The sequence below is a fragment of the uncultured Candidatus Kuenenia sp. genome, from assembly GCF_900696675.1.
Classification (GTDB): Bacteria; Planctomycetota; Brocadiia; order Brocadiales; family Brocadiaceae; genus Kuenenia; species Kuenenia stuttgartiensis_A.
In genome coordinates this window covers 1-57,671 of record NZ_CAADGZ010000004.1, presented here as the reverse complement: position 1 = coordinate 57,671, position 57,671 = coordinate 1, and the positions used below count along the sequence as shown (strand labels likewise).

At 40.0% G+C, this 57,671-nt stretch carries 59 protein-coding genes and 5 tRNA genes; 12 read left to right on the top strand and 52 right to left on the bottom strand.

What is annotated here, in order from left to right; translation table 11 throughout:
* Positions 1-94: 94 nt before the first annotated feature.
* The 47 genes from QZT26_RS01635 to aroC form a co-directional block, all read right to left on the bottom strand.
* Positions 95-931, bottom strand: coding sequence for an SAM-dependent methyltransferase (locus tag QZT26_RS01635; RefSeq protein ID WP_295100165.1), 837 nt, complete (start codon positions 929-931; stop codon positions 95-97).
* 64 nt (positions 932-995) lie between these two features.
* Positions 996-1,379 (bottom strand): 30S ribosomal protein S13, encoded by a 384-nt coding sequence (gene rpsM / locus QZT26_RS01630; RefSeq protein WP_099325911.1) that lies wholly within the window; start codon positions 1,377-1,379, stop codon positions 996-998.
* Between the two features lie 30 nt (positions 1,380-1,409).
* Positions 1,410-1,523 (bottom strand): 50S ribosomal protein L36, encoded by a 114-nt coding sequence (gene rpmJ / locus QZT26_RS01625; protein ID WP_099325910.1) that lies wholly within the window; start codon positions 1,521-1,523, stop codon positions 1,410-1,412.
* 41 nt (positions 1,524-1,564) lie between these two features.
* Positions 1,565-1,783: a translation initiation factor IF-1 gene (gene infA, locus QZT26_RS01620; protein WP_099325909.1), complete on the bottom strand. Its 219-nt coding sequence runs from the start codon at positions 1,781-1,783 to the stop codon at positions 1,565-1,567.
* Positions 1,784-1,804: 21 nt separating this feature from the next.
* On the bottom strand, positions 1,805-2,596 hold the full coding sequence (map, locus tag QZT26_RS01615) for a type I methionyl aminopeptidase (RefSeq protein WP_230405749.1): 792 nt from the start codon (positions 2,594-2,596) through the stop codon (positions 1,805-1,807).
* Positions 2,563-3,240: an adenylate kinase gene (locus QZT26_RS01610; RefSeq protein ID WP_099325908.1), complete on the bottom strand. Its 678-nt coding sequence runs from the start codon at positions 3,238-3,240 to the stop codon at positions 2,563-2,565. Before QZT26_RS01610 ends, map begins: the two co-directional genes overlap by 34 nt.
* Positions 3,237-4,619, bottom strand: a complete 1,383-nt coding sequence (secY, locus tag QZT26_RS01605; RefSeq protein ID WP_099325907.1) for a preprotein translocase subunit SecY — start codon at positions 4,617-4,619, stop codon at positions 3,237-3,239. Before secY ends, QZT26_RS01610 begins: the two co-directional genes overlap by 4 nt.
* Positions 4,616-5,059 (bottom strand): 50S ribosomal protein L15, encoded by a 444-nt coding sequence (rplO, locus tag QZT26_RS01600; RefSeq protein WP_164994645.1) that lies wholly within the window; start codon positions 5,057-5,059, stop codon positions 4,616-4,618. Before rplO ends, secY begins: the two co-directional genes overlap by 4 nt.
* Positions 5,056-5,547, bottom strand: a complete 492-nt coding sequence (gene rpsE, locus QZT26_RS01595; protein WP_197705422.1) for a 30S ribosomal protein S5 — start codon at positions 5,545-5,547, stop codon at positions 5,056-5,058. The genes rplO and rpsE overlap by 4 nt, the downstream gene beginning before the upstream one ends.
* Positions 5,548-5,571: 24 nt before the next feature.
* Positions 5,572-5,940, bottom strand: a complete 369-nt coding sequence (rplR, locus tag QZT26_RS01590; RefSeq protein ID WP_164994644.1) for a 50S ribosomal protein L18 — start codon at positions 5,938-5,940, stop codon at positions 5,572-5,574.
* Positions 5,941-5,963: 23 nt separating this feature from the next.
* Positions 5,964-6,524 carry a 50S ribosomal protein L6 gene (rplF, locus tag QZT26_RS01585; RefSeq protein ID WP_164994643.1) on the bottom strand — a complete coding sequence of 187 codons (561 nt, stop codon included), beginning with the start codon at positions 6,522-6,524 and terminating at the stop codon, positions 5,964-5,966.
* 26 nt (positions 6,525-6,550) lie between these two features.
* Complete coding sequence (rpsH, locus tag QZT26_RS01580) at positions 6,551-6,943, bottom strand: 30S ribosomal protein S8 (protein WP_295100161.1); 393 nt, start codon at positions 6,941-6,943, stop codon at positions 6,551-6,553.
* 39 nt (positions 6,944-6,982) lie between these two features.
* Positions 6,983-7,168, bottom strand: coding sequence for a type Z 30S ribosomal protein S14 (locus QZT26_RS01575; RefSeq protein ID WP_099325901.1), 186 nt, complete (start codon positions 7,166-7,168; stop codon positions 6,983-6,985).
* 10 nt (positions 7,169-7,178) lie between these two features.
* Positions 7,179-7,721, bottom strand: a complete 543-nt coding sequence (gene rplE, locus QZT26_RS01570; RefSeq protein WP_099327072.1) for a 50S ribosomal protein L5 — start codon at positions 7,719-7,721, stop codon at positions 7,179-7,181.
* 16 nt (positions 7,722-7,737) lie between these two features.
* Positions 7,738-8,073: a 50S ribosomal protein L24 gene (gene rplX, locus QZT26_RS01565; protein ID WP_099325900.1), complete on the bottom strand. Its 336-nt coding sequence runs from the start codon at positions 8,071-8,073 to the stop codon at positions 7,738-7,740.
* 42 nt (positions 8,074-8,115) lie between these two features.
* The gene (gene rplN, locus QZT26_RS01560; RefSeq protein ID WP_099325899.1) at positions 8,116-8,484 is read right to left on the bottom strand and encodes a 50S ribosomal protein L14; all 369 of its coding nucleotides are present in this window, start codon (positions 8,482-8,484) and stop codon (positions 8,116-8,118) included.
* Positions 8,485-8,506: 22 nt separating this feature from the next.
* Positions 8,507-8,779: a 30S ribosomal protein S17 gene (gene rpsQ / locus QZT26_RS01555; protein WP_099325898.1), complete on the bottom strand. Its 273-nt coding sequence runs from the start codon at positions 8,777-8,779 to the stop codon at positions 8,507-8,509.
* Between the two features lie 8 nt (positions 8,780-8,787).
* Positions 8,788-9,006: a 50S ribosomal protein L29 gene (rpmC, locus tag QZT26_RS01550; RefSeq protein ID WP_099325897.1), complete on the bottom strand. Its 219-nt coding sequence runs from the start codon at positions 9,004-9,006 to the stop codon at positions 8,788-8,790.
* Positions 9,003-9,422: a 50S ribosomal protein L16 gene (gene rplP / locus QZT26_RS01545; protein ID WP_099325896.1), complete on the bottom strand. Its 420-nt coding sequence runs from the start codon at positions 9,420-9,422 to the stop codon at positions 9,003-9,005. The genes rpmC and rplP overlap by 4 nt, the downstream gene beginning before the upstream one ends.
* Positions 9,406-10,065, bottom strand: a complete 660-nt coding sequence (gene rpsC, locus QZT26_RS01540; protein ID WP_099325895.1) for a 30S ribosomal protein S3 — start codon at positions 10,063-10,065, stop codon at positions 9,406-9,408. Before rpsC ends, rplP begins: the two co-directional genes overlap by 17 nt.
* A 17-nt stretch (positions 10,066-10,082) precedes the next feature.
* Positions 10,083-10,424: a 50S ribosomal protein L22 gene (gene rplV, locus QZT26_RS01535; RefSeq protein ID WP_099325894.1), complete on the bottom strand. Its 342-nt coding sequence runs from the start codon at positions 10,422-10,424 to the stop codon at positions 10,083-10,085.
* Between the two features lie 73 nt (positions 10,425-10,497).
* Entirely contained in the window at positions 10,498-10,764 is a 267-nt protein-coding gene (gene rpsS, locus QZT26_RS01530) for a 30S ribosomal protein S19 (RefSeq protein ID WP_099325893.1), read from the bottom strand.
* Positions 10,765-10,789: 25 nt separating this feature from the next.
* Complete coding sequence (gene rplB / locus QZT26_RS01525; protein ID WP_099325892.1) at positions 10,790-11,635, bottom strand: 50S ribosomal protein L2; 846 nt, start codon at positions 11,633-11,635, stop codon at positions 10,790-10,792.
* 28 nt (positions 11,636-11,663) lie between these two features.
* Complete coding sequence (rplW, locus tag QZT26_RS01520; RefSeq protein ID WP_099325891.1) at positions 11,664-11,945, bottom strand: 50S ribosomal protein L23; 282 nt, start codon at positions 11,943-11,945, stop codon at positions 11,664-11,666.
* A 17-nt stretch (positions 11,946-11,962) separates the two neighbouring features.
* Positions 11,963-12,574, bottom strand: coding sequence for a 50S ribosomal protein L4 (gene rplD, locus QZT26_RS01515; protein ID WP_099325890.1), 612 nt, complete (start codon positions 12,572-12,574; stop codon positions 11,963-11,965).
* A 19-nt stretch (positions 12,575-12,593) separates the two neighbouring features.
* Positions 12,594-13,217, bottom strand: coding sequence for a 50S ribosomal protein L3 (gene rplC / locus QZT26_RS01510; RefSeq protein WP_099325889.1), 624 nt, complete (start codon positions 13,215-13,217; stop codon positions 12,594-12,596).
* Between the two features lie 37 nt (positions 13,218-13,254).
* A complete protein-coding gene (rpsJ, locus tag QZT26_RS01505) occupies positions 13,255-13,563 on the bottom strand; it encodes a 30S ribosomal protein S10 (RefSeq protein WP_099325888.1) in 309 nt (102 codons plus the stop codon).
* 91 nt (positions 13,564-13,654) lie between these two features.
* The gene (tuf, locus tag QZT26_RS01500; RefSeq protein WP_099325887.1) at positions 13,655-14,857 is read right to left on the bottom strand and encodes an elongation factor Tu; all 1,203 of its coding nucleotides are present in this window, start codon (positions 14,855-14,857) and stop codon (positions 13,655-13,657) included.
* 36 nt (positions 14,858-14,893) lie between these two features.
* A complete protein-coding gene (gene fusA / locus QZT26_RS01495; protein WP_099325886.1) occupies positions 14,894-16,951 on the bottom strand; it encodes an elongation factor G in 2,058 nt (685 codons plus the stop codon).
* Between the two features lie 21 nt (positions 16,952-16,972).
* Positions 16,973-17,455 (bottom strand): 30S ribosomal protein S7, encoded by a 483-nt coding sequence (rpsG, locus tag QZT26_RS01490; RefSeq protein ID WP_099325885.1) that lies wholly within the window; start codon positions 17,453-17,455, stop codon positions 16,973-16,975.
* A 25-nt stretch (positions 17,456-17,480) separates the two neighbouring features.
* Positions 17,481-17,852: a 30S ribosomal protein S12 gene (gene rpsL / locus QZT26_RS01485; protein WP_099325884.1), complete on the bottom strand. Its 372-nt coding sequence runs from the start codon at positions 17,850-17,852 to the stop codon at positions 17,481-17,483.
* Between the two features lie 14 nt (positions 17,853-17,866).
* Positions 17,867-21,976, bottom strand: coding sequence for a DNA-directed RNA polymerase subunit beta' (gene rpoC, locus QZT26_RS01480; RefSeq protein WP_099325883.1), 4,110 nt, complete (start codon positions 21,974-21,976; stop codon positions 17,867-17,869).
* 155 nt (positions 21,977-22,131) lie between these two features.
* Positions 22,132-25,824, bottom strand: a complete 3,693-nt coding sequence (rpoB, locus tag QZT26_RS01475; protein WP_099325882.1) for a DNA-directed RNA polymerase subunit beta — start codon at positions 25,822-25,824, stop codon at positions 22,132-22,134.
* Between the two features lie 37 nt (positions 25,825-25,861).
* Complete coding sequence (gene rplL / locus QZT26_RS01470) at positions 25,862-26,266, bottom strand: 50S ribosomal protein L7/L12 (protein WP_230405785.1); 405 nt, start codon at positions 26,264-26,266, stop codon at positions 25,862-25,864.
* Positions 26,267-26,313: 47 nt separating this feature from the next.
* Positions 26,314-26,841 (bottom strand): 50S ribosomal protein L10, encoded by a 528-nt coding sequence (rplJ, locus tag QZT26_RS01465; protein WP_099325880.1) that lies wholly within the window; start codon positions 26,839-26,841, stop codon positions 26,314-26,316.
* A 35-nt stretch (positions 26,842-26,876) separates the two neighbouring features.
* On the bottom strand, positions 26,877-27,557 hold the full coding sequence (gene rplA, locus QZT26_RS01460; RefSeq protein ID WP_295100151.1) for a 50S ribosomal protein L1: 681 nt from the start codon (positions 27,555-27,557) through the stop codon (positions 26,877-26,879).
* A gap of 46 nt (positions 27,558-27,603) precedes the next feature.
* The gene (gene rplK / locus QZT26_RS01455; protein WP_099325878.1) at positions 27,604-28,029 is read right to left on the bottom strand and encodes a 50S ribosomal protein L11; all 426 of its coding nucleotides are present in this window, start codon (positions 28,027-28,029) and stop codon (positions 27,604-27,606) included.
* A 15-nt stretch (positions 28,030-28,044) separates the two neighbouring features.
* The gene (gene nusG / locus QZT26_RS01450; protein WP_099325877.1) at positions 28,045-28,593 is read right to left on the bottom strand and encodes a transcription termination/antitermination protein NusG; all 549 of its coding nucleotides are present in this window, start codon (positions 28,591-28,593) and stop codon (positions 28,045-28,047) included.
* A 130-nt stretch (positions 28,594-28,723) separates the two neighbouring features.
* Entirely contained in the window at positions 28,724-29,185 is a 462-nt protein-coding gene (secE, locus tag QZT26_RS01445) for a preprotein translocase subunit SecE (RefSeq protein WP_295100147.1), read from the bottom strand.
* Between the two features lie 44 nt (positions 29,186-29,229).
* A tRNA-Trp gene (locus tag QZT26_RS01440) sits at positions 29,230-29,306 on the bottom strand.
* A gap of 26 nt (positions 29,307-29,332) precedes the next feature.
* Positions 29,333-29,482 carry a 50S ribosomal protein L33 gene (gene rpmG / locus QZT26_RS01435; protein WP_099325875.1) on the bottom strand — a complete coding sequence of 50 codons (150 nt, stop codon included), beginning with the start codon at positions 29,480-29,482 and terminating at the stop codon, positions 29,333-29,335.
* A 28-nt stretch (positions 29,483-29,510) separates the two neighbouring features.
* Positions 29,511-30,713, bottom strand: coding sequence for an elongation factor Tu (gene tuf / locus QZT26_RS01430; RefSeq protein ID WP_099325887.1), 1,203 nt, complete (start codon positions 30,711-30,713; stop codon positions 29,511-29,513).
* Positions 30,714-30,856: 143 nt separating this feature from the next.
* Positions 30,857-30,931 (bottom strand) — tRNA-Thr (locus tag QZT26_RS01425).
* 417 nt (positions 30,932-31,348) lie between these two features.
* A tRNA-Gly gene (locus QZT26_RS01420) sits at positions 31,349-31,419 on the bottom strand.
* Positions 31,420-32,134: 715 nt separating this feature from the next.
* Positions 32,135-32,219, bottom strand: a tRNA-Tyr gene (locus QZT26_RS01415).
* A 122-nt stretch (positions 32,220-32,341) separates the two neighbouring features.
* A tRNA-Thr gene (locus QZT26_RS01410) sits at positions 32,342-32,413 on the bottom strand.
* A 403-nt stretch (positions 32,414-32,816) separates the two neighbouring features.
* Positions 32,817-33,962: a chorismate synthase gene (gene aroC, locus QZT26_RS01405; protein ID WP_295100143.1), complete on the bottom strand. Its 1,146-nt coding sequence runs from the start codon at positions 33,960-33,962 to the stop codon at positions 32,817-32,819.
* A 113-nt stretch (positions 33,963-34,075) separates the two neighbouring features.
* On the opposite strand from aroC, the gene QZT26_RS01400 reads away from it, so the two are divergent.
* The 11 genes from QZT26_RS01400 (at position 34,076) to QZT26_RS01350 (ending at position 49,472) form a co-directional block, all read left to right on the top strand.
* Entirely contained in the window at positions 34,076-35,338 is a 1,263-nt protein-coding gene (locus QZT26_RS01400) for an ABC transporter permease (RefSeq protein ID WP_295100142.1), read from the top strand.
* Between the two features lie 193 nt (positions 35,339-35,531).
* The gene (locus QZT26_RS01395; protein ID WP_295100140.1) at positions 35,532-36,353 is read left to right on the top strand and encodes a J domain-containing protein; all 822 of its coding nucleotides are present in this window, start codon (positions 35,532-35,534) and stop codon (positions 36,351-36,353) included.
* A 10-nt stretch (positions 36,354-36,363) separates the two neighbouring features.
* Complete coding sequence (locus QZT26_RS01390; protein WP_099325870.1) at positions 36,364-37,266, top strand: phosphoribosylaminoimidazolesuccinocarboxamide synthase; 903 nt, start codon at positions 36,364-36,366, stop codon at positions 37,264-37,266.
* Positions 37,267-37,279: 13 nt separating this feature from the next.
* On the top strand, positions 37,280-38,104 hold the full coding sequence (locus QZT26_RS01385; RefSeq protein WP_295100139.1) for an inositol monophosphatase family protein: 825 nt from the start codon (positions 37,280-37,282) through the stop codon (positions 38,102-38,104).
* Positions 38,105-38,272: 168 nt separating this feature from the next.
* Positions 38,273-39,373, top strand: a complete 1,101-nt coding sequence (locus tag QZT26_RS01380) for a radical SAM protein (protein WP_295100137.1) — start codon at positions 38,273-38,275, stop codon at positions 39,371-39,373.
* Between the two features lie 432 nt (positions 39,374-39,805).
* A complete protein-coding gene (gene htpX / locus QZT26_RS01375; RefSeq protein WP_099325868.1) occupies positions 39,806-40,654 on the top strand; it encodes a zinc metalloprotease HtpX in 849 nt (282 codons plus the stop codon).
* Positions 40,655-40,850: 196 nt separating this feature from the next.
* Positions 40,851-41,177, top strand: coding sequence for a hypothetical protein (locus QZT26_RS01370; RefSeq protein ID WP_157820621.1), 327 nt, complete (start codon positions 40,851-40,853; stop codon positions 41,175-41,177).
* Positions 41,178-41,257: 80 nt separating this feature from the next.
* Positions 41,258-42,550 (top strand): 3-isopropylmalate dehydratase large subunit, encoded by a 1,293-nt coding sequence (leuC, locus tag QZT26_RS01365; protein WP_099325867.1) that lies wholly within the window; start codon positions 41,258-41,260, stop codon positions 42,548-42,550.
* A gap of 343 nt (positions 42,551-42,893) precedes the next feature.
* A complete protein-coding gene (locus QZT26_RS01360) occupies positions 42,894-47,186 on the top strand; it encodes an acyl-CoA dehydratase activase (RefSeq protein WP_205713376.1) in 4,293 nt (1,430 codons plus the stop codon).
* Between the two features lie 63 nt (positions 47,187-47,249).
* On the top strand, positions 47,250-47,738 hold the full coding sequence (leuD, locus tag QZT26_RS01355; RefSeq protein ID WP_099325866.1) for a 3-isopropylmalate dehydratase small subunit: 489 nt from the start codon (positions 47,250-47,252) through the stop codon (positions 47,736-47,738).
* A gap of 546 nt (positions 47,739-48,284) precedes the next feature.
* Positions 48,285-49,472, top strand: a complete 1,188-nt coding sequence (locus QZT26_RS01350) for an FprA family A-type flavoprotein (protein ID WP_099325865.1) — start codon at positions 48,285-48,287, stop codon at positions 49,470-49,472.
* Positions 49,473-49,544: 72 nt separating this feature from the next.
* On the opposite strand, the gene QZT26_RS01345 is transcribed toward QZT26_RS01350, so the two are convergent.
* From QZT26_RS01345 to QZT26_RS01330, 4 genes are all read right to left on the bottom strand, one after another.
* The gene (locus QZT26_RS01345) at positions 49,545-50,060 is read right to left on the bottom strand and encodes an NUDIX hydrolase (protein ID WP_164994636.1); all 516 of its coding nucleotides are present in this window, start codon (positions 50,058-50,060) and stop codon (positions 49,545-49,547) included.
* Between the two features lie 232 nt (positions 50,061-50,292).
* The gene (locus QZT26_RS01340) at positions 50,293-51,546 is read right to left on the bottom strand and encodes a type II secretion system F family protein (RefSeq protein WP_099325863.1); all 1,254 of its coding nucleotides are present in this window, start codon (positions 51,544-51,546) and stop codon (positions 50,293-50,295) included.
* A 338-nt stretch (positions 51,547-51,884) separates the two neighbouring features.
* On the bottom strand, positions 51,885-53,633 hold the full coding sequence (locus QZT26_RS01335; protein WP_295100131.1) for an ATPase, T2SS/T4P/T4SS family: 1,749 nt from the start codon (positions 53,631-53,633) through the stop codon (positions 51,885-51,887).
* A gap of 5 nt (positions 53,634-53,638) precedes the next feature.
* Complete coding sequence (locus QZT26_RS01330) at positions 53,639-55,354, bottom strand: GspE/PulE family protein (RefSeq protein WP_295100129.1); 1,716 nt, start codon at positions 55,352-55,354, stop codon at positions 53,639-53,641.
* Positions 55,355-55,379: 25 nt separating this feature from the next.
* Here QZT26_RS01330 and cobT point away from each other — a divergent pair, with 25 nt between their 5' ends.
* Entirely contained in the window at positions 55,380-56,606 is a 1,227-nt protein-coding gene (cobT, locus tag QZT26_RS01325; protein ID WP_295100128.1) for a nicotinate-nucleotide--dimethylbenzimidazole phosphoribosyltransferase, read from the top strand.
* A gap of 455 nt (positions 56,607-57,061) precedes the next feature.
* Here the strand turns inward: cobT and QZT26_RS01320 are convergent.
* A partial coding sequence (locus QZT26_RS01320) for an ISAzo13 family transposase (protein WP_295100126.1) occupies positions 57,062-57,671 on the bottom strand: 610 nt, incomplete at its 5' end.

The following is a 57,671-nucleotide window of genomic DNA, read 5'->3' as shown; positions in this document are numbered from 1 at the left end:
GATTTTTCAAATGCTATAACCAGTTATAAAAATAAAAGTTATGAGTAAACATAGAAGTCCATGTTTGCAAACCCTTACAGTATATTACAATATATCACCCACATATTGCCTTATAACATTCACTTCGATTTGAACCTGTATCGGCAAAAAAACTTTGCAAGGCAAAGTCAGTATTAAACATCTCATCTAATTTCTGAAACTTATTCATATTGTATTTTTTATTTCTTTTTTTTCTTTTTGCTATGATCATCAGGTTTTTTGGCGTATATTTTGGGGATACGATCTCAACGAGCTTAACATTATAACCTGCTCCAGCTAAAAACTGTGCTCTTAATGCTTCGGTAAGGATACTTGCAAACCGATATCTCAATAAGCCAAAATCCGTTATATCCACCAACGGATGTCCTTCTTTAAGCCGATTTCTAATATTATTTTCACAACAGGGTACTACCAGAATATGCCTGGATTTTATTTTAATTGCTTTTGCAATAGTTTCATCCGTAGCGACATCACAAGCATGAAGTGCAATAACAAAATCGACAGATTTTTCTGGTAGAACATCAATTGTTTTAGCATTTATAAAACACATATTTTTAAATCCGAGAAGGCTATTGATCCTCTCGCATTTTTCTATTATTGCCGTATTCTTATCGACCGCATAGAAATATGTATTTAAAGCAAAGACATTTGAAAGTACATAATTCAAGACAAACGACAAATAAGATTTACCACAGGAACAGTCAAGAAATACAATTTCTTTTTTTTCTTTATAGAAGGTTTCGATTATTGTTATAACTTGTTCACAGAATCCTACGACTTCATTAAACTTCTTGTTTTCTCTGCTAATTGAAACATCTATATTCAATCCGAGAGCATTTAAAAAATTCACATTAGCTGTCATTAATGCTGCAATTATTTCTTTTTTTTCCATCTTAACCTTTTAAAATTCATAATTACATATCAAAAATTTATTAGATAGTTCAGAATACAAAAGGTTACCTCATTTCTTTAACTCCCTTTTTGCCCGCTACAGTTTTCTTTCGCCCCTTTCGAGTTCGAGCGTTTGTTTTTGTCCTTTGACCTCTCACCGGCAATCCAATTCGATGACGCATTCCACGGTAACAACTTATGCTTCTCAAACGTGAAATATTCTGTAATTCTTGTCTACGTAATTGACCTTCTACGTTATAATTTTTCCCGATATGAGCGCCTAAAATACTAAGCTGGTCTTCATGAAGATCCTTAGCGCGCACATTTTCATCTATGTTAAGTTCTCTTAATATTTTCTTAGATAGAGCACCCCCAATACCGTAAAAATATGTTAACGCAACAACTATTCTTTTATCTGCGGGAATATCTGTACCTGCAATTCTAGGCATTAATAGATTCCTTTCTAGAAATCACAAAAACTATCCTTGCCTCTGCTTGTGCCGAGGATTCAAACAAATTACACGAACTACATTTTTTCTTCTTATTATTTTACAGTTTTCGCAAATTCTCTTCACCGAAGTTCTAACTTTCATGGTGGCCTTCTCTAAATAATAATTAAAATATGCCGAATCTTTTAAACTTGCCTATAAATTATCCTACCTTTATCAAGATCATATGGAGACATCTCAACAGTCACTTTATCACCAGGCAATATTTTAATAAAGTGCATGCGCATTTTACCAGAAACATGCGCAAGTATCTTATGTCCATTTTGCAACTCTACCCTAAACATTGCATTGGGAAGAGATTCCTTTACAACTGCTTCCACACGAATCGGTTCTTCTTTTGCCATATTATATAAATAAAAAAATTTCTACAGCGTTAGAATTTCAGCCCCATTTTCCGTAACTACGACCGTATGTTCAAAATGGGCTGATAATTCTCCATCTTTTGTCACGACGACCCACCTATTATTCAACACCTTCGTACCTGGCTTTCCAACACAAATCATAGGCTCTATTGCAATAGTCACGCCAGGCATTAATATTTCATCATATTCTAAAAGCGACTTACTAACAAAATTAGGTACTTGTGGATCTTCATGCATGCTTCTACCAATGCCGTGACCAGTATAATCTCTTACAACTGAATAACCGTTTTCCTCAACAAACTCTTGTATTGTTCGCGAAATCAATGACAACTTTTCATGTGACTTGATCACACTTATGGCCAAATATAACGATTTTTCACACACATCTAAAAGTCTTTCAGCTTCCTCAGAAATAATCCCAACGGGTATTGTCAGTGCAGCATCTGCAACATATTTACGATAACGGACACCAACATCTATGCTTAAAATATCACCTTCGTCTAATCTTCTTTGGCTAGGTATACCATGAACAACTTCTTCATTTATTGAAGTGCATATGCTCTTAGGGAACCCTCTATAGCCTTTAAAAACAGGTACCGCATCTTTACTTATAATGAATTTCTCTATTTCTTCATTTAAATAATCTGTTGTTATACCTATTTTAGTGAGTTCTCTCGCCAGTCTTAGCGCTTCTGCCGTTATCTTTCCAGCACTTCGCATTATTTCTATTTCACGTGGAGATTTGCGCACTATCACCTTTGTTACCCGGCCATTGTCTTTTTTTGCTTCTTGCACTCTTGATTTATAATATCAGCGATAGTCTTTGAGATCACTTCTATTCTCAAGTCACTAATTATTTCCCTTAATATCTTATTTTTCTTATAATATTCAACTAGGTCTGCCGTTTGTTCACGATAAACTTTAAGTCTTTCTATAATTGTTTCTGGTTTATCATCGGCCCTTTGAAGTAATTTCCCGCCACACTTATCACAAATACCATTTTTTAGCGGTGGCACTAATTTTATGTGATAATTCGCACCGCACACACTACAAATCATCCTACCAGACAATCTATCAATAACCGTCTGCTCAGAGACAATAAAATAAAAAACAATGTCAAGACTATCTCCAAGTGTTTTTAACATTTCGTCAAGCACTTTTGCTTGAGAAAGTGTCCTTGGAAAACCATCCAAAACAAAACCATTTTCACAATCATGCTTTAAAATTCTATCTACAACAATTCCCACAACAACTTGATCTGGTACTAATATGCCTTTCTCTATATAAAAACGAGCCTTAGCACCTGTCTCAGTTCCGGCCTCAATAGCTTCGCGTAATAAATTCCCTGAAGAAATATGAGGAATATTCTCAATCTTACTAATTGTTTCCGCTTGAGTTCCTTTACCTGCACCTGGAGGACCTAAAAATACGATCCTCATCCCATCCTACCTCTAATTCGTGTACCACCGCTAAGAAAGCCACTATATTGCCTCATTATCATATGCGATTCGATTCTTTGCACCATATCCAATGCAACACCAACAATTATCAGTAATCCAGTGCCTCCATAAAATCCAGCAATAGCCCTGTTAAGTTCAAAGCCTCCAGCTACCAACTTCGGAAGAATAGCAATTAAAGATAAAAAGGCAGCACCTGCAAGTGTTATCTTGCCCATAATACTCTCAAGATATTCTGCAGTTCTATGCCCCGGTCTAATCCCGGGAATAAAGCTGCCATAATCTTTCATATTATTGGACATTTCTCTTGGGTTAAATTGGATAGCCGTCCAAAAATAACAAAAAAAAGTAATTAGTAAAATATACAACATAACGTATAAAACACCTTCTTGCAAAATACCCGATAAGCGCGAGGTTATCCAATAACCAACGCTCCCGGGTTCAAACCGTATCTGTATACCTTGCATGATTGCAGCAGGGAAAATCAACAATGATTGCGCAAATATTATTGGCATCACGCCAGCTTGATTCACTCTTAGCGGTAAGAAGTGTCTTTGTCCACCGTACACCCTCCTACCACGCGTATGCTTAGCTTGTTGTATAGGAATACGCCTTTGCCCTTGCGTTATATAGACAACACCACCTACAATGGCGAAAAACATACCCAACAATATTAAAAGTTTAACGATTCCAATCTGATGTTCTGCCGGAGCTACAGAAAATGTAAAGTTCTGTACTATTTGGTTAAAAGCCCAAGGCAGGCGCTCAATAATCCCAACCATAATAACTATCGATATACCACTACCGATCCCGTGCTCTTCTATCTGCTCCCCGATCCACATCAAGATCATAGTGCCAGTTGTTAGTAAAATTGCCGCCATTAACTGAAAACTAACGCCCTGTAAATATACTGGAATAACTGGAACTCCATTAAACTCGACAGTGTAAAGTGTTCTCGTCATCACAAAAGCTTGGAAAAGACACAAACCTACGGTTGCAATCCGTGTATATTGATTAATTTTCTTCCTGCCTACCTCACCCTCTTTCTGTAACCGTTCTAAATAAGGAACCACACCAACTAACAACTGAAAGATGATAGAGGCACTGATGTAAGGCATCACTCCTAGTCCAAAAATAGCACCGGAAGACATGGCACCGCCTGCAAACATGTCTACCATTCCTAATAATTGCCCAATTCCGGACTGTGAAAACTGATTAAAATACGACTTTAATACAGTGGTATCGATCCCGGGTATGGGTAAATAAACACCTACCCGACACAATGCTATTAAACCAAGTGTGATTAGAACTTTTTTACGTAACTCAGGTATGCGAAAAACATTTCCAAATTGTTCAATCATGGAATTATTTTAGCCTCTCCGCCTGCCGCTTTAATTTTTTCCATTGCGACTTTGCTAAATTTGTGCGCTTCAACTGTAATTGAATTTTTTAACTCGCCCTCACCCAACACCTTCACTCCTACACCTATTTTTTTAATTATCCCAGATTCCTTCAGTATAGCAATCGTTACTATATCACCACTGCCAAAATGTGCAATGTCCTTTAAATTTACAATGTTATATTCTTTTTTAAATATGTTGTTGAAACCACGTTTTGGTAATCGGCGGAAAAGAGGTGTTTGTCCACCCTCAAACAATTTTTTCATGCTGAAGCCAGATCTCGAAGAAGCTCCTTTTGCTCCGCGACCTGCAGTTTTTCCCCAACCGGACCCAATTCCTCGCCCTACCCTTTTCTTACGTTTCCTCTTTATTGGAACCGCATTTAAATCAAAAAGATTCATTCTATCCTTACTCCCCGTAGTTCTTCAACTTCTTCTTTTGTTTTTAGGGATCTCAAACCGTTTAATGTAGCCTTAACGACATTAAGTGGATTCCTTTTGCCATAACATTTAGTCAAGATATTTCTTACTCCCACATATTCCAGAACTGCTCTTGCAGGCGCACCAGCTTTAATACCTGTACCTGGTGAAGCGGGCTTCATGAATACTCTGGCAGCCTTGTAACGTCCCATTATCTCGTGTGGTATCGTGTCGCCCTTTAAATTTATTTTAAATAGCTGTTTTTTCGCTTCCTTGACGGCCTTATTTACCGCATTTGGTACCTCACGCGCTTTTCCAAAGCCGATACCAACACTCCCTGCCTTATTTCCAACAACAACAAGAGAACTAAAGCTCATCGACTTTCCACCCTTGGTTACAGTCGTACATCGGTTAATTTTTACAACTGTTTCTTCTAGATTAATCGGTTGTTCTGGTTGCGCCAACTGTATCTCCTTGTTCGACTTATCAAATAATTAAAAATTTAAACTATTCTTTCTGGCACTTTCCGCTAAAGCCTTAACCCTTCCATGATAAGCATATCCACCTTTATCGAAAACTACTTTTGTAATACCTTTCTTTATAGCTCGTTCTGCCAGTTTTTCACCAACGATCTCCGCCGCCTTTATGTTGCCACCATATACGATACTTGCTCTAACATCTGGCGTTAAAGTAGAAATTGCAACTAGTGTCTTGCCCTCATTATCATCAATAATCTGACAATAAATATTCTTCAGACTTCGATAAACGCTCAAACGTGGTCTTTCGCAACTGCCTATCACTTTCTTTCTGATTCTTTTATGTCGCCCTGCTCTTTTTCTTCTTTTTTCTTTAATTGGATCCATAATCTATACCCTTAACCAAAACATTACCCACCGGAAGACATAGCCTTACCAGCCTTTCTTCTTATTACTTCTCCGGCATACTTCACACCCATGCCCTTATAAGGTTCAGAAGGCTTTTTAGCTTTTATCATTGCAGAAAACTGACCTACCAATTGTTTGTCAGTACCAGAAATCGTCAATTTAGCGGGGTTTGTTGGATTTTTAACCTCAACTTTAATATCTTTCGGTATCTCCATATGTACAGGATGAGAAAAACCCAGCGATAAAACTAACGTATTGCCTTGTATTTTAGCATTATATCCTAATCCCACAATCTCAATATCTTTAGAAAACCCACGCATAATACCTATCATCATATTTGCGAGCAATGCCCTAGTTAAACCGTGCAATGCTTTAAATCGCTTTTCATCCGAGCTTCTCTTCACAATAATCTGTTGACTACCCAGTGCGTATTCAACATCAATGCTCGGATGAACGGTTAAATTTAAGGTACCCTTAGGCCCTTTTATCTCAATAGCTTTATTATTTATTGCAACTTTTACATCACTCGGAACCTTAACAGGTTGCTTCCCTATTCTTGACATCCTAACCCCTTAAATAAAAAAACCTATTAAGACACTGTACAAATAAGTTCACCGCCAATTTTTAACCTTCGACACTCCTTGTCGCACAATATCCCTTTCGACGTAGAATATATCGCAGACCCGAAACCTCCGCAAACCTTTTCTACATCTTTGGCACTTTTGTAAACCCTTCTGCTTGACTTACTCTCTCTTACGAGATTGTTAATAACCTTCTGCTTCAACGCTCCATATTTTAAATAAACCCTGATGATCCCTTGTTTATTATCAGGAATTTCTTTATATTCTTCAATATAACCCTCATTTTTCATAATCTTTAATATCTCCTGCTTAATTTTAGAAGCAGGAATATCAACGCAATCCCTACGAATCATATTAGCATTTCTTATTCGTGTAAGCATGTCTGAAATTGGATCTGTCATGCACATATTTTATCCCTTTTCAATAAATCAATTTTAATTTTACCAACTTGCTTTTTTAACACCAGGTATCTCACCTTTTAACGAGAGCATTCTAAAACAGATCCTGCATGTTTGAAATTTACGATAATAGGCTCGCCTTCTCCCGCATAATTTACACCTATTATATTTTCTAGTTTTGTATTTAGGATCCCTATTAGCTTTTTCTATTAAACACTTCCTTGCCATTTAAAACTCCTTATTCAGACCTAAAAGGCATTCCCAATGACTTTAGCAATTCATGAGAATATTCATCTGACTTGCCACTAATAACGAATGTAACATCCATGCCCTGTATAGTTGTAATTTTATCAATATTCACTTCAGGAAAAACTGTCTGTTCTGTGAGACCTAATGTGTAATTTCCTCTTCCATCAAAAGATTTCACAGATATTCCACGAAAATCTTTTATTCGTGGTAAAACGATGCTGATAAAACGATCAATAAATTCAAACATTCTTTTCCCACGTAGGGTAACTTTACAACCAATCGCCTGGCCTTCTCTTAATTTAAAACCAGCAACTGATTTTCTTGCGACAGTAACAGCCGGCTTTTGGCCACTTATTGTTGTCAGATGCCCTATAGCTTCTTCAAGAAAATTTTTATTGTCAATTGCCTTTCCAACACCCATATTGATTACAACTTTTTGTATTTTGGGTACTGAATATTTGTTTCTTAATGAAAACCTCTCTATTAAATGAGGAACGGTTTCTTCTTTATATTTTTTTAATAACCTTGCCATAATTAATCCTAAACTATCATTCATCCGATGATATTTCTACGTCACAATAAACACACGTACGCAATTTAGCGCCATTTTCCAAAACCTTCTTTTTTATTCGTACCCCTAATCCATTCCTTTTGCAACTTCTGTTCTGACAAACAGGCAAAACATTTGCAGCTGATATTGAAGTCTCTTTCTGAATCCTACCGCCTTGTGGATTTTTCTGGCTGGGCTTAACATGCTTATATATTACCTTTACCCCTTTTATTACCACACGATTTTTTTCTGGTAATATTTTCATTATTTTCCCAGTTTTTCCCGCCTCATTTCCAGCAACTACTGCCACTATATCATTCTTGCGAATATGCATATAACCACTGTTTTCCTTCTCTAAAACCTCATTCTCAACTAATTAAACTACTTCTGCAGCCAAGGAAATTATTTTCATAAAGTTTTTTTGCCTTAATTCTCTTGCCACTGCACCAAATATTCTAGTCCCTCTTGGGTTACCATCGTTGTCGATTATAACAATTGCGTTCTTATCAAATTTCAAATAGGACCCATCTTCCCGACGCACATTATTCCGTGTCCTAACAATAACGCCTTTGCAAACGTCGCCTTTTTTAACTACTCCACCATGAATAGATTTTTTTACAGCTACTACGATTACATCGCCTACCGTTGCATATTTTCGCCGAGAACCACCGAGAACTTTTATACATTTTGCCTTTTTCGCCCCGCTGTTGTCCGCGACGTCTAAACTAGTTTGTTCCATTATCATCTAAACACACCCCAGCTAATGATCAATCTTTTGCCTTCTCAATAATACGAATAAATCTTGTAAATTTTGTTTTACTAATGGGTCGACATTCGGCTATCTCTACCTTGTCCCCAACATTTGCGCTTTTTTCTTCATCATGAGCTTTGTAAACAGTAGATTTTTTTATATACTTTCCATACTTGGGATGTTTTACAAGGCGCATTATCTCTACAGTTATTGTCTTATTCATTTTTGTCTTTATGACATTCCCAACATACTTTCTTCGCCTACTTCTTTTTTCAGTTGCAGTTTGCATTTTTATAACTACCCTCCTGAAACTAGATTTTTATTAATTCCTAAATCAATCTCCCGCAATACGGTTTTTAGTCGGGCAATTTTCTTTTTGATAAATTTCCGCTGTGCAGTATTACCCGTTTCCCCCGATTGCCATTGAAATTTGAGATTCAAAAGTTCTCTTCTTGTTGACTCTGCTTCTTCTGCAATTTCCAGGCGCGATTTAACTCTTATCTCAGTAATCTTCAAAACGCACGTCTCCTTCGCACTAGTCTGACTTTTACAGGCATTTTATGCGCTATTCTGCAAAAAGTTTCACGAGCTCCCTCTTCATTTACACCGCCGATCTCATACAAAATAGTTCCTGGTCTCACAACAGCAACCCAAAACTCCGGTTCCCCCTTGCCTTTACCCATACGAGTTTCAATTGGTGTTGACGTCACTGACTTATGAGGAAATATCCTTATCGTAAGCTTGCTTTCTTTTGGCATACTATGTGCTGCAGAAATTCTTCCTGCTTCAATTTGTTGAGCCGTGATCCATCCAGGCTCCAAAGCTTGTAAGCCAAATTCTCCAAAAGATACAGCGTTTCCTCGTGTGGCATTTCCTTTAATTTTTCCACGCTGCGATTTCCTGAACTTTACCCTCTTAGGCATTAACCTCATTTGCATCCTCCCCTTTTGAACTTGTAAGACCCTTATACAACCATACCTTAACGCCAATTACACCGTAAGTAGTTTTAGCTTCGGCAAAACCATAATCTATGTCCGCTCTGAGGGTGTGTAACGGAACACTTCCGTGAGTAATCTTCTCTGTCCTCGCAATCTCTGCGCCACCTAACCTTCCCGAAACCTGAATTCTCATACCTTTAACACCTGCATTAAGTGATGCCTCCATCGCTTTTTTCATAGCCCTTCGAAAAGAAGCGCGTCTTTCCAATTGCTCTGCCACATTTTCGCTTACTAGCTGCGCATAAGTTTCGGGTTTATTTATTTCTTTTATCTTTACAACAACAACACGTCCAATATATTTCTGTAATTCATCTTTAAGCTTATCGACTTCCGCACCCTTCCTGCCAATTATTAGTCCAGGGCGCGCGGTATGAAGAGTTATCTTAGCCTCTTGCCGGGTTCTTTCTATTTCAACAAATGGTATTCCGCCAAAACCATAATTTTTTTTAATTAGCTTGCGTATCTTGAAATCCTCAACTAGCAAAGAACCAAAAGATTTCTTGTCAGCATACCAGACAGATTTCCACCCTTGCGTTATTCCCAGCCGAAAACCAATTGGACAAACCTTCTGTCCCATTTCTTCTCCTTATCTTTTTATCTTTTAGCCTTTTCAGCCAAAACGACTGTAATATGACTTGTACGTTTTAAAATTCTCGAGGACATCCCTCGAGGTCTTGGACGAAACCACTTCCTGCTTGGACCACCATCAACTAAGGCATGTTTAACATACAACGCTTCAACATCCGCAGAGACATTCTCGTTTGCCGCAGCTAACGCAGCCCTGATGACTTTATCTATCATGTAAGATGCACGCTTATGCGTCAGTCTCAAAGTTCTCAAAGCGTCATTAACTGATTTTCCTCTAATAAGATCAATAACATAACGAGCCTTTCTCGGTGAGATTTTTGCGTACCTATGACATGATCTATAATCCATCAACCGTTACCTTTCGATACAAAATTTAATTTCTTGTAAAGCTTTATATCAACATTGGTTTATGCACTGCCTACTATTTCTTTTTGCCACTATGAGACCGAAAAGTTCTTGTAAGCGAAAACTCACCTAACTTATGCCCTACCATATCATCGGTAACAAATAGCTTATTAAATACTTTACCATTGTGAATCATAAAGGTGTGTGACACAAATTCAGGTATTATGGTGCAGCTTCTTGCCCAAGTACGTAAAGATTCATGCACACCTGATTCTTTTTGCTTCATTACTTTTTCTAACAACTTCTTATCAACATATGGTCCTTTTTTTATAGAGCGACTCATCAAATCTCCTAATATCTTTCAAAATTTACAAATTACCTCTAGCCCCAACTTTCCTTCTTCTAATTATAAATCTGCTACTTACAGCTCTCTTTTTCCTTGTTTTTCCACCCTTAGCAAGCAAGCCAGTCTTTGAGCAAGGGTGCCTACCACCCCCGCTTCTTCCTTCACCACCTCCCATCGGATGTGCTACGGGATTTTTTGCAACTCCTCTTACGTGAGGCCTTCTCCCTTTCCATCTATTTCTACCTGCTTTTCCTAAACGTATATTACTATGATCAGTATTACCCAGTTGTCCAATTGTGGCCCTGCAACTACCGTGAACTTTCCGGACTTCACCAGAGGGGAGTGTTATGTGAGCATATCCACCTTCTTTTGCCAGCAATCTTGCAACACTACCTGCAGACCGAACTATCTTACCTCCTTGCCCAGCACGCAACTCAATATTGTGCAGATCCATACCCAAAGGTATATTGTTAAGTGGCATAGTATTGCCAATGTCAGGATCTACCTTTTCACCCGATTTCACAAACTGACCGACCTTCAATTTCTCTGGAGCCAAAATGTATCTTTTTTCTCCATCGACATAATTAAGTAAAGCAATACGAGCGGATCTATTAGGATCATACTCAATACTGGCAACCTTTGCTGGAATACCATCCTTTCTCCGCTTAAAATCAATATTTCTATATTGTCTCCTACTGCCTCCACCAACATTCCCAGCCGTAATTTTCCCTTCAGAATTTCTACCACCGGTTTTTTTAAGAGGCCGAATCAAAGATCTTTCCGGCTTTGTTTTCGTTATTTCTGAAAAATCTGAAACACTGGCAAATCTTCTTCCCGGAGTTACGGGTTTGTAATATATAATACCCATAAGAACTTTTTACCTCAAAGTTAAAACTTTAATAACCGAAATCAATTGTATGCCCTTCTTTTAAAGCTACAATAGCCTTTTTTAATTCTCTTGTTTTACCCATTATAAATTTAACCCTTCTTCTCTTGCTCTTTTTTATCAAGGTCCTCACACCGTTTACTTTAACACCAAAAATGCCCTCAATTGCATTTTTTATTTGAATTTTGTTCGCTTTTAAGTCTACATCGAAATGATAGGAATTCGTTTTCTCACCATCTGAAACGCTCTTTTCAGTTCTTAGCGGACCCTTAATAACATCGTATTTATCCATATAATTTAGTCCCCTACCTAACGCAAACTACTCAGTGCTTGTTTGGTTATTAATATTTTTTTTGGCTTAAGAATCTCATATGCATTTAAATCATGACACTCCATCATTCTTACATAAGGAATATTTCTCGAAGATTTCAAAAGAGATTCTGTGGCTTTTGATATTACAATCAAACTACTTATCCCCACCATTCCAAAAGATTTTAGTAACGAAACCATATGTTTTGTTTTCGGAGAAGCAAAATCTAATTTATCCACTACCACGACTTCGTTATCTTTGATCTTAGACGACAGTGCGGAAAAAAGAGCCCGCTTTTTTGCCATTTTCGGAATAGAATAAGAGTAATCCCTTGGTTTTGGCCCAAATGCAACACCGCCACCCCTCCAGATGGGAGACCTACTGCTTCCAGCCCTCGCCTTACCTGTGTGCTTTTGTGCCCACGGTTTTTTACCGCCCCCAGAAACCTCCGCCCTTGTTTTCGTCGAAACCGTCCCCTGTCTTTTATTTGCCTCATACATTTTTACCACATCCCTTAAAAGTTTATAGCGCACAGGAGAATCGGATATGCTGTCAGGAACCTGCATATTTTCTATCTTTTTTCCTTCATCATTGTATACTATTATTTCCATACTTCCTCTTACCCTAAAATTATACAATTTTTTTTATTATTAGATAACTACCTTTATACCCAGGAACAGCTCCCTTAACAAAAAGCATATTTTTTTCCTTATCAACTTTGACAACATCAAGATTCTTAATTGTAACACGCTCCCTACCAAGCTGTCCCGGCATCTTTTTCCCACGAATGACTCTTCCTGGATCGGTCCCAGCACCAACAGAGCCAACAGAACGATGCCTCGTAGACCCATGCGTTTGCGGACCTCCCTTCATACCCCACCTTTTCATAACACCGGCAAAGCCTTTTCCTTTTGATATACCTATAACATCAACCAATTTGACATCTTCGAATATATCCAATGTGACCGCCTGCCCAAGATGGATATCAGAAACAGTATCCAGTTTCACCTCTTTAACAAACCGGCCTGGAAGCAAAGACGCTTTAGCAGCATGTCCAATTTCTGGCCTCTTTGCTCTTTTTATTTTTTTATCTTTATACCCAAGCTGCACAGCAGAATACCCATCATTCCCCAACGTTTTTACTTGCAACACATTACAAGGCCCCGCCTTTATCAACGTGACAGGAACCAACGCCCCCTCACCAGTATAAATTTGGGTCATTCCTACCTTCTCACCTAATAAACTATTTAACATTTCAATCAAACCTTACGCTATTAAATTTCTATAAAAGTTATGCTTTTATCTTGATCTCTATACCAGCGGGCATGTTAATCCGATTCAACGCATCCATCGTTTTCGCCGTAGGCTCCAAAATATCAATCAACCTCTTATGAGTCCTTACCTCAAACTGCTCTCTAGACCTTTTATCAATATGCGGAGATCTTAGGACGGTGTATCTTTCTATGCGAGTCGGCAGGGGAACAGGACCAAACACTTTTGCACCAGTACGCTTTGCCGTTTCAACGATTTCCAGCGCCGATTGGTCTAATATTCTATAGTCATATGCTTCCATTCGTATTCTAATTTTCTGATCCAACACTTCTATGCTCCCAAAAAAGCCCAAACCTACAAAAAACTCAGGTTCACGAGGATATCATATATTTACAAAAAATCAACTTAATAATTATAATTTATTCAACAATTTTTGTAACGACACCTGCACCCACCGTCTTCCCACCTTCCCGAATTGCAAACCGCAGCCCCTCATCCATAGCTATCGGCGTTACCAATGCTACATTGATCTTCACGTTATCCCCAGGCATCACCATCTCCGCACCGCCTGTCAAAGTTACCACCCCGGTCACGTCAGTCGTCCTAAAATAAAACTGTGGTCTATATCCATTAAAAAAGGGAGTATGCCTTCCTCCCTCTTCCTTAGTCAATATATACACCTCCGCTTCGTATTTAGTATGCGGCGTTATACTGCCGGGTTTCGCTAACACCTGACCACGCTCCAGATCATTCTTCTCTACCCCCCGCAGCAACAATCCCAGGTTATCCCCTGCCTGCCCCTCATCCAACGTTTTATTAAACATTTCCACACCAGTAACCACAGACTTCTTTATATCCGGCTTAATCCCAACAACATCTACTTCATCTCCTACCTTCACTCTACCCTTCTCAACCCTGCCTGTTCCAACTGTACCACGCCCTTTTATGCTAAACACATCTTCCACGGACATCAAAAACGGCTTATCTATTTCCCTTATAGGATCGGGGAGGTAAGCATCCACCGCATCCATTAGTTTCAATATCGGTCCACAACTCGCACATTCCGCGCCTCCACATCCACACTGTGCCGCCTTCAGCGCAGAACCCTTCACTACAGGTATCTCATCCCCAGGAAAATCATATTTACTCAATAGCTCCCTTATTTCCATCTCTACAAGTTCCAACAGCTCCTGATCCTCTAACATATCCACCTTATTCAGGAACACCACAATCCTGGGAACTCCCACCTGCCTTGACAACAATATATGCTCGCGGGTCTGCGGCATCGGACCATCCGGCGCACTTACAACCAATATCGCTCCATCCATCTGCGCCGCACCTGTTATCATATTCTTTACATAATCTGCATGTCCAGGACAGTCCACATGCGCGTAATGCCTCTTCTTCGTCTCATACTCCACATGCGATATCGCTATCGTTATACCTCGTTCGCGCTCTTCAGGAGCCTTGTCAATTGAATCAAACGGCCTATCCTTCGCCAACCCCTGCTTCGACAATACATGCGTTATTACTGACGTCAGCGTTGTCTTACCATGATCCACATGCCCTATCGTACCTATGTTTAAATGCGGCTTTGTTCGCTGAAATACTTCTTTAGCCATTAATTTAAACCTCCAATATTTTGATTTATGAATACGTTATGTAACATTGCCAACAGATTTTGCAGGCGCCGGTCTGTACTCTAAAGGTTCCATAGTAAAAGTGCCTCTTCCTTGAGTAATGGAACGTAATGTCGTTGAATAACCAAACATTTCAGCAAGGGGGACTTCACCTTTAATAATCCTTATATTTCCCTTGGTTATCATTTCCAATATATTTGCTCTGCGACTATGAACTTCTCCTATCACATCACCCATGTATTGTTCCGGAACTGTTATTTCAATAGACATTATTGGTTCCAGCAATATGGAATTCGCCATTTCAACACCTTTTCTAAAAGCAATACATGCAGCAGTGTAAAAAGCTAGATCAGAAGAATCTACAGGATGCGTAGAACCATCTATCAACGTTACTTTGATATCAATCAATGGCGGACCGCCTGCAACACCAGTTACCGCAGTATCACGAATACCTTTTTCTACAGATCTCACATATTGCCTTGGGATTTTACCACCGACTATTGCATCAACAAAAGTTACCGGTTCATCACCTTCTTTAAATGGCTCCACAGTTATCCATACATGACCATATTGTCCATGTCCGCCAGTCTGTTGAACAAATTTTCCTTCCACCTCAACTTTTTTCCTAATCGTCTCACGATATGATACCTTTGGCGCACCAACATTTGCGTCCACATTATACTCGCTCAACATCCTGTTTTTAATTACTTCCAAATGCAACTCTCCCATTCCGGAAATAATCATTTGACCGGTTTCCTTGTCCAAGTGCATCCTGAAGGTAGGGTCTTCTTTCGCCAGCTTCGTTAGCACCATCCCCAGTTTTTCTTTTTCTTTATCTGATTTCGGCTCTATCGCCATTGAAATGACCGTATCCGGAAATTCCATCTTTTCTAAAATTATAGGATTGTCCAGATCACAAAGCGTATCGCCGGTAACTGTATCTTTGAGGCCAATCACAGCGCAAATTTCACCGGCTATTACCTCGTTAGTTTGCTCCCTATTTGCCGCATGCATTTTATATATACGGCTAACCAGCTCTTTTTTATCTTTTCCCGAATTTAACACCCTCGTTCCGGAAGTTAACTTTCCAGAATAAACCCGTATAAAAGTCAAATCGCCATGTTTATCAGAAGCAATTTTAAAAGCCAACGCACAAAACGGTTCTTCCACAAACGGTTTTCTGGAAATTTCTTTATTAGTTTTTGGATCAATACCAACAATGGCCTCTTTATCCACTGGCGATGGCAAATAATCGCATACCGCATCAAGTAAAAGTTGCACGCCTTTTTTCTTAAATGACGATCCACACAATACCGGAACAAACTTTAAATTTATCGTCCCTTCACGAATAGCCTTCTTTATTTCTTCTGTTGTGATTTCTTTCCCGTCTAAAAACTTTTCTGTAAGCCAATCAGTGTGATTGGCCAAGGCTTCAATCAACTTTTCTCGTTCTTCTTCTGCCTTTTTTTGGTATTCTGCAGGAATCTCTTCATCAGAGAAATTCATACCCGTTTTATCTTCTTCGTCTGAATATATCCTGGCTTTCATACGAACTATATCAATTAATCCTCTAAAATTCGACTCATTGCCAATTGGTACTTGTATGGGAACTGCCGTAAATCCAAGCCTTTCGTTAATTTCGTCAACAACCTTATAATAATCTGCACCTACCCGATCCATTTTGTTTACAAAACAAATTCTTGGCACTTTATATCTATCCGCTTGCCGCCATACAGTCTCCGACTGCGCCTCTACCCCTCCAACACCGCAAAAAACGCACACTGCGCCGTCCAAAACTCTAAGAGATCGCTCCACTTCCATAGTAAAATCGACGTGCCCCGGAGTATCAATCAGGTTAATCTGATAATCTTTCCAACTACATGTAGTGGCAGCCGCAGTAATAGTAATGCCTCGTTTTTGCTCTTCTTCCATCCAGTCCATGGTAGCAGTGCCTTCATGAACCTCACCCATTTTATAAGATTTTCCAGTATAATATAGTATACGTTCTGATGTAGTTGTTTTTCCAGCATCGATATGTGCAGCAATTCCAATGTTTCTTAATTTTTCAAACTTCATCTTTTTTTAATCCACCCTCAATTAAAACTTTGACCATGCAAAATGTGCAAACGCCTTATTAGCTTCTGCCATTTTATGCGTGTTTTCTCTTTTTGTTATTGATATGCCTTGTTTTTTGTATGCGTCCATCAACTCATCTGCCAAGCGTTGGAACATAGGACGTCCTTTTTTGCTTTTAGCAGCTTCTATTATCCACCGTATCGTCAAAGCTATCTGTCTTTGTCTCGGGACTTCAACAGGTACTTGATATGTGGCACCTCCCACACGCTTCGACCGAACCTCGACCAAAGGCTTAACATTATTTACTGCTGTTTCAAAAAGTTCAATAGGAGCTACATCAGATACTTTTTTTTCTATCAGATCCATAGCACCGTAAAATATCTTTTCTGCCGTACTCTTCTTTCCCTTTTTCATAAGGCAGTTGATAAATTTTGTTATTAACTTACTTTTATATTTTGCATCCGGTTGTAAAAATTTCTCAGTACTTCTATACGCAAGAGCCATCTATTAAATTCTCCAAAATTAAGACCTATTTAGGGGTTTTTGCGCCATATTTAGATCTGGATCGTTTTCGGCCATTTACGCCGGCACAATCCAATGTTCCACGGACTATGTGATATTTAACACCTGGAAGGTCTCTCACCCTTCCTCCCCTCACCAATACGATTGAATGTTCTTGTAAATTATGACCTTCGCCTGGAATGTAAGCACTTATCTCCCTGCCATTTGACAACCTCACCCTCGCAGCTTTTCTCAAAGCTGAATTTGGTTTCTTCGGAGTTCTCGTCATTACTTGAAGGCAGACACCCTTTTTTTGAGAACATTTTTCTAAATCTGGGCTTTTACTTTTATTTTTTGTTTTCTTTCGACCTTTTCTTATTAATTGATTTATTGTAGGCATATCTCCCCCACTATTTATAATGTTGGCTCTAATAACTCTTCTTTTTGCTTGCTTGCTTCCTTGATTGCAACCTCATCTGTAGAAATTGCATAAAGTGTATTGTACGACTTATATCCGGTACCGGCGGGCACCAAATGACCAAGAATTACATTTTCCTTTAATCCTACCAAATTATCAACTTTTCCTTCAAGCGCAGCTCTAGTCAATACTTTTGTTGTCTCCTGGAAAGAAGCTGCAGATATAAAACTATCCGCCTGCAGAGATGCTCTCGTAATACCCAGCAATAAAGGTTTTGCAGTTGACGGTTTTCCGCCCATATCTTTTATCTTCTTATTTTCTTCTCTGAATTTAAATTTATCCATGATTTGTCCCGGAAGAAGATTGGTATCCCCAGCATCCTCTATTTTTACCTTCCTAAGCATTTGACCAATTATTATTTCAATATGTTTATCGTCAATCGGTACGTTTTGAGACCGATAAACATTTTGAACTTCTTTTAACATGTAAGTCTGCAATTCTTCCTCGCCACGTATTCTCAAAATATCTTGCAAAACCAACGGCCCTTCTACAAGTGGGTCTCCAGCTTTAACAAGATCACCCCTATGTACCTTTAAATGTTTACCTCTTGGTACAAGGTGTTCACTCTCCATACCACCTTCTCCTCTGACAATAATAGTTCGCTTACCGCGCCTTTTTTCCCCCAACTCCACGACCCCTTCTATTTCACTCATAACTGCAGGGTCTTTTGGCTTTCGTGCCTCACAAATTTCGGCGACTCGCGGTAGTCCACCAGTTATATCTTCCGTCCTGGAAATCTCTCTCGGTGTTTTCGCAAGCAACGTACCCGGAGTAATCTTCTCTCCCTCCTCAACCTCCAGATGAGCCTTTTCAGGTATTGGATACAACCCTGAAATCTTACCATTCTCATCCTCTATAATTATTTGAGGGTGCAAATCACCCTTATGTTCCATAATTACTTTACGTTTAAATCCGGTGGATGCATCGGATTCTTCTCTGACAGTTTTGCCTATTTCAATATCTTCAAAACGAATAGACCCTGACATTTCCGCTAATATAGGAACCATGTGTGGGTCCCAGCGGGTCAGTGTTTGGCGAACAGCAACACTATCGCCTTCTTTAACTAAAACTTCCGCACCAAGCACCACCGAATGTTTTTCGATTTGTCTTTCTTTTGCATCTATAATTAATATTTCGCCTTTTGAGTTAATAGCAACATTTTTTTCCTGTGGATTTTTAACAACATTCAAATTATGGTACTTAATTTTGCCCGAACGTTTTGCTTTTGTCTCAGAAGCTTCTACCGAACGAGTAGCAGTACCACCGATATGGAAAGTTTTCATTGTTAGCTGGGTACCAGGCTCACCAATTGACTGAGCTGCAATTATCCCTACGGCCATACCTTCCTCAACGAGTCCTCCCCTTGATAGATCCATTCCATAGCATTTCGAACAAAGCCCCAGAGACATTTCACACGTAAATGGAGACCTTACTTTTATTTTTTCGTATCCTAAAGCCTCGATCTTTTTGGCTTTTTCTTCGGTAATTAAATCGTTTTCTCTGATAATTACTTCGTCTTTAACTAAATCTACAATATTGTTTCTTGCAACCCTTCCAGTTATAGTCTTACTTAGAGGAACCTCCACTTTTTCCCCCCTGTAAACTACACTTTTTGTAATGCCGTTCTTGGTACCACAATCTAAAGAAGTAATCACTACATTCTGAGCAACATCCGCCAGTTTCCTTGTTAAGTATCCAGAATCCGCAGTCTTTAACGCTGTATCCGCTAACCCTTTTCTAGCACCATGAGTAGAACTAAAATACTCTAACACTCCTAAACCCTCTCTAAAATTTGCCTTTATAGGGGTTTCTATGATTTTTCCCGAGGGCTTCGCCATTAAACCACGCATTCCAGCGAGCTGTCTCAACTGCTGTGAACTTCCTCTTGCCCCTGAAGCAGACATCAGATAGACAGGGTTCAAATAAGGTATACCGCCTCTTGTATCATTTTTAAGAGCACCCATCATTTCTTCGGCTATTTTTTCGCCGGTGTATGTCCATGCATCTATAATTTGATTGTAGCGCTCTCCTTCCGTAATAACACCTTTTTTGTATAACTTCTGTATCTTTTCTATTTCCAACTGTGTTTTATCGATTATTTCACTTTTTTTCTCAGGCATCTTAACATCACTTATTGAAAATGATAACCCAGCCTTAGTGCATTCTTTAAATCCAATTTCTTTTACATCATCCAATAAAGTAATGGTCTTCTCTCTTCCGAGCATTTTATAACAATCCTGAATTATCCTGCTTATTCCCTTTTGATCTAAAGGATAATTGTAAAAAGGAATTCCTTCAGGTAATACACTATTAAATACAACACGCCCAGCAGTCGTTTCGCACAAGCCGCAAACTGGTTCTTCTTTTACTAAGCGATCGTTAACAACAGTGACCTGTTTTAATTTTATCTCAATCTTGTCGTGTAGGTGTAATTTATTTACAGACAGGGCATATATTACCTCTTCATTACCACTAAATCTTTTTAGTTTTTGCACCGCCTCATTCTGTATGCTGGCGGTTAAATAATAACATCCTAATACAATATCCTGTGATGGCACAATAATTGGCTCTCCTGAAGCGGGAGAAAAGATGTTATTTGTAGACAACATAAGAGTAATTGCCTCCGTCTGTGCTTCAATGGACAACGGCAAATGAACCGCCATTTGGTCACCATCGAAATCAGCATTAAACCCTCGGCAAACCAGTGGATGTAGCTTTATTGCATTACCTTCCACAAGTATAGGCTCAAACGCTTGTATACCCATTCTATGAAGTGTGGGAGCTCTATTAAGCAACACTGGTCTCCGCTTTACCACTTCTTCTAGAATATCCCAAACTTCTTTGTCCTTTCTACTCAGCATCTTTTTTGCACTTTTAATTGTATCCGCATATCCAAACTCTCTTAATCTTCTTATTATGAATGGTTGAAATAGTTCTAGCGCTATTTTCTTTGGCAACCCACACTGATGCAATTTCAGCTCAGGTCCCACAACAATCACAGAACGTGCAGAATAATCCACACGTTTACCAAGTAAATTCTCTCTAAATCGGCCTTGTTTCCCCTTTATCATATCAGTAAGAGACTTCAATGGCCTATTGTTGCTTCCAAGAACTGGACGTTTCCCCCTCGTATTATCAAATAAAGCATCAACCGCTTGTTGAAGCATTCTTTTTTCGTTTCTTATAATAACTTCGGGGGCATTAAGGTCTATCAGCTTCTTAAGTCGATTATTTCTGTTAATAATTCTTCTATATAAATCATTCAGGTCTGATGAAGCGAAATTGCCGCTTTCCAACAACACCAATGGTCTCAGGTCTGGCGGAATAACAGGAATCGCACTCAAAACCATCCATTCGGGTTTGTTGTCCGAATCCCGAAAAGCTTCTACAATTTCTAACCTTTTTATTATTTCTTTGGCACGTTGTTTTGAACGGGTACGGCCAAGTTCCTCGCGCAGTTCATTAGACAACACAACTAAATCAATTTTTTGCAATAACATTCGTATTGCCTCAGCACCCATCGCTGCCACAAAAGACTCTTCACCAAATTTTTCTTTAGTTGTTTTATATTCTTCTTCGCTAAGCACCTGATATTCTTTGAGTGTTGTACTGCCAGGGTCTATAACCACATAACCCTGGAAATAAATGATTCTTTCCAGCGACGTAGTTTTCATTCCCAAAAGAGTACCCAAACGTGAGGGCATTGCCTTAAAAAACCAAATATGAACGATAGGTGCTGCTAAATTTATATGGCCCATCCTCCTTCTTCTCACACGTGAATGGGTCAATTTCACACCACATCTATCACAAACAATTCCTTTATGTTTAATGCCCTTATATTTACCGCAAAAACACTCCCAATTACGTTCCGGGCCAAAAATACGCTCGCAAAATAAACCATCCTTCTCTGCCCTATATGTACGGTAGTTTATAGTTTCAGGTTTCTTAACTTCGCCATAAGACCAACCGCGGATATCTTCCGGAGAAGACAGCGATATTTTAACCGAACTATACTCATTTATTCTTTCGTAAATTATTTCTGCCATATAATAATCTCAAAGAGTCCGCACAAATCTAAATATTACGCGCAGCACTTCAAGCTCTTTTTTATAAAAATTCTAATGTAATATCTCGAACCCTTAATATTACTTATATAAACTCACAGTTTTCAAACTAATATCCAAATATTCATCATAAAATGCTATACTTTTAAAATATCCATCTTTTTCTTTTCTAACTTTAGATTTAATCCCAACCCCGCTATTTCATTTGAAAGCACCTCAAAGGATGCTGGGGTGCCAGCCTCCAATGTGTTTTCACCCTTAACCATGGATTCGTAAATCTTCGTCCTTCCTTCTACATCGTCACTTTTCACAGTAAGCAACTCTTGCAAATTATGTGCAGCACCATAAGCCTCCAACGCCCATACTTCCATTTCACCAAATCTCTGCCCACCAAACCTAGCCTTTCCGCCCAGAGGTTGTTGAGTAATCAGCGAATATGGACCTGTCGCTCTTGCATGTACTTTTTCATCAACCAGATGGTGAAGCTTTAGCATATACATATAACCCACAGCAACTTTTTGCCCAAAAGATTCTCCAGTACGTCCATCATACAACACTGCCTTTCCATCTTCCGGCAACTTTGCTTCTTTCAGTGTCTCGCGTATCTCTTCCTCTAAAGCACCTTCAAAAATGGGCGTAATTGCCCTAAAACCTAGCTTTTTAGCTGCCCATCCCAGGTGGGTCTCCAGAATTTGTCCGACATTCATTCTGGATGGCACGCCCAATGGGTTCAGTAGCATCTCTACCCTGGTTCCATCTGCCAAAAAGGGCATATCTTCTTCAGGAAGTATCTTGGAAATAACTCCTTTGTTACCATGCCTGCCGGCCATTTTATCACCAACGGAAAGCTTTCTCTTCGTTGCAATGGAAACCTTCGCTAGTTCCAAAACCCCTGTCGGCAATTCATCTCCGCGCTTCAACTGGTTTATTTTCCCATCTCTTTCTTCTTTTAACTCCTCCATTTTTCTTTTGTATTCCTGTGAAATTTCAAGTGCCAGTTCCTTTTTCTTCTTACTACTAAATGCGATATTTTCAATATTAAAATGATCTTCCATTGCAAGTATCGTTTTTTCAGACATAGCTCTCTCTGTTTTGTAAACCTGACCGGTTTGAATATCTACAAGAGCTTCTTCAATCTCTGCATTTATAGCTTTTAACATCTTTGCAAATTCTTTAGCAATAGTCTCATTATACTTTGACTCTATCTCGCTTACCTCACCCAATATTTTCTGTCTTTTTTCTTCTGAAATATACGACTTTCTTGAAAATACTTGCGTATTTATAATAATACCTTCCATGCCGGACGGAACTTCCAGCGATTCATTTTTAACATCTTCACCAGCACGTCCAAATATTGCATGTAACAGTTTTTCTTCAGGCGAAAGTTCACTCCTGCTCTTGGGCGCTATCTTCCCTACCAAGATATCTCCGGGTTTCACCTTTGTTCCAACCCGAATTATTCCATTTTCATCCAAATTTCTTAGTGCTTTTTCTGAAACATTTGGAATATCGCGAGTAAATTCTTCTCTACCCAACTTTGTTTCACGTATTTCCACCTCAAATTCATCTCTGTGTATAGAAGTGAATCGATCATCTTTTAACAAGGCCTCACTTATCACCATAGCGTCTTCAAAATTGTATCCATCCCATGTCATAAACGCTACTAATACATTTTTACCTAAACTAAGTTCACCATTATGTGTAGCCGCCCCGTCAGCGATGACCTCTCCTTTTTTGATTTTTTGCCCTTCGGTGACTATAGGCTTCTGATTTAGACAAGTACCTTCGTTTAACCCAACAAACTTTCTTAGTTTATAAATTTCATTGTTATCAATTACGATTTCATTTGATGATACCTTTGTAACAGTTCCATTCTTTTCCGATTGAACAGTCATGCTTGAGTTTTTGGCGACTACCCGTTCCATGCCCGTTGCGATAATAGGAGGTTCTGTCTTCAGCAGAGGAACAGCTTGTCTCTGCATATTCGACCCCATCAGCGCTCTATTCGCATCACTATGTTCCAGAAATGGTATTAAACTTGCGGAAACACCAACCATTTGTTTAGGAGAAACATCCATATAATTTACATCTTTGAAAGCCGTGTGCTTAAAGTCGCCATCGTGTCTGCATAGCACTTCCGTCTTACCCAGCGTATCTTTAGTACTGATTAAAATATCTGCCGGCGCTATCAAACGACCCTCTTCCTCGTCTGCCCGTAAATATATTATATTTTTAGAAGGTTTTCCTTTTTCTATTAGACGATATGGTGTAATCAAAAAACCGTACTCATCGATTGTTGCGTATATACTTAAAGAAGCTATCAAACCAATGTTTGTACCTTCTGGCGTTTCTATCGGGCACACCCTCCCATAGTGAGAAACATGTACATCTCTCACCTCAAACCCAGCCCTCTTTCTATTCAAGCCGCCAGGTCCCAACGCACTTAACCTTCTTTCATGAGTTAGCTGTGCCAACGGATTTGTTTGGTCTAAAACCTGCGAAAGTTCACTTCGGCTAAAAAAATAATCGATCGCTGAAAATATGGTTTTCGAATTTACCAAAGAACGCGGTGTTAATTGTTCTGTCTCTTTTACACTTAACCTTTCCTGTATGGTTCTTCTTAACTTTAAAAACCCCTTTCTCAACTCTTCACCAACAAGCTCATCTATCGTCCGAAGTCTCCTGTTGCCTAAATTATCTATATCGTCAATTGATGCCCCAGGGGTACCTTTCCTCAACTTCATCAAATACCTAATAGCTTCTACAAAATCCTCTTTTTGCAAAGTCATTTTAGATGAATCGACATCATGACCCATCTTCCTATTTAATCTAAATCTGCCTACAGGCCCCAACCTATATCTTTTTTCATCAAAAAATTTATCATAAAATAACTGCCTTGCCTTTTCCACTTGCTGTGGGTTGCCTGGTCTGAATCTTGCGTAAATTTTCAACAATGCATCTTCATGAGACTTTGTAAAATCTGACTCCAGAGAATTTAATATTAAGTTGTCTTCTACTTTTTTGATCACATCTACTTTCTTTATTTCCAGGTCTGTGATTGCCTTAACCGTTGAATCAGAAAACTGACGACCCGCGTCCAGCAAAATTTCCCCAGTTTCAGGATTAACAACCTGCTCTGCAGTAAACCTACCTCTCAACTTTGCAGCCACATCATAATCAGCGATTTTCACCGTTTCTACTTCATGAAACAACCGAATAATATCCTCATCATTTGCGTATTCTGCGGATAACGCCCTGAGAAAACAAGTAGCGGGTAATTTTCCACTCTGATCAATCCTGACAGTAAGTACATCCTTCTTACCCACCTCCAACTCAATCCAACTTCCCCGCTCAGGAATTATTCGGCAAGAATGTAATCTTTTTTCTGCGTAAAATTCTTCTATAAAATCTACCCCTGGCGAACGATGTAATTGAGCAACAATCACCCGTTCTGTACCATTAATAATAAATTCTCCGCCACCGATAACAACAGGAATCTCACCCAGATAAACCTCTTCTTCTATAGGTTCATCTTTATCCAAACGCAACCAGACGCGAAAAGGACGCCCGTATGTCAATCGCAACTGGCGACATTCGTCTTGTGAATAACGAGGTTTTCCTAACTCATATTTAACATAATTTAAAGTTATGTTGCCATCGTAGTTGCTGACAGGAAATATCTCTCTCAATATAGCCTCAATACCAACATTTTTCCTCTTCGATGCTGGAATATCCAACTGCAAAAAGTCCATATATGCTTTCGTTTGAATCTGTGTAAGATTTTGAAGCTCTATTACTTCATCTACTTTACTGTAGTTTCGTATTTCCATAAATTCCCAGAACTTTAAAAGTTGGCAAAAAAACTGTTTATTTTATTTCTACTTTGGCACCAGCTTCTTCTAATGTTTTTCTAATTTTGTCAGCGTCTTCCTTCGTCACCCCTTCTTTAACAGCCTTAGGCGCACCCTCTACAAGATCTTTCGCCTCTTTGAGGCCTAAATTTGTTTCCGCTCGAACCGCCTTAATTACTTGAATTTTGTTAGCTCCCACCTCTTTTAGAATTACATCAAAAGATGTCTTCTCTTCTTCTACGGCAGCCCCGGCTCCAGCCATAGGCATACCAACAGGCATTGCGGCTACTGCAGATGCGGAAACACCAAATTTCTTTTCGAATGCTTTTACTAATTCAGATGCCTCCAACAGTGTCATTCCCGATACTATATCTAGTACCTGCGCTATTTTCCCGGTTACATCGACTTCTTTTTCTTCCATTATTTGAGTCATTTTACACCTCCTAACTTTCAGAAACCATATACAAATTACCCATTACTTTCTTCTTTTTGTGTTTTTATCTCTTGAAATATAGTTGCTAAACTGCGCAATATACTGTTAAAAGCGGTTGCCACCCCGACTATCGGAGCATTTATACTAAATACTATTTGGGATCTAAGCACTGGCAAGGAAGGAAGCTTCGCCAAACTCTTGATAGAATCAATTGACAGTGCCTCTCCCTCAAAAAACCCACCCTGCAACGTAAAAAATGGCAAATCTTCAGAGTATTTAACTGTTTCTTTTGCCATTAATACCGGATCATCCCCGCCACTTATGATAGCAGAAGGACCATTTAGCAAACCAACTATTGCCGTCTTGCCTATTTTCTTAAACGCAACCGCTGCAAGAGAATTTTTAACAACCTCCATAAGTATCTTCTTCTGCCATAATTCATTTCGCAACTGATTAAACTGCAAAGCAGTGATACCTCTATAACCAACTACCAGATAGCTACTCTTATCATCATAACGAGAAATCAGTTCTTTTATTGTAAGTTCTTTTAATTCATTTGGCATTGTTCTGTCTATTCCCTTAGCTACACATTTTAAAATTAAATTTGCAACATTACGCCAGGACTCATCGTCGAAGAAAGTGAAACCTTCTCTATATACATCCCTTTTGCAGCCGATGGACGCAAGTTCAATATATGTTTAATAAATGTGTTTATATTGTCGGCAAGATCTGCAACGGAAAACGACAGCTTTCCAGCAATTGCATGAACATTTCCACCAGCATCATTTCTAAACTCAATTTTACCTGCTTTAAACTCCCTAACAGCTGTTTCTACATCGTCGATTACAGTTCCCGACTTGGGAGACGGCATTTTACCCTGAGGACCTAACACTTTACCTAATTTACCAACTATTCTCATCATATCCGGAGTAGAAATTGCGACGTCAAAATCCCCCCATCCCCCCTCAACCTTTTTCACCAGATCTTCAGCACCAACCTCTTCAGCTCCTGCATCTTTCGCAATAGTTGCTTTTTCTCCAACGGCAAAAACTATCACCTTTAAACTTTTGCCAATACCCTTCGGCAAAGATATAGCACCTCTAACAAGCTGGTCTGATTGTTTTGCATCGATACCCAACTTAATTACGACTTCGACACTTTCATCGAACTTTGCAGTCTTAAAAGATTTAAGATGTTTTAAGGCATCCTCTAATTCGTATTTTTTGTTTATATCTATATGTTTTAAAGATTCTAAATATCTTTTACTTCTTTTTAGCATTTTATAAATCCTTCTGATTAAACACAACTTCTCCCATTTTCATACACTAATCCACAATTTTAAGCCCCATAGTATGAGCAGTTCCTTCTATTATCCTCATTGCACTTTCTAAATTACTAACATTTAAATCTGCCAACTTTCTAGCTGCTATTTCCCTGATTTGTTGTTTGTTAACTTGCCCAACCTTCTGCCGATTTGGCTCTGGCGAACCTTTAACAATACCTGCGGATTGTTTTAATAGCACAGAAGCAGGCGGAGACTTAATTATAAAGGTAAACGTTTTATCTTTAAAAACAGTAATCTCTGCAGGAGTTAAAATTCCCTGCAAATCTTTCGTTTTATCGTTAAACTGCTTCACAAATTGCCCGATATTTACTCCATGCTGCCCAAGTGCCGGACCAACCGGAGGTGCAGGGGTTGCCTGCCCTGCCGGACACTGCAACTTGATTTTAGCCAAAATCTCCTTTGCCATTACATTCTCCTACCTTTAAATTGACTCTACTTGCCAATATTCTAATTCAACTGGCGTTGCCCTTCCGAACACGGTAAGCATAACCTTAACGCGGCCACTCGCAGGCAAAACCTCTTCAACTATTCCATCATAATTCTCAAACGGTCCTTCTTTTATTCGTACCTTCTCGCCTTCATTAAATTCGATCTTTGCACGCGGCCTTTCTTCTTTCTGATCCAGATCAGAAAGAAGTTTTTCAACCTCATATTTGGTCATAGGCACAGGCTTACTCTGGCCGCCAATAAATTCCCCTGTGCCTGAAGTTTCGCGAATCGTAAACCAAACTTCCTTTGGAATTTGACCTTTTTCGTCTACCTCAATCTCTACCATTATGTATCCTGGATATATTTTGCGGTCAGATACCCTCTTCTTACCACCCTTAACCTCAGAAATTTTCTCACTCGGCACCAGTACATTTGTAATCAGGCTCTCCATACCCTGTGCTCTTATACGCTCTACTAAATTGTCCCTGACTTTATCTTCTCTATTGCTTTGCACACGCAAAACAAACCATTCCTTTGGCATCTATTTATAAACCTATAAAAACCTAAAAATTTCACGTCTAAAATTCAATGCGATTGCATCGCGTATAATCAAGGAATGAGTAAAATGCGCCGAAAAACCCATCAAAAGTACGTCAATCAGCACACAGGCTTTATAGTACTCCAATATACTCCATGAAGAAGGAGACGACCCAGTCTACACCTAATATAAAAAATCCTATGATTACCACAGATATAACCACAACAATCGTGGAGCCAACCAACTCATATCTTGTAGGCCATGATACTTTCTGAAGTTCATTTTGAGTTTCAACTAAAAATTCTACTGCTTTTTTTCCGCCTTCATCAATAGGCCTCAGCCCGGTTTTAAAGCCAGCAACCAAGATACAAATCAGATACCCCAGAAAAACAAAAAGCGCAACCGAACAAATTAATCCCCATGTAAGCTCAATATCTACAAGGGGAACCCTCGCATTTTCAAATATATTTGGCAATCCTATCAAGACATTGTACAACGAAATGGAAGCAAACAACGCTAGCAACCCTAACGCAATACCAACAACTATCCTGCTATAAGATCCTTGGCCCTTCTTATGAATAACAAACAATGACATTAGCTTATCTTATTACTCTTGATCTAAGATTGAAAATAATTAAATGGCAGGTCTGGAGGGATTCGAACCCCCAACACCCGGATTTGGAGTCCAGTGCTCTACCAATTAGAGCTACAGACCTTTAGTTACACCCAAACACACAGAAAACTACTTTTTATATTCTTTGTGGAACACATGCCTTCCACAGTTCTTACAAAATTTCTTCAATTCCAACTTTTCCGCCTGCTTTGCCTTTTTAGGCGTTCTGTAGTTCCTGTTGGAACATTCACGACAAACCAGGGTAATATACTCTCGCATCAACAAACCCTCAAAACCACATTATAATTTATTCAACAATTTTTGTAACGACACCTGCACCCACCGTCTTCCCACCTTCCCGAATTGCAAACCGCAGCCCCTCATCCATAGCTATCGGCGTTACCAATGCTACATTGATCTTCACGTTATCCCCAGGCATCACCATCTCCGCACCGCCTGTCAAAGTTACCACCCCGGTCACGTCAGTCGTCCTAAAATAAAACTGTGGTCTATATCCATTAAAAAAGGGAGTATGCCTTCCTCCCTCTTCCTTAGTCAATATATACACCTCCGCTTCGTATTTAGTATGCGGCGTTATACTGCCGGGTTTCGCTAACACCTGACCACGCTCCAGATCATTCTTCTCTACCCCCCGCAGCAACAATCCCAGGTTATCCCCTGCCTGCCCCTCATCCAACGTTTTATTAAACATTTCCACACCAGTAACCACAGACTTCTTTATATCCGGCTTAATCCCAACAACATCTACTTCATCTCCTACCTTCACTCTACCCTTCTCAACCCTGCCTGTTCCAACTGTACCACGCCCTTTTATGCTAAACACATCTTCCACGGACATCAAAAACGGCTTATCTATTTCCCTTATAGGATCGGGGAGGTAAGCATCCACCGCATCCATTAGTTTCAATATCGGTCCACAACTCGCACATTCCGCGCCTCCACATCCACACTGTGCCGCCTTCAGCGCAGAACCCTTCACTACAGGTATCTCATCCCCAGGAAAATCATATTTACTCAATAGCTCCCTTATTTCCATCTCTACAAGTTCCAACAGCTCCTGATCCTCTAACATATCCACCTTATTCAGGAACACCACAATCCTGGGAACTCCCACCTGCCTTGACAACAATATATGCTCGCGGGTCTGCGGCATCGGACCATCCGGCGCACTTACAACCAATATCGCTCCATCCATCTGCGCCGCACCTGTTATCATATTCTTTACATAATCTGCATGTCCAGGACAGTCCACATGCGCGTAATGCCTCTTCTTCGTCTCATACTCCACATGCGATATCGCTATCGTTATACCTCGTTCGCGCTCTTCAGGAGCCTTGTCAATTGAATCAAACGGCCTATCCTTCGCCAACCCCTGCTTCGACAATACATGCGTTATTACTGACGTCAGCGTTGTCTTACCATGATCCACATGCCCTATCGTACCTATGTTTAAATGCGGCTTTGTTCGCTGAAATACTTCTTTAGCCATGCGCTACCCCTTTTATCTTAATATTTTCACCATTATATAATTGCCCAAAATATATTTCCTTAAAAACTCCCACTACACATATCCACAAACTAGCAAAGACCACGACACTGCATATCAAACGCAAGCGCTGCCTGCATTTTATCTGGAGCTGCTGATGGGATTTGAACCCATGACCTCGTCCTTACCAAGGACGTGCTCCACCACTGAGCTACAGCAGCAATTGCTCATTATTCAACAAAACTATAGATACCGTTATATTTAAACTATACATACTTTTTCAAAAAAGCCAGAATTTATCAAATATAACAAAAAAAATATAAATGTCAAACAAAATAAGCCGAAACCCACAAATTATCTAAGCAATCCAAAATTAAGTAATATCAAAACATCAATTGCATCCAAATTGTTCGGCAAAAATACTTCCGTCTGAAATGATTTACATTGATTAGGAAATATTGCAAAAGTAAAACTTTTTACATTTTAAACCCTTGCATACTTAAACATGGCAAGATTAAACTTAGTGCCGCTGAAGAATTACAACATACATTAATAATGCAACGTATACGATATTATACGTACCATGTTGAACGAAAGACTTTCTCGATAATTATAAAATTTTATACGAATTTTTCAAAAGCGGGCGATGGGAATCGAACCCACATGACTAGCTTGGAAGGCTAGGGCTCTACCATTGAGCTACGCCCGCAAACAAAGCATCATTTATGACATTTTTTCAAAAGACATCAAAAACCAAGATAGTTTGCGAAACCTAGATATTATTCAAAAAAAACGAATATTTTGCTGTCAAGCCAATATGGCAATATGTTCCAGAAGAACCTCTTTTTAGTTTCCCTCCCCAACAACCCCAAGAAAATGTCTGTCCGTCAATAAAAAAAGGTTCGCAGACAATTCAGCGATAACTATTCAGCGTAATTTATTAAACTACCGGAGATCAGAGCGCAACTCGTTCCCAAACAGATACTTCACTATGTTCAGTACAAGGTTTGGGAACGAGCCGTGTATCGTTTATGCTGAATAGTTACATTTATTAAGACTATGCAAAAACTCAAAATGATATTGCGTGATTACTTTGCTGACTAAAATTTTTAACTTTTGGAAGGTCATTCAGAAATCATCTATTGCTACACCTTTAAATATACTCAAGAAGTTCACAAAATGTGATTTCAGAAATGCTATAACTATTTATGTTAACAAAAGTTAAATCTAATCTAGAAATCTCTATTTGTGAACCCCTACAATATAGCATACAAACTACGTCACTATTTAAAATTTCAATACCAAAGAGAGAAATGCAAACAGCAAGATTTTGTTTTCCGTTCCAGAGAGACCTCGTAATTGTTTTCCTGTTTTTGTTCTGGTAAGTGGCATTGTTTTAGTTTTCTTCAGACATAAATATAAGATGGTGGGTGGAGGAGGATTCGAACCTCCGAAGGCTATGCCAACAGATTTACAGTCTGTCCCCTTTGGCCACTCGGGTATCCACCCTTTTGCTGTCGAACATCTTACTTTAATGTTTTTCCAAACAAAATTCATTCGGCACAGATTATACGTCCAATAACCTTAATTACAATAAAATCTTTTAGTTATTAAAAAATAATAAATTACAAAGCTAGCGGTGGGACTCGAACCCACAACCTGCGGTTTACAAAACCGCTGCTCCGCCATTGAGCTACGCTAGCACAGCGAAATTTCGATGATATCAAAACATTAACATTATTCAAGCAAAATTTATACTTATGCCAATTTGTTTTAAAAGTTTTTAATAATTTTTTACTAAATGAGGTAGATGTCCAAATGATAAATAGTTTTGTCAAAAAAACGCAGCAGAAAATATTTTGAAAATCATACATCAGGCAGGACATGAACTTAAGACGTTTCAATACTTTTGCGCCCACAAAAGACAAGCGACCCTGAACCCTTTGCAAAAATACAACGGGGCAAAAAGGCACTTTTGCAATAAAACATCTGCAATGTCAGCGATTCCTTCGTTTCAACATCAATGCTTTTCCCACACCCATGTTTCAACGAGAACTCGTCGATAACTATTTTAAAGTCAACGCTAAATGACTTTTTAAAAACATGTTATTGTAAGATATTTTCAATATAGCTTTCGTAATTTCTTTTCATTTCACCAATGCTATCGCCTCCAAACTTCTCCGTAAAAGCCCTGGCTATTTCAAAAGCTATCATTGCTTCACAAACAACAGACGCGGCAGGAACCGCACAAATATCTGATCTCTCATATGAAGCGGCTACCGGTTCCTTTGTCAGTAAATCAACAGACCTTAAAGACTTTTTTAATGTTGGGATAGGTTTCATATACGCCCTCACAACAATAGGCTCTCCGTTGCTTATCCCACCTTCTATCCCCCCCGCATTATTTGTCCTCCTTTCAAAACCTCCGGTTAATGTCTTTTTTTGCTTCGGATACCCATAAAATATTTCATCATGCGCTTCCGATCCAAATTTGCTTGCAATGTCAAAACCAGTACCGATTTCAACCGCTTTAATCGCCTGAACAGACATAATTGCAAAAGCAAGTCTTGCATCCAATTTCAAATCCCACTGCGTATGATTCCCAATCCCGATTGGTAAACCATTTGCCACCACCTCTATTATTCCGCCAAGTGAGTCACTCATTTCAACCGCCCGTTTTATCTTTTCAACAATTTTACTTTCGATTTCACGATCAATGCAATATATTGCGCTATCATCACGGATTTTGACCGCCGTCTCTATAGTATCTTCTAATTGTTTTTCAGAATTGATTCCTCCGATACCTTTGACATAACCAAAAACCTTTATCCCAAAATACGAAAGCAATATTTTACACACAGCGCCAACTGCTACCCTTGCGGCAGTTTCCCTTGCGCTCGCACGCTCCAATATATTCCTTGCATCTTTATGTCCATATTTTATTACGCCTGCCAAATCCACATGACCAGGGCGCGGTCGTGTAACAACTGGAAGCGCATCAATCTTATAATCGCTGTTTTTTATCATTAAACAAATAGGGCTGCCCAACGTGATATTATTTCTTACCCCTGAAAGAATTTCCACACAATCTGCTTCTATTTTCATTCTTCCACCTCTGCCAACGCCTCCTTGTCTGCGCCTTAATTCTCTATCTATCAATTCTTTATCAAGAAAAATACCCGCCGGGAAACCTTCCAAAACAGAAACCATGCATTTTCCATGAGATTCTCCTGCTGTTTTAAAATATAACATTCAACGCCTCCGGTAATGATAAATTATTAATTGCTTAATGCAATTTAATTGTGCTAGAATTTCAGGATTATATACATAATCATTTTAAATAACAATTCGAATTCAAAGTTATAATGTACAAATTCTTTATTACCCTCCGTTATTTACGCAGCAGGAAAATTTCTTTTTTTGCAGTAGCCGGTGTTGCAGTAGGCGTTATGACATTAATTGTTGTCCTTTCTGTTATGAATGGGTTCGATCAGGAATTACGTAGCAGAATAAGAGGAACGTTAACACACATTATCATTACAAAAGGAGGCATGTATGGCCTTGAAAATTATACACAGGTGATGGAGAAAGTAAAAGCAACCGAACATGTATCTTCCTGTGCTCCCTTTGTCGAAGGGCCTGCTCTTATAAAAATACGTGGAAGAAAGGAATTTGTATATTTTAAAGGAATTAATCCCGTTGAAGAGGCAACCGTTGGCGATTTTAAGGCTTTTTTATCCCCTTTCAGGAAAGAACCTGAAGATTTACAAAAAACTCATGGAGAAAACCAAACCGCTAGCGCATTTTGTGGTATAGAACTACTGAGGGTTAGTCCGGGTGACCCGGAAACAGACCCAATAAGTTTTGTGCAGGAAGGCGAGCAAATAGTGCTGGTTACGTTAAAAAACTGGGACAAAATCAGTGTAAAAGCATTTGTTATTGAAGGAACATTTAAATCGGGAATGTACGATTACGACAAGAATTATGTGTATATTCCTCTTGCTGCTGCACAAGAATTGACGGGTACAAAAGAAAGGGACGCCGTATCCGGAATAAGCGTAAAACTTCATGATTACCGCTATGCAAATGAAGTGCGTGACAAGTTGCAATCTTCATTGGGCTTTGAATATTATGTGCAAACATGGGAGGATGCCAGGAGGACATTTTTGACCGCTGTAATGCTAGAAAGGCGTGTAATGGCATTTATACTCTTTTTTATCATCGTTGTTGCAGGCTTTAATATATTGGCAATTCTGACGATGATTGTATTGGAAAAATCCAAAGACATTGGCATACTAAAAGCATTAGGAGCTACCACACAAGGTATTATGTCCATTTTTCTATTGAACGGACTATTCATTGGCAGCATTGGATCCTGCGTGGGAGCTGCTATAGGATTTTCCGTTGTCTTGCGTATTAATTGGCTGGAAAGCATATTATATAATATGACAGGCTGGAGGCCATTCCCACCTGAAGTATATTACTTTGACCAGATACCTACTGTCATCAAACCGGCAAGCATTATGATTACTATATTCATCGCAATACTCAGCAGTGTGATTTTTAGTATATATCCCGCTATAAGGGCGGCAAGGCTTGATCCCGTTGAAACCCTGCGGTATGAATAACTTACTCAAAAGAAATCAAATTTGTTGACAACTGATAAAATTGCTGTTAGCATTTCCTTCTATTTTAGAAGAGAAAATGTTATTAATGTATATTTAAAGTGTCTCTCCGATCATATTTAATTACGCGAACATCTCAAGATTCGTTTAAACGACATATGATTTTATTTTATTTTTAAAAATTCGTAGTTTTGTCATGGTAAATTATTACAATATCCTGGAAGTGCATGAAGAAGTAAGCGCTGAAGAAATAAAACGCTCATTCAGAACCCTGATTAAAAAATTCCATCCCGATATAAATGGCTCAAACAAAAAATGGGCGGAATCAAAAACAAAAATTATTATTCAGGCGTATAAAACTCTTTCCGATTCTCATTCCCGCAAACAATATGACACGCTTCACAGACATTCCCAAAACAAACAGAACACCGTTAGGGACGCAAAGCCCAAAACATCCTCCACTAAATCAGAAAAAATCAGCATGGAAATTCGTATTATTTTTTCCGACCTTCTCAATGGGTACACAAGTAGCGCTATTGAGAAATATGAGTATTTGCTAAATACTTCCCCGGATACGGACTTCTTCCTCCACCTTAACCATCGGGATTTTATCGATTGCAAATTTTTGCTGGCAGAGGCTTATGAAAAATCCGGCGAATATGAACTTTCAATAAAACTTTACGAGTACATACTGGAAAAAGGAAAACAGGCTGCTTATCGGCAACATCTGCTGGAGGAGACAAAAGAAAGAATCAGAAATATTTATTGCCGTAAATTAGCAAAAAAATCCTCCCCGGATAAAGCCCTTATACATTATCAAAATTTACTCAAATTGGACTTATGCAAAAACGAACAGGCGTTTGTTTACAAAAAAATGGCCGAATGCTCTCTTAAATTACAGGACTACGAAAACGCTTTAAAGTATCTTCATGTTGCATTATCCCTAAAACCAAAACTTCAGGGATTAAATAAACTGAGAATAAATCTTAATCAATACCTGCAGAATTGTTTTATATAAAATAAAATTTATGAAAACAACACAACCGTTACTGACCACCAACATTTCACAGCTTAAATTACACAACCGCGGAAAAGTTCGTGATATTTACGAAGTTAATAATGATTTGCTTATCGTTACCACAGACCGTATTTCCGCATTTGACGTGGTTCTCCCAAACGGGATTCCCTATAAAGGACAGGTGCTTACAGGATTGTCAGAATATTGGTTTCATTATACTGCCGATGTCACTGAGAACCACCTCATTACCACTGATATCGATTCTATTGATAATACATTTGTCAGACACCATAAAGACATCCTTCAGGGCCGGTCTATGCTTGTGAAAAAAGTAAACGTTATCCCGGTAGAATGTATTATCCGTGGATACCTGGCAGGTTCCGGCTGGAAAGAATACCAAAAATTCCAATCAATTTGCGGAATAAAGCTGCCTGCCGGGTTAAAAGAATCGGACAAACTCCCTGAACCCATATTTACTCCTTCAACAAAAGCACATACCGGCCATGATGAAAACATACCGGTTTCTGAAGTAATCAATCTGATCGGAAAAACGCTCACCGATGAATTAAAGGAGAAAAGTCTCAAAATCTATTCGAAGGCAAGTGAATATGCAAAAAGCAGAGGAATCATTATTTGTGACACAAAATTTGAGTGGGGCATAACGAATAACAATAAAACGATGCTTATTGATGAGGTACTTACCCCTGATTCTTCGAGATTTTGGCCGCTTGAATTCTATACACCAGGAAAACCACAGCCGTCATACGACAAGCAATTCATACGCGACTATTTAGAAAGCATACATTGGGATAAAAATCCACCAGCACCAGCACTTCCGCCCGACATAATCCAGAAAACATCTGAAAAGTATCTGAATGCATATAAAACGTTAACTGGCAAGAGTCTTATTTAACTCTTACGAACTAATGATGAAGGTTCACCCAAATACATTGGCGGCATATCTTGAAGTAGCCAAACAAGCAGCCATGGAAGCAGGCGACGTCCTGAAAAAATATTTCAGAAAGTTAGATGCTTCTATGATTGAAGAAAAAGCCGCAAATGATTTTGTCACGGATGTAGACAGAAGGTCTGAACAAATCATCAAAAATCACATCATTACGCATTTCAGCGATCATGCCATATTGGCGGAAGAGTCTGAAACACAAACAAATACCTCTCCCTTTTTATGGATCATCGACCCATTAGACGGCACTGCAAACTACATCCACGGTGTGCCGGCTTTTGCTATCTCAATCGCTTTGGAAATAAAGGGAGAACTCTGCGTGGGGATTGTATATGATCCTATAAAAGACGATATCTTTTCCGCAGTAAAGGGACAAGGTGCATCAAAAAATGGCAAACCCATACATGTTTCTCTCCAGAAAAATCTGAATGACTCTCTTATCGCAACCGGTTTTCCATTCAGAAAGAAAAACATTGTTGACACCTATGTAAAGATATTCAGGGAATTGCTTAACCATGCCTCTGACATGAGAAGATGCGGTTCTGCAAGCCTGGATCTTGCATATACCGCGGATGGGATTTTCGGCGGTTTTTTTGAATATGCATTATCGCCATGGGATATTGCCGCTGGCGTTCTTTTAGTTCAGGAAGCCGGGGGAATAACCACTGATTTTAATGGTAAAAACAACTATCTTAAAACCGGCAACATCATTGCCGGTTCTAAGATAATCCACAATGAACTACTGAAAATAATTCAGTCCAACGACCCCAATTACTTCGAAAAATAGCGTACAGATAACCCTGCTTATTAAATCCACAAAACACTCATTTTTAAAGAGCCGAGGCTTCTTAACTTATTGATAAAACCACACTTGATTTTGGTAACACTCTAGTTTTTTGAAACTGGAAATTGTTATTTGTAGTGCGACTAACCTCATCGTACTACATGAATTTATATGGCTTTAATGGGCTTAGATATCAAGTGGGGAAGAAACATCAACCGCTTTATACTATGCGGCAAGCAGCGCTATTCAGGAACATTGTTAAATAATCCATGTATAGTTATCTCTTATCGCAAAATGCACATAGAATCTATTGAACGGAAAACGGCTGTTTTGGCAAGACCAACTTTGAAATGTTTGAGTCAGGTCGCAACAATTAACCCTACAATAGGGTGCAGCCATCAATGCGCATATTGCTATGCAAGGGGATATTCAATCTATCCTGGAGATGGTAAGGTACTTGTGTATGAAAATATGGCCGAAAAGTTAAAAAAAGAATTGCCACGACGCAGAAAACTACCAAAATATGTCTTTTTCAGTTCTTCGAGTGATGCCCTTCAGCCGATTCCTCAGGTAATAAATTTGTCGTATGAATTAATGCAGACCCTGTTAGAATATAATATTGGTATAAATCTCCTTACAAAAGGACGGATACCAATAAAATTTCTTGACCTGTTTAAAAGACATAAAAAATTAGTACATATTCAGATAGGTATTACCACATTAAACCGGAATATACAAAGAATCATAGAACCTTACGCCGCCACTCCAGGCGAAAGAATACGGAACATTGAACAATTGTGCAACGTGGGGATTGTGCCGGAAGTGAAATTAGACCCCCTTATACCGGGAATAACCGACACAAAAACCAACTTAACCGCATTATTCAGAGTTTTGCAGAAATATGAGGTAAACGCTATGGGCATTAATTATCTCTTTTTAAGACCATTTATTAAGAAAAATCTCTATAAATCTCTCAGGAAAACCTCTTTATGGGAAGAGATAAATGCACATTACCAAAATGGCAGTTCCATCAACCTGCTGGCAGAAAAATCACGTGTACAGGCACTGGATGTACACTATAGAAAAAATAGTTACCACGCTATTGATGAACTGGCAGGTCTTTATAAAATAAACGCTTATGTTTGCGGTTGCAAGAATCCTGATATCACGGAAGAACCATTATGTGATATAAATTGGGGAAAACATTTTCAAGATACCCCGAAACAAAAAGGTTTGTTTGCCTCACAAATTCTTACAGAAAAAATTTTTTAATGGTATGTTTTGCCGTCTTTTGTAAATAATGAAAACAAGAAGATAGCCCGATGTATCGAACAGGAGATAATCAGACGGCGAATATTCATATAAGTTAGCCAATAGTAATACTATACGTAAATTAACCTTTTGTTTTTACCTGAGAAACAATCCTTAGAGAAAAAATGCCCTGGCAGAGAAATATGGAAGTAAATAAGTCGTATATTTAGTGTATGTAAGTTGTTATATACCACATGCTATATTGTCTTTATAAAAACAAATAATGCTGCATTGGCCTGCCTATTTAATTGCTTGACAAAAAATAGGTGACATTTATAATGACTTTTGAGGTCTTTGAGGTCTGAAAATGTTCGAGAATAATAAATTTTTGAACAGGCCTTTGTAATGGCAAAGTAATTTTTCCTCCATAGTTATTGTTTTGGAGTAGCAGATATGAATTATTTCAAAACAGCGGTTCTACTCGTAGTATTAACCCTGATACTCGTTTGGGCCGGAAGTATTTTTGGCGGTAGGCAGGGGGCGGTTTTTGCTTTTGCGATTGCAATGGGGATGAATTTTTTTAGTTATTGGTACAGTGATAAAATCGTCCTGAAAATATACCGTGCACGCCAGATTACAGGACAAGATTCACCGAAGTATTTTGCGCTGGTGAAAGAACTCACCGCAAATGCCGCATTGCCCATGCCAAATTTGTATATTATCCCCACTCAGGCGATGAATGCCTTTGCCACCGGTAGAAACCCTGGGCACGCCGCCATAGCAGTCACGGAAGGGTTGTTAAACTCTTTAACGCATGAAGAGTTAAAAGGCGTCCTGGCACATGAGCTTTCTCACGTTAAAAACAGAGATATTTTAATATGTACTATTGTTGCGACGATAGCCGGCGCAATTACCATGCTGGCGAATATGGCGCAATGGACTGCCATGTTTGGCGGCTTTGGAAGGCATGATGATGACGATAGCGGGGGAGGAGGCGTAGTCGGTCTCATAGCTCTCGCCATAGTAGCTCCTATTGCTGCTTTGCTGATACAAATGGCTATATCACGTTCAAGAGAATATGCCGCGGATAAAAGCGGAGCGCTTATGGCACGTAATCCGGCAGGATTGGCTAGCGCCCTTGAAAAACTGCACCAGGCCGCGAGGGTCAGGCCGTTAGATGCGGGAACGTCATCCGCACATCTGTTTATAGTAAATCCATTAAGCGGTCGTTCATTTGCTTCGCTTTTTAGTACGCATCCGCCAATTGAGGAGAGAGTAAAAAGGCTTCGATCAATGGCGTAAATTGGGTTTATCCAAGGGGGATAATTATTGCAGTATAATTATCCGTGACATGATTTAGTATGCCAGCCGAAGGGAAGGTGATGTCTGATTTGGTTTTTGATAAATAATACAGACTCAATCACTTATTCACCGTATTGAATTGTGTCAAAACAACTTAACTTTAGTAAAATGATTTTTTTTCTTTGGAGGAACATTGATGGTGCACTATACATGTGATATGTGTGGGAAACCGTTACTTGCGGGTGAGGATATACGTTATGTTGTAAAAATTGAAGTATACGCTACTTGCGACGCAATGGATACAGAAGATGACCTTGATGAAGAACTTTGGGAAATGGAAGATGACGATGATGACGACGACGATGAAAATGACCGGGTGGATGGGGAAGAGCTTGGTGATGATAGAGAGGAAGAAGAGTACAAAACATTCCGCTTTGATTTGTGTCATAAGTGTCATAAAAAATATTTACAAGACCCCCTGTTTTTAAAATCATGGAATAGAACACGATTTTCAGAAAATTAGTTTTTTTATACTTTATTTACAAAAACAACCACTTCCTTTAGTGAGAAAAGACGGAAGTATTGCCATGCAGAGTACAATTTATGGGAATGACAATAACAGAGAAGATTATCGCTGCGCATTGTGGCGAGAGGGAAGTACGTCCGGGACAATTCGTTTATGCAAATGTAGATGTTTGCCTCGGAAACGATATAACCGCCCCAATTGCCATTGAGGAATTCGAAAAGGCGGGCATTAAAAAAGTTTTTGACCCCGAAAAAATTGTTTTAGTACCGGATCATTTCACGCCGAATAAGGATATTCAATCCGCCCAACAATCAAAATCACTCCGTGTATTTGCTGAAAAACACCATTTAAAACATTATTTTGAGATTGGACGCATGGGAATCGAACATGCCTTGCTCCCGGAGCAGGGCATTGTCGCCCCGGGAGAATTAGTAATTGGGGCAGACTCTCATACTTGTACCTATGGAGCGCTGGGGGCATTTTCAACCGGGATAGGCAGTACAGACCTGGCCGCATGTTTTGCAACAGGAAAGGTATGGCTTAAAGTGCCGGAATCGATTAAGTTCGTTTTTCATGGTAAGGCAAGAAACTGGACGTCGGGAAAGGATTTCATACTATATACCATCGGGAAAATTGGCGTTGACGGGGCGCTCTATAAAGCAATGGAGTTTACAGGGACCGCCATATCCGATTTACCAATGGATGACCGCTTTACCATATGCAACATGGCGATTGAAGCCGGGGCAAAAAGCGGAATTATTGCTCCCGATAAAATTACGGAAAATTATGTCGCCGGAAGAGTTAAAAGGGAATATGTGGCATATCATAGCGACCCCGACAGCCATTATTCAAAGGTATATGAATTCAACGCGGAGGAAATCGTTCCGCAAGTCGCCCTACCCAGTCTTCCAGAAAACACAAAATCCGTTTATGATGTCTGTGGAATTAAAATAGACCAGGTAGTTATTGGTTCATGCACTAACGGCAGGATATCAGATTTGCGGATAGCGGCAAAAATATTAAAAGGGAAAAAGGCACATCCTTCTCTCCGGTTGATTATAATTCCGGCTACTCAGGAAATATATAAACAGGCGTTAAAAGAAGGGCTTATTGAAATATTTATTGACGCAGAAGCAGTTGTCTCAACACCTACATGCGGCCCGTGCCTTGGCGGTCATATGGGAATACTGGCAGAAGGGGAAAGGGCACTTACCACTACAAACCGTAATTTTGTTGGCCGCATGGGACATCCAAAGAGCGAAATATATCTTTGTAGTCCTGCAGTGGCTGCTGCGTCTGCTATTACCGGCAAAATAACACCACCAAGTGAAATGCGGCCTGAATCTTGCACAAAAATACCTTCTATTTGACCATAGGCTTGCAAAACCGTTTAATATCCAGCATTAGTGATACTTCTCTCTATGATTTTCGGCTGCCCTATAGAAGCAGCATAAAACAAAGCATCTGTCTTAGCCGGTATTTGTAAGGGTTTCAAGCGATTGCCAGATTTTAAATATTTGCACACCTTACGGACTCACAAATTGTGATTTCTTAAAAGTTGCTGTTGTAGAACGAAGAAACTCTTCGCTCTACATTTCGTAATTTGTGAACCTGTAAGGTATAAATAACTGCAATTGTATGTGTTAAGATGAGTTCAAGAAATTATTTGCACGAAAAATATCATTTTTGGTGCGGGATTAAGGTAATAAATTGATGAAGGGAACAGATAAACGTATGTATCAAAAAAAATATATAGGCGTGGACATTGGTTCTGTCAGTATAAAAGCAGTTTTAATTAATGAAAGAAAAGAGATATTAGAAGATCATTACGTTCGTTCACACGGGCAGCCGGTCGAAACGTTCCTAATGGTAATAAGAGAGATGCTAAACAGGACACATATGGACGATATTGACGGCATTGCAATTACCGGGACCGGCGGGAAGTTAATAGCCGGATTAATGGATATCGCCTTTATAAATGAAGTTGTTGCGCATAGTAAGGCCGCGACAACGTTACACCCTGATGTCCGCACAATTATTGAAATTGGCGGAGAAGATTCCAAGCTAATGCTTATTGAACGTGACGAATCAACCGGCCAGACGAAAGTCTCTGATTTTTCAATGAATACAATGTGTGCAGCCGGCACCGGTTCATTTCTGGACCAACAGGCGGCAAGGCTTGGGGTCTCCATAGAAAAAGAATTTGGGGAACTTGCCTTAAAATCAAAAAACCCCCCGCGTATTGCCGGTCGCTGCAGTGTGTTTGCCAAAACAGATATGATACACTTACAGCAGGAAGGCACGCCGGTTTACGACATCGTCGCAGGGCTGTGCTATGCAATGGCAAGGAATTTTAAAAGTAACATCGGCAAGGGCAAGGAATTTGTAAAACCCATTGTTTTCCAGGGAGGTGTTGTTGCAAATGCCGGCATGGTTAAGGCATTTGAAGATATATTGGAATTAAAATCCGGAGAACTGGTTATTCCGCAGTATTACAAGGTAATGGGGGCGATTGGTTCGGTATTTACTCTGATAGATAAGGAAATAAAGTCGCCATTCCGTGGTCTGAAGGCAATAGAGGAATATTTTAAAAACCGCAGTTCAAAAGCATCAAATCTCGAACCTCTTCGTTCGGATAATTATAAAATTGTTGACCAGACGCATCATCTTGATGAAAACGGGAAAGTCGAGGCATATGTAGGTATCGATGTAGGTTCCATCAGTACGAATGTTGTGGTTATCGACAAACACAAAAACATCCTGGCAAGGCGTTATCTTATGACCGCCGGAAGGCCGCTTGAAGCGGTAAAACATGGCCTTTATGAGGTGGGACTGGAAATTGGCGACAGGGTTGTTATCAACGGGGCAGGGACGACAGGTTCGGGACGTTATTTAACGGGGGATTTTATCGGCGCCGATATCGCTAAAAACGAAATTACCGCCCATGCCACTGCTGCAGCAAGTGTAAATAAGGATGTCGATACGATCTTTGAAATCGGCGGACAGGATTCAAAATTTGTCCGGCTGGAAAATGGCGCTGTCGTGGATTTTGCCATGAACAAGGTATGTGCGGCAGGTACCGGTTCATTCCTGGAAGAACAGGCGGAAAAACTGAATGTAAATATAAAGAAAGAATTTAATGACCGCGCACTTTCATCATGCTGCCCGTCGCATCTTGGCGAGAGATGTACGGTATTTATGGAATCTGATTTAAATCATCATCAGCAGGGAGGTACCTCGAAGGAAGACCTGCTTGCCGGCTTGAGCTATTCCGTTGTACTCAATTTCATAAACAGGGTTGTTGAAGACCGCCCTATTGGAAACACCATTTTTTTCCAGGGAGGGGTAGCAGCAAACCGTGGAGTAAAATCTGCATTTGAAAAAGTAACCGGTAAAAAAGTAATTGTGCCTCCACACCATGATATTATGGGGGCAATCGGTTCCGCCATTATTGCAATGGAAGAGAAAACATGGGAGAAATCACGGTTTAGAGGATTTGATATCAGGCACAAACGATATGAACTCTCCTCTTTTGTTTGCAAAGATTGTTCAAATATTTGCGAAATAAGAAAGGTCAGCATCGAAGGAGAAGACCCCCTTCATTACGGAAGCCGGTGCGGAAAATTCGATGACGAAAGGACGTTAAAAAAGGGGAAGCATTTGCCAAGGCTTTTCAATGAAAGAAAACAGGCGCTATATAATACTTATCCAAAAAATAAACCCCAAAACCCCTTGGGGAAGAAAATAGGGATACCGCAGGTATCCACTTTTTATGATTTGTTTCCCATGTGGAAAGCGTTTTTTACCGAAATGGGTCTCGAGGTGATTACTTCCCGTGATACAAACAAGGACATTATTTATAATGGCGTTGAGGTTATTACGGCAGAAACATGCTTTCCCATAAAGGTCGCCCATGGGCATGTCATTGATATGCTGGAAAGGGAAATTGATTATTTATTTTTGCCCAGCGTTATAAATTTAACACACTCCAGTAAGAATATTACTCATTCATATGCCTGTCCCTATGTGCAATGTATACCATACCTCGTGCGTTCAGGCATCGATTTGGATAAACGCGGGTTCAAGACACTATCGCCCGTGATTCATTTCGAATATGGAATGGAATTTCTGGTAAAAACCCTCCATAAAATTGCGAAAAGCGTTGGAGTAACCGGAGGCGTTGTAGAAAAGGCAATCGAAACGGCACTTGAAGCGCAGAGCGCTTTCACTGAAAAATTAGAGGCACGCGGAAAAGAAATTTTAGATACTATTGCGGATGATGAAAAGGCTTTTATCCTGATTAGCAGATCGTACAATGGGTGCGATACGGGAATGAATCTTGGTCTTCCGGAAAAATTACGCGACCTGGGAATACTAGTTATACCTCTTGACTATTTGACGCTGGACATTGAAGAAGTTTCGCACGATTACCCTAATATGTACTGGAAAACAGGGCAAAGGTTTATTGCCGCCGCAAGGTTGATTGCAAAAGACAAGAGGCTCTATCCTTTATATATCACAAACTTTGGCTGCGGCCCTGATTCATTTATCTCCAAATTTTTCTATAAGGAGCTGGCTGGGAAACCATGCCTGACCATAGAAATAGATGAACACAGCGCTGATGTTGGCGCTATAACCCGTTGCGAGGCGTTTATTGATAGCCTTAAAAACGTTAAACCTGCAACAAAAACCAGGAGGCGGCAGGAAGATATCGCCACACGCCAAATTACCGGCGGAAAAAAGAGAACACTTTATGTTCCGCATATGTGTGATCATGGCAGAATGATCGCTGCCGCCATGAGGGCTAACGGGGTACCGGCAGAAGCGATGCCCATGGCAGACGAAAATTCTGTAGATATCGGAAGAAAGTATACTTCCGGAAAAGAGTGCTACCCCGCAATACTCACCACAGGGGATATTGTTAAAAAATCAATGTCGCCCGATTTTGATCCGGAAGCAAGCGCCTTCCTTATGGCAACGGCTTCAGGCCCTTGCAGATTCGGCCAGTACAATAAATTTCAACGCATGGTACTGGACGATCTAGGTCTTATGAATGTTCCTTTATATACACTGGATCAGGGAGAAAATTATGAGGAAGATACAAAAGGGCTGGGAACAGGATTCAGAAAACTTGCATGGAATGGTATTGTTTTTACCGATCTCATGCAGAAATTGCAAAGGGAAATAAGACCTTATGAGATAAATAAGGGAGAAACTGACGCCTTATATGAGAAGTACCTTAGAAAAGCAGAATCGGCCCTGGACAAAGGCATGAATCTGCTTGATATTGCAAGAGAAGCAAGGCACGAATTTACCAATATAAAGGTAGACAGGAGTAAGCCGAGGCCGTTGATTGGCATTATTGGCGAAAATTATGTGCGGCTCAATGATTTTGCAAACAATTTTCTCATCAAAAATATAGAACGGCTAAATGGAGAGGCCTTTAATCCTCCATTCGCAGAATGGATTAACTATATTGCACATTGTCGCAGGGAATCATGTCTTAACGAAAAAAATTATAAGGGATATTTGGGGGAATTCATATCTGCGATTGTACAGAGATATGATGCATATAAACTCACAAACATCTTTAAAGGCAAAATAAGGCATTTCTATAAGGACGCAACAATCAAAGAGCTTATAAGGAGAGGGAAAAAATACATCGACGACTCCTATAAAGGAGACCCTGTGCTGAGTATGGGGAAAGCAGTTGAATATGCCGAAGAGGGATTCGATGGTATTGTAAATATTATTCCTTTCCATTGTATGCCGGGGACAATAGTAAACGGGATACTTGAGCGATTTCAAAGGGAGAATGCCGGTATTCCCTGCCTGAAATTATCCTTTGACGGTCAGGAGCAAACAAACGAAGAAACACGGCTGGAAGCCTTTATGCACCAGGCCTATCAAAGAATGGAGTGCCGGTTGAATCAAAAAAAACAAGAGATAAAAAAATATCCGCCTGCATCGAAAACCGTTTCTGAGTCGTATGCAAAGGCAGGATGAAAAAATGGAGCTAAATGGTAAATGGCATCAGTAAACTTTTTCCGGATGAGAACAAAAAAATAAATGAAAAATAAATGTTGGAAGTTTGGCAATAATATTAATACCGATGAAATCATCCCGGCCCGGTATTTGAATACGACAGACCCAAATGAATTGGCAAAGCATTGCATGGAAGATGCCGACCCTGATTTCATAAAAAAGATAAAACAAGGAGATGTTATTGTAGCGGGAGAGAATTTTGGTTGCGGGTCTTCACGTGAACATGCACCGATCGCTATCAAAGCAGCAGGCATTTCCTGCGTCATCGCAAAATCATTCGCCAGAATATTTTTCAGAAATGCTATAAACATTGGTCTGCTTATTTTTGAGTGTCCTGAAGCTGCGGATAACATCAAAGAAGGAGATGAAATAGAGGTGGATTTGACAAAGAGCGAAATTTTTGACCATACCTTGAACAGGCGTTTTACCTTTGAACCATTTCCACACGAAATGCAGGAAATTATTCAATCGGGCGGGTTGATGAATTTTGTGAAAAATAAAATAGGGCAATAACACAAACAATCCTTAGCGCAGCCTTTAGCTGCAACCAAATTCGGAATACGAATATCAAAATACGAAGCAAATTCAACTGACAAAAAACCCAATGCTCCAAACTTTACGTAAGCCTCATTCCCGGCGGGTTCAGGTTTGTAGCCCAATGTCATTAAGTTAAGCGACCGGCCGCAAAAATCCCCCTTAGAAAAGGGGGATATAGGGGTTATTTTTGATCAAATATCCTTAACTTAATGACATTGGTTTACAACCTGAACCCGCGAAGCTATCAGACTGGGTCAAATGGGCAATTTTACCCTATTTCTCGATATGCATTTCCCACTTTAATGGAAAAATAGTAATAAATAGGGCATAAAACAGGCAAGATGTGAGGTGTTCTCCCCACTTTTGAGAAAACAAAGTTCATTTGACTCAGTCTGTATGTGGAAACTCCTGGCAACACCACAGCAAGTATTTATCACTACCTCTACGTTTTTATTTCAGAAAAAAACAACCCTGACAGGGTTCCAAACCCTGTCAGGGTTAACAGCGAGTCTCTTATAAACAATGCAGACATTGCAACTTACAAATAGCGTTTATTGGACAGGCGTCTTACATGCCACCCTCAGGACTTTCGACGTTGTTTTTGAAACCCGGTTTGGCAGCACGTATAATTCCTATCTTATCATGGCGGATAAACCAACAATCATTGATGGCGTTCATGAAAAATTTACCCCTGAATATCTCAATAAACTGCAATCGTTAATACCACTTAAAGACATTTGCTATATTGTGGTAAATCACACGGAAATGGACCATACCGGATCGCTAGGACAGCTATTAAAACTAGCTAAAAATGCCCAGGTCTTATCAACAAAGACCGCCTCAATGTTTCTGAAAAACATTCTTAACTCTGAGTTTAACGGAAAAACGGTTGAGGACGGCGAATGCATTTCTCTGGGAAACAGACAATTACAGTTTATTCATGCCCCATTCTGGCATTGGCCGGATACCATGTTTACTTATTTGCATGACGATGCGATACTGTTTCCCTGTGATGGATTTGCCACCCATTTTTGCGATGAAAGGCTTTTTGATGACAGGGTGGATGAATTTTTTGAAGATTTCAGATATTATTTTGAGCACATAATGGGTCCCTTCAGAAAAAAAATACTTGAAGCGTTAGACAAAACAAATCAACTCGACATAAAAATGATTGCTCCCAGCCACGGCCCTATATTAAGAACAGACCCGCAAAAATACATAAAGGCATATAAAGAGTGGAGCACGCCACTCCCCCCCCGGAGCAAAAAACTCATCGTAATTTTATATGTATCTGTCTATGGGAATACAAAAAAAATGGCGGAGGCGATAGCAAAAGGCGCTTGTACGGTAAGCAGTGAAGCAAAGCTGTTGGATGTTGCCGCTATTTCTCCGGAACATGCACGGTTCGAAATAGAATCTGCCGATGGGTTGCTGTTTGGTTCGCCAACAATGAATGGAGATGCGGTAAAACACATGTGGGATATGATGAATATTTTATTTAGTCTTAACATTAAAGGCAGGAAATGTGCAACATTTGGCACGTATGGATGGAGCGGAGAAGCAGTTAAACTAATGGAAGACCGTTTAAGAGGCCTAAAGTTAAATGTTGTGCAACCTTCCCTAAAAGCTAATTTTATCCCTACAGAAGAAATTTTGAAAAAGTGTTCAATCTTCGGATATGATTTTGCCAAATCGCTTACCAGCCCCTGAATCAGAGAGCCCCCTATCATAGCGTTTCACTTGTTGTCAATAAAATATACTTAACGTACTCACAAACGTGCTTTATTTAAAAACGTGAACCCCCGAAATCGTCATTAAAATACAGCACACCGTTTTTGCATCTTTGATCTCCCCCCTTTTTATCATTTCAGACGCTTCTTTTACTTTAATCGCAACAATCCCTTTGATTGATTCATCTGCCTGATGATTCGTTTTCGTTTTGATCAGGTTTGTTGCCTTATAAAGATGCATGGTTTCATTCAAAATACCGGGAGACGGATAAATGACCGACAAAGGGGTAAGAATGCCTGCTTTATACCCTGTTTCTTCTTCCAGTTCCCGGTTTGCACATTCAAAAAAAGTCTCGCCTTCATCAAGGGTACCGGCTGGTATTTCATATATCGTTTCGTTTACCGCATACCGGTATTGTTTAATTAACAGAATCTCATCGTTTGCAATAAAAGGAATGATGGCGGCAGAGCCGGGATGGTCAACTACCTCCCGCATCACCTTTCTTCCGTCATCAAGAGCAACTTCATCCTTCCTTACACTTATTCTTATTCCGGAGTAAACTATCACTATAGCACCTTTTATAAAACATGTTAAATTTCGTTTTTGTCCTGTCCAAAGCCAGAGCATTCCCGATTTTTTGTAACCGTTCATGGGATCGGTACAAAATAACCCCGAGGTTGTTTCCCTCGTCTCTCGCCTCTCGTGATTCAGTCCTCAGTTTTCAATCCCAATCCCAATCCCCAATCTGCAATTTGCCGATTGCCGACTGTAGTTTAAAATCTCTGATTTACTACAAATGTTACCCGCCGATACTCTGCATCAATTTTACGAGAGGCAGAAACATGGCGATTACAATAAACCCAACCGAACCACCCAAAAACACAATCATAATCGGTTCTATCAGGCTTACAAGCCCTTCAACAGCCCTGTCCACTTCATCGTCATAGTTGTCGGCAACCTTTGTAAGCATTTTTTCCAGCTCGCCAGTTTCCTCTCCTACCTCAACCATATTGACGACTATTTCATTGCAAATCTTTGATTCACGCAGCGGTTTTGCGATAGTTTCTCCGCTGCGGATACTATCATGAATATTTTGTATCGCCTGGGCAACAGCGGCATTTCCGGTGGTATCTTTCGAATTTATGAGCGAATCTAAAATAGGCACACCGCTTGATGTTAACGTCGCAAGGGTACGGGTAAACCGGGATACGGTAGATTTATTTATTATTGCCCCAAAAACCGGTATCTTAAATTTTGCCCGGTCAATGAGCAGCCTCACCTTCTTAATCATTCTTACGAGTTTGTAAAAAATAAAAGTTCCAACGGGCACGGCAGGCAAATACATCCAATTTGTCTTAAGAGCAGTGCTGAACTGAATCAGCATCCTGGTTGGGGCAGGCAGGTCTAATCCCAGTTCATCGAATATTTTCGCAAAATTGGGTACGACAAAGATCATAAGGCCTATAAGGATTGCCGCAGCAACCACGACCACCACAGAAGGATAAATCATAGCGGTTATTATTTTTCGGATAAGCCGTTCCATCTTTTCCCTGAAATCAGCCAGTCTCCTCAAAATGATATCCAATGAACCACTTATTTCACCAGCTTTGACAATATTTACGTATAGCTTGTCGAATACCCGCGGATGTCTTGCAAGCGCTCCCGAAAATGTGCTTCCGCCTTCAATATTTTCAATGACCTTCAGCACCGTTTTTTTCAGCATGCCTTTTTTAAGCTGTGCGGCAAGTATCTGCAAACTCCTGATTATGGGCAAACCCGCATCCTGTAATGTGGATAACTGACGCGTAAACAGCGTCAAATGCTTAGACTTTACTCCTCCAATAGATATATTTATCTCGCCAAATTTTTTCTTCTGCGTTTTCGCGGCATGTTGTTCCGCCGATTTTCCACGTACAGTTAATTCTTTTATGCCGGTAGGGAAATAGCCTAATCCGCGGATTTTAGAAATCGCCTCCTCCGATGATGCCGCTTCTATCCTCTCCTTTATCTTCTTTCCTGTACTGTTTACCGCATAATATTGAAAAATGGACATTACATAATCTCTCAATTTAATTTAAAGAAACAACCCCCCTAAGCGGGTGCATTCCTGATTTTTTGCGACTTCCGCCATGTTTTAATAAAACGTTACCGTAGTGTTAACCCTGACAGGGTTTGTAACCCTGTCAGGGTTGTTTCGTCCTGACCCCATGAAATGAATGTCGGAGGATAAGAAAACTTCATAATTCGAAATTCCTTGTTCGATATTCGTTTTTCATTAGCGTCTATTTGCGTGTATTCACGGTTAATAAAGGAACCGCCAATGACGCTAATAAACGCGAATATGTAAATTTCATTACACGGTTAAATTAATCCGTAATGTTAACTTAGCGCTTATGTGGAAATGGTTTCACGTACAACCTCTTCAACCGTTGTTTGCCCCTCAAAAATTGCTTTTAGTCCGTTTTCGCGCAATGTATTCATGCCGTTTTTTCTTGCAACATTCCTTATTACATTTGTACTTGCCTGTTCGGTAATTAAACCCCGTATTTCTTCATTGACAGGCATTATTTCATATATACCCATACGTCCCCTGTATCCGATTTTTCTGCAATCACTACACCCTCTCCCCCGGAAAAATCTTTTTCCCTCCGCTATGGTTTTTCTAAGATTCAACTCATTTAACAATTCATCGGAAGGCTCATATTCTTCTTTGCAGGATGCACATATTTTCCTTACCAACCGCTGGCTGATGACACATTCCAGTGTTGAAGCAATCAAATAAGGTTTAACACCGATATCAATTAAACGCGTTATCGTAAGCGGGGCGTCGTTTGTGTGTAATGTACTAAAAACCAAATGGCCCGTCAATGAAGCCTGTATGGCAATCCTGGCCGTTTCCTCATCCCTGATTTCACCAACAAGTATAATATCAGGATCCTGGCGCAAAATAGACCGCAGGCAACTTGCAAAGTCAACGCCTATCGACGGGTTTACCTGCACCTGAATAAGCCCGTCAACATCATATTCTACAGGATCTTCAGTGGTTATTATCTTAGTGGTTATTTCGTTCAAATAGTTTAATGCGGCGTACAATGTAGTCGTCTTGCCAGACCCCGTAGGGCCTGTAACGAGAATTATACCATTCGGGATATTCAGCAATTGATAGATATTTTTTAATTCTTCAGACCTGAACCCCAGCTTGTCCAAACTAAGTGATACCGCCGACTTATCGAGCAGTCGCATCACAATGCTTTCCCCGAATTTTGTCGGAAGCGTAGAAACACGCAAATCTATTGACGCGCCGCCAACATTCAGTTTTATCCTTCCATCCTGCGGCAGTCTTCTTTCCGAGATATCCATTCCCGCCATTACCTTTATCCTGGAATTAATAGGAATGCCAAGCTCTCTGGGTGGGGACACCCTTTCATACAATACGCCGTCTATCCGGTACCGTACCCGAAAGCTATCCTCAAAAGCCTCATAATGAATATCGCTTGCTTTATCCAGAACCGCATATAAAAACATAAGGCCTACCCATTTCTTCACCGGGGCGGTAGACGCCATTTTCTTTAGTTCTTCAATATCTATGTAATTCCCTGAAACAGATTGCGCATATGACTTATCCTCCTTAAACTCCAGTAGCAACTGCTCCACAGACTCATGTTTTTTGGGATAATATTTTTCCAGGGCGCGGGCTACGGAATCTTTGTGGCAAAGTACCGGTTTCACGTTGAGTTTCAGCACCAATCGTAAGTCATCCAATGTTTCAATTGCAAGGGCGTCCGCCTGGGCAATCGTAATAACCTGTTTCTCCTGTTCATAACTTATAGGGATAATTCTATACAATTGCGCAATGGCAGCGGGCACTAAATTAATCACATCTCCCGGCACTTCTCTATCTTCTATATTTACAATTTCCACTCCCAGGTATTCGCTCAACACCTGCATTATTTGCGGATCCGTCACATAGTTCATGCTAATAAGAATATCTCCCAGCAACCCCCCATTCTGCTTTTGCACTGCAAGGGCTTCCTGGATTTGATCTTCTGTGGCAAACCCATTTTCTTTCAGCAATTGCCCAAAGAGTCTTCTTTGTGCGTCGCTTTTTGCATCCGGTTTTGATTTACTTTTTGCCTGCATCGTTTTCACTCTTCCGTTCCGGTCACCCTGAATATCTCTTCCAGGGTGGTCCTGCCTTCTTTTGCCTTCCTGATGCCGTCCTCTTTCAGCGTGGTCATTCCCGCTGTTTTTGCCGCTTTTCTCATTTCATCGGTAGAAGCTGCGTTGTACGCCATATCGCGCATGGTCTCATTCATCTCCAAAAGTTCGTATATGCCGATCCTGCCTTTAAAACCAATATTATTGCACTTCTTGCACCCTTTTCCCTTATAGAAATAATATTCCGTAAACATACCTGGATCGAAACCCATTTGCGTGATTTGTTCCGGCGTATAATGCGTCTGTTCCCTGCAATCGTGGCATATCGCCCTCACCAGCCGTTGCGCCATGATTCCCTGCAAAGAGGTCGAAACAAGAAACGGTTTAATGTTCATATCAATGAGCCTGGTAATGGCGGAGGGTGCATCGTTCGTATGAAGGGTGCTGAGGACAAGGTGTCCTGTCAGGGCGGAAGCAATTGCAATATCCGCAGTTTCTGTATCACGGATTTCCCCGACAAGTATAACATTTGGGTCCTGACGGAGCATAGTCCTTAAAATCTTTGGGAAAGTAAAACCGATTTTATCATGCACCTCGCTTTGATTAACGCCTTTTATTGTGTATTCAACGGGATCTTCCGCCGTAACAATTTTTACGCCCGTCTGGTTGAGTTCGTTAATAATTGCGTAGAGCGTTGTCGTTTTCCCGCTGCCGGTAGGGCCTGTAATGAGAAATATACCGTTTGGCATTTTAATAATCGATTGAAAACGCTGAAAATCACTTGTGCAAAGTCCAAGATTTTTAATGCACATCAGCGTTTGTGATTTTTCGAGTAAACGCATAACAATGCTTTCGCCGTAAATGGAAGGTAGGCATGATACCCGGATATCCATATCCTTCCCTGAAAAATGAAGGCTTATCCTTCCGTCCTGCGGCCTCCTTTTTTCAGAAATATCCAAATTGGCAAGTATTTTTATGCGGGAAATAATTGAATCCTGAAGATTTTTTGGCAAGACGTCCGCCTCCTGGCATACGCCGTCAATGCGGTAACGGATGCGCAGCTTGCTTAAAAGTGGCTCAACATGGATATCGCTCGCACTGGCAATAATGGCTTTATTTATAATAAGCGAAACTAATTGTATAACAGGGCTGTCGTCTTCTGCGGATTTGGCTTCACTCCGATATACCCCGCCAGATTCACTCTCCGTTTGAACTATGGCGACATCGCCCATCCTTATTTCTTTCAGCAACGAACCTACCATTTCAGTTGATTCATTATGACAGTTTTTGCGAAAGGCATATGCAATCTGTTCAGCGGTAGCAAGAATAAATTTAATATCCGAACCCAACATAAACCGCAAATTATCCATAAATCCAAGGTCTGGAGGCCGACTCGTTGCTATGGTTATCACGCCGCTTTTTTTTGATATGGGTAAAATACCGTTTTTTTTAATAATGTGCGTGGGCAGTAAATTAATTATTTCGTCAGGTATCTCCAGATTCGCAAGATCAAGCACCGGCAAATCATAATGCTCTGATAAAGATTTAATTATCTCCTGATGGGTAGTATAGCCAAGTTCCACCAGTGCATCTTCCAGCCCAATCGGTTTTTTAGCCTGTATTTCTTTAGCCTTTTTTAACTGGTCTTTATCTATTATCTTGCTGAGTAAGACCTGCTCTATTAAATGGGTAGAATTCTTCATGGGAAATATGACTTGAATTTATTTATTGATATATATTAACATAGCGCAGCAATGCCGCATCCAGTACGATTTCAAACACAAAGCACACCGGGCAGGCAAAGAAAAACCTTACAAAAAAGGCGTTCTTACGTGGCAATTCCATAAGTCTCACTATAAAAAAACTTACAACCGAATGCAACATATATACCCGCAAATGCCATATCTAAAACAAACTATCGAAAACATAGAAACCGTTCTAATTGACCCGCAGGGGCACATTAAGGCCAGGTTTGATACCCTTGCCATACCAAGGGGAAGTTTGGGAAGGCTGGAAGAACTGGCAACCATATATTACTCAATAAAAGGAAACCTCTCTTGCAGAATAAGGCATAAAAAGATATTTACACTTGCAGGGGATCATGGTGTTGTTGCGGAAGGAGTAAGCGCATTCCCTCAGCAAGTTACCCGCGAAATGGTACAAAATTTTATTCGTGAAGGGGCAGCTATCAACGTCCTGGCGAGACACATCGGCGCAAAGGTAATTGTGGTGGATTGCGGCGTCGCTTCAAACATTCCTCCTTCTCCGGGTCTCAAGATAAAAAAATGGAAACACGGCACAAATAATATGGCGTTGGGGCCGGCAATGTCCAGGGAAGACGCTGTTAAATCCATTGAAATGGGCATAGAACTCATCGAAGAAGAACTTCAGGACGGATTGGACATTATTGGACTGGGCGACATGGGGATTGCCAACACGACTCCCAGCAGCGCCATCTTTTCCGTTTTAGGGAATGTTGATGTTTCCGTGGCAACCGGACGCGGAACCGGACTAAATGATCAAGCGGTACAGAAAAAAATCGCTGTCATAAAGAAAGCAATCGCCATTAACCGTCCCGACCCGAATGACCCGATTGATGTCCTGGCAAAAGTGGGAGGCTACGAAATAGGCGGCATTGTCGGTTTGTGTCTTGGCGCTGCCCGCCATCGCATCCCCATCGTTCTCGACGGTTTTATTTCCACAGCAGGTGCAATAATTGCCAGTGCCTTAGAACCAAAGGCAGGCAATTATTTTATCGCATCCCATGTCTCCGGGGAACAAGGCCACAAACACATGTTAAAGTTTTTGGGAAAAGAACCATTATTGAATTTAAATATGCGCCTGGGAGAAGGAACAGGTGCAGCACTGGGAATCAATCTGATAGAAGCCGGCGTAAAATTATTAAATGAAATGGCAACCTTTCAGGATGCCAGTGTATCAGACCCTTATTCCTGATTGATGTTTGTTTTGCGATGATTTTCTAAAGGATTTTATAGTAATCATTTACTATGAAACATCCATGATCAGTTGCTCACAAAAGGGAATGAAAATAAACAATCCACAGATTAGTAAAAGATTAAAGAAGTAGGGTGGCGTATTCGGGGCATTCCCGATTTTTTGTGACTCATCTAATTCCCCTCTTGGGAAGGGTTAGGGGTGGATAAAAATGAATGCCGTTGGATTTTTGCATTTTAAAAACCCAACCTAATTTAAAGTGCGTACAATATAGGCTTCCATTACTTAGCTGGTGTTTTATGCGATTAAAAATATCCCTACTATCGGACAAAGAGATTATTTTACCAAAGGAGTTTAACGCTATAACCCAGGCATTGATCTACCGGCTCATCAACAGGGTATAATGGACGGGCTTTTTCAGACCAGTAGTTAGGCTCTGTAAATAAATAAAGGTATCAACTTTTCACTATTGCCTTTGGTCTTATGACGTAGTTCCAGTCGCCGTGAAATTTATTGCGCTCCACATTGATGTTCTCCATTTCTTCATCACTAACCTTTCTTCCTGTCGGATATTTCCGGCGATCCAGCCTACAGGTTACTTTCAGTCCCTTCGCCGTGGTCGTTTTGGCGATGAGATTGACGATCGTTTCGTAATCCCGCAACGGTTCACCTCGCCAATTTGACGTGATAAAGGAAAAGAGTCGGTGCTCGATCTTGTTCCATTTGCTGGTTCCAGGAGGAAAATGACAAATTGAAATACACAGACCGGTTTGATCAGCAAACTTCTGCAATTCCAACTTCCATAGTCTCAAGCGCGACCCATTACTCCCTCCGCCATCGGCTGTGATCAGAATCATGTTCGCATCCGGATAAAGCCGCCGTCCTTCAAAACGCCACCATCCGCGAATCGACGCTACCACAAATGCGCCGGTATCATGGTCGGTTCCAACATTGACAAAACCGGGATTGCGCCCGAGGTCGTAGATACCATAAGGATAGGCGCGTGGGACTTCTGGGTTGGGGAAGTCGTGGACTTGAACCTTCCTCGGTTGTTTTGTCGGAAGC

Coding starts and splice junctions, on each gene's coding strand:
- rpsH (WP_295100161.1), bottom strand. CDS start 6,943: ATGACAGATCCAATTTCAGACATGCTTACACGAATAAGAAATGCTAAT.
- rpmJ (WP_099325910.1), bottom strand. CDS start 1,523: ATGAAAGTTAGAACTTCGGTGAAGAGAATTTGCGAAAACTGTAAAATA.
- rpsL (WP_099325884.1), bottom strand. CDS start 17,852: ATGCCTACAATAAATCAATTAATAAGAAAAGGTCGAAAGAAAACAAAA.
- QZT26_RS01575 (WP_099325901.1), bottom strand. CDS start 7,168: ATGGCAAGGAAGTGTTTAATAGAAAAAGCTAATAGGGATCCTAAATAC.
- rpsM (WP_099325911.1), bottom strand. CDS start 1,379: ATGCCTAGAATTGCAGGTACAGATATTCCCGCAGATAAAAGAATAGTT.
- secY (WP_099325907.1), bottom strand. CDS start 4,619: ATGATTGAACAATTTGGAAATGTTTTTCGCATACCTGAGTTACGTAAA.
- QZT26_RS01385 (WP_295100139.1), top strand. CDS start 37,280: ATGATGAAGGTTCACCCAAATACATTGGCGGCATATCTTGAAGTAGCC.
- rplC (WP_099325889.1), bottom strand. CDS start 13,217: ATGTTAAATAGTTTATTAGGTGAGAAGGTAGGAATGACCCAAATTTAT.
- rpsS (WP_099325893.1), bottom strand. CDS start 10,764: ATGAGTCGCTCTATAAAAAAAGGACCATATGTTGATAAGAAGTTGTTA.
- rplV (WP_099325894.1), bottom strand. CDS start 10,424: ATGGATTATAGATCATGTCATAGGTACGCAAAAATCTCACCGAGAAAG.
- rplW (WP_099325891.1), bottom strand. CDS start 11,945: ATGGATAAATACGATGTTATTAAGGGTCCGCTAAGAACTGAAAAGAGC.
- rpoB (WP_099325882.1), bottom strand. CDS start 25,824: ATGGAAATACGAAACTACAGTAAAGTAGATGAAGTAATAGAGCTTCAA.
- rplL (WP_230405785.1), bottom strand. CDS start 26,266: ATGGAAGAAAAAGAAGTCGATGTAACCGGGAAAATAGCGCAGGTACTA.
- rpoC (WP_099325883.1), bottom strand. CDS start 21,976: ATGGCAGAAATAATTTACGAAAGAATAAATGAGTATAGTTCGGTTAAA.
- rplD (WP_099325890.1), bottom strand. CDS start 12,574: ATGGAAATAATAGTATACAATGATGAAGGAAAAAAGATAGAAAATATG.
- QZT26_RS01360 (WP_205713376.1), top strand. CDS start 42,894: ATGAAGGGAACAGATAAACGTATGTATCAAAAAAAATATATAGGCGTG.
- QZT26_RS01610 (WP_099325908.1), bottom strand. CDS start 3,240: ATGAGGATCGTATTTTTAGGTCCTCCAGGTGCAGGTAAAGGAACTCAA.
- infA (WP_099325909.1), bottom strand. CDS start 1,783: ATGGCAAAAGAAGAACCGATTCGTGTGGAAGCAGTTGTAAAGGAATCT.
- QZT26_RS01335 (WP_295100131.1), bottom strand. CDS start 53,633: ATGCAGGCAAAAAGTAAATCAAAACCGGATGCAAAAAGCGACGCACAA.
- rplX (WP_099325900.1), bottom strand. CDS start 8,073: ATGCATATTCGCAAGAATGATATAGTGGCAGTAGTTGCTGGAAATGAG.
- QZT26_RS01400 (WP_295100142.1), top strand. CDS start 34,076: ATGTACAAATTCTTTATTACCCTCCGTTATTTACGCAGCAGGAAAATT.
- rpsG (WP_099325885.1), bottom strand. CDS start 17,455: ATGGCTCTTGCGTATAGAAGTACTGAGAAATTTTTACAACCGGATGCA.
- nusG (WP_099325877.1), bottom strand. CDS start 28,593: ATGCCAAAGGAATGGTTTGTTTTGCGTGTGCAAAGCAATAGAGAAGAT.
- rplB (WP_099325892.1), bottom strand. CDS start 11,635: ATGGGTATTATATATTACAAACCCGTAACTCCGGGAAGAAGATTTGCC.
- QZT26_RS01390 (WP_099325870.1), top strand. CDS start 36,364: ATGAAAACAACACAACCGTTACTGACCACCAACATTTCACAGCTTAAA.
- QZT26_RS01330 (WP_295100129.1), bottom strand. CDS start 55,354: ATGAAGAATTCTACCCATTTAATAGAGCAGGTCTTACTCAGCAAGATA.
- tuf (WP_099325887.1), bottom strand. CDS start 30,713: ATGGCTAAAGAAGTATTTCAGCGAACAAAGCCGCATTTAAACATAGGT.
- fusA (WP_099325886.1), bottom strand. CDS start 16,951: ATGAAGTTTGAAAAATTAAGAAACATTGGAATTGCTGCACATATCGAT.
- QZT26_RS01350 (WP_099325865.1), top strand. CDS start 48,285: ATGCAGACATTGCAACTTACAAATAGCGTTTATTGGACAGGCGTCTTA.
- tuf (WP_099325887.1), bottom strand. CDS start 14,857: ATGGCTAAAGAAGTATTTCAGCGAACAAAGCCGCATTTAAACATAGGT.
- leuC (WP_099325867.1), top strand. CDS start 41,258: ATGGGAATGACAATAACAGAGAAGATTATCGCTGCGCATTGTGGCGAG.
- rplR (WP_164994644.1), bottom strand. CDS start 5,940: ATGGATCCAATTAAAGAAAAAAGAAGAAAAAGAGCAGGGCGACATAAA.
- rpsQ (WP_099325898.1), bottom strand. CDS start 8,779: ATGCAAACTGCAACTGAAAAAAGAAGTAGGCGAAGAAAGTATGTTGGG.
- rplJ (WP_099325880.1), bottom strand. CDS start 26,841: ATGCCAAATGAATTAAAAGAACTTACAATAAAAGAACTGATTTCTCGT.
- rpmG (WP_099325875.1), bottom strand. CDS start 29,482: ATGCGAGAGTATATTACCCTGGTTTGTCGTGAATGTTCCAACAGGAAC.
- rplF (WP_164994643.1), bottom strand. CDS start 6,524: ATGTCAAGAATAGGGAAGCAACCTGTTAAGGTTCCGAGTGATGTAAAA.
- QZT26_RS01380 (WP_295100137.1), top strand. CDS start 38,273: ATGGCTTTAATGGGCTTAGATATCAAGTGGGGAAGAAACATCAACCGC.
- rplO (WP_164994645.1), bottom strand. CDS start 5,059: ATGAATCTTTTTGATTTAAATGCGGTTCCAATAAAGAGGAAACGTAAG.
- htpX (WP_099325868.1), top strand. CDS start 39,806: ATGAATTATTTCAAAACAGCGGTTCTACTCGTAGTATTAACCCTGATA.
- rpsC (WP_099325895.1), bottom strand. CDS start 10,065: ATGGGACAGAAGGTTTGTCCAATTGGTTTTCGGCTGGGAATAACGCAA.
- secE (WP_295100147.1), bottom strand. CDS start 29,185: ATGTCATTGTTTGTTATTCATAAGAAGGGCCAAGGATCTTATAGCAGG.
- QZT26_RS01370 (WP_157820621.1), top strand. CDS start 40,851: ATGGTGCACTATACATGTGATATGTGTGGGAAACCGTTACTTGCGGGT.
- QZT26_RS01340 (WP_099325863.1), bottom strand. CDS start 51,546: ATGTCCATTTTTCAATATTATGCGGTAAACAGTACAGGAAAGAAGATA.
- rplN (WP_099325899.1), bottom strand. CDS start 8,484: ATGATAATGGAACAAACTAGTTTAGACGTCGCGGACAACAGCGGGGCG.
- rplE (WP_099327072.1), bottom strand. CDS start 7,721: ATGGCAAGGTTATTAAAAAAATATAAAGAAGAAACCGTTCCTCATTTA.
- rplP (WP_099325896.1), bottom strand. CDS start 9,422: ATGAGGTTAATGCCTAAGAGGGTAAAGTTCAGGAAATCGCAGCGTGGA.
- rplK (WP_099325878.1), bottom strand. CDS start 28,029: ATGGCAAAGGAGATTTTGGCTAAAATCAAGTTGCAGTGTCCGGCAGGG.
- aroC (WP_295100143.1), bottom strand. CDS start 33,962: ATGTTATATTTTAAAACAGCAGGAGAATCTCATGGAAAATGCATGGTT.
- leuD (WP_099325866.1), top strand. CDS start 47,250: ATGAAAAATAAATGTTGGAAGTTTGGCAATAATATTAATACCGATGAA.
- rplA (WP_295100151.1), bottom strand. CDS start 27,557: ATGCTAAAAAGAAGTAAAAGATATTTAGAATCTTTAAAACATATAGAT.
- QZT26_RS01635 (WP_295100165.1), bottom strand. CDS start 931: ATGGAAAAAAAAGAAATAATTGCAGCATTAATGACAGCTAATGTGAAT.
- QZT26_RS01395 (WP_295100140.1), top strand. CDS start 35,532: ATGGTAAATTATTACAATATCCTGGAAGTGCATGAAGAAGTAAGCGCT.